Annotated in this window: 48 protein-coding genes, 2 tRNA genes and 1 other RNA gene; 12 read left to right on the top strand and 39 right to left on the bottom strand. The window is 45.2% G+C overall.

All coding sequences use genetic code 11. The annotated features are described in order from the left end of the window. Positions 1-70 precede the first annotated feature (70 nt). The 7 genes from AB4623_RS10355 to pncC form a co-directional block, all read right to left on the bottom strand. A tRNA-Arg gene (locus AB4623_RS10355) sits at positions 71-147 on the bottom strand. 89 nt (positions 148-236) lie between these two features. Then, positions 237-329 (bottom strand) — tRNA-Ser (locus AB4623_RS10360). 474 nt (positions 330-803) lie between these two features. Continuing rightward, the gene (csrA, locus tag AB4623_RS10365) at positions 804-1001 is read right to left on the bottom strand and encodes a carbon storage regulator CsrA (protein ID WP_102451467.1); all 198 of its coding nucleotides are present in this window, start codon (positions 999-1001) and stop codon (positions 804-806) included. A gap of 92 nt (positions 1002-1093) precedes the next feature. Continuing rightward, positions 1094-2275 (bottom strand): aspartate kinase, encoded by a 1182-nt coding sequence (locus AB4623_RS10370; RefSeq protein ID WP_017063224.1) that lies wholly within the window; start codon positions 2273-2275, stop codon positions 1094-1096. A gap of 220 nt (positions 2276-2495) precedes the next feature. Then, complete coding sequence (gene alaS / locus AB4623_RS10375; RefSeq protein WP_017063223.1) at positions 2496-5078, bottom strand: alanine--tRNA ligase; 2583 nt, start codon at positions 5076-5078, stop codon at positions 2496-2498. A gap of 332 nt (positions 5079-5410) precedes the next feature. Continuing rightward, complete coding sequence (gene recA, locus AB4623_RS10380; RefSeq protein ID WP_017056586.1) at positions 5411-6451, bottom strand: recombinase RecA; 1041 nt, start codon at positions 6449-6451, stop codon at positions 5411-5413. A 139-nt stretch (positions 6452-6590) separates the two neighbouring features. Then, positions 6591-7085: a nicotinamide-nucleotide amidase gene (gene pncC / locus AB4623_RS10385; protein WP_029235458.1), complete on the bottom strand. Its 495-nt coding sequence runs from the start codon at positions 7083-7085 to the stop codon at positions 6591-6593. A gap of 124 nt (positions 7086-7209) precedes the next feature. Here pncC and mutS point away from each other — a divergent pair, with 124 nt between their 5' ends. Continuing rightward, positions 7210-9771 carry a DNA mismatch repair protein MutS gene (gene mutS / locus AB4623_RS10390; protein WP_372146350.1) on the top strand — a complete coding sequence of 854 codons (2562 nt, stop codon included), beginning with the start codon at positions 7210-7212 and terminating at the stop codon, positions 9769-9771. Positions 9772-9911: 140 nt separating this feature from the next. On the opposite strand, the gene rpoS is transcribed toward mutS, so the two are convergent. The 13 genes from rpoS to rlmD form a co-directional block, all read right to left on the bottom strand. Continuing rightward, positions 9912-10892 carry an RNA polymerase sigma factor RpoS gene (rpoS, locus tag AB4623_RS10395; RefSeq protein WP_017059027.1) on the bottom strand — a complete coding sequence of 327 codons (981 nt, stop codon included), beginning with the start codon at positions 10890-10892 and terminating at the stop codon, positions 9912-9914. A 98-nt stretch (positions 10893-10990) separates the two neighbouring features. Continuing rightward, complete coding sequence (gene nlpD, locus AB4623_RS10400) at positions 10991-11905, bottom strand: murein hydrolase activator NlpD (protein ID WP_372146352.1); 915 nt, start codon at positions 11903-11905, stop codon at positions 10991-10993. A 35-nt stretch (positions 11906-11940) separates the two neighbouring features. Continuing rightward, a complete protein-coding gene (locus AB4623_RS10405; protein ID WP_065584104.1) occupies positions 11941-12567 on the bottom strand; it encodes a protein-L-isoaspartate(D-aspartate) O-methyltransferase in 627 nt (208 codons plus the stop codon). After that, positions 12568-13311 (bottom strand): 5'/3'-nucleotidase SurE, encoded by a 744-nt coding sequence (gene surE / locus AB4623_RS10410; protein ID WP_065584105.1) that lies wholly within the window; start codon positions 13309-13311, stop codon positions 12568-12570. Positions 13312-13392: 81 nt separating this feature from the next. After that, complete coding sequence (gene truD, locus AB4623_RS10415; RefSeq protein WP_372146354.1) at positions 13393-14439, bottom strand: tRNA pseudouridine(13) synthase TruD; 1047 nt, start codon at positions 14437-14439, stop codon at positions 13393-13395. Between the two features lie 22 nt (positions 14440-14461). Beyond that, positions 14462-14941, bottom strand: coding sequence for a 2-C-methyl-D-erythritol 2,4-cyclodiphosphate synthase (ispF, locus tag AB4623_RS10420; RefSeq protein WP_004739053.1), 480 nt, complete (start codon positions 14939-14941; stop codon positions 14462-14464). Positions 14942-14943: 2 nt separating this feature from the next. Next, complete coding sequence (ispD, locus tag AB4623_RS10425) at positions 14944-15645, bottom strand: 2-C-methyl-D-erythritol 4-phosphate cytidylyltransferase (RefSeq protein ID WP_017059032.1); 702 nt, start codon at positions 15643-15645, stop codon at positions 14944-14946. After that, entirely contained in the window at positions 15645-15926 is a 282-nt protein-coding gene (gene ftsB, locus AB4623_RS10430) for a cell division protein FtsB (RefSeq protein WP_010435786.1), read from the bottom strand. Before ftsB ends, ispD begins: the two co-directional genes overlap by 1 nt. Positions 15927-16327: 401 nt before the next feature. Further along, positions 16328-17626 carry a phosphopyruvate hydratase gene (eno, locus tag AB4623_RS10435; protein ID WP_017059033.1) on the bottom strand — a complete coding sequence of 433 codons (1299 nt, stop codon included), beginning with the start codon at positions 17624-17626 and terminating at the stop codon, positions 16328-16330. Positions 17627-17707: 81 nt separating this feature from the next. Next, complete coding sequence (locus tag AB4623_RS10440; protein WP_017063214.1) at positions 17708-19348, bottom strand: CTP synthase; 1641 nt, start codon at positions 19346-19348, stop codon at positions 17708-17710. Positions 19349-19498: 150 nt separating this feature from the next. Next, on the bottom strand, positions 19499-20296 hold the full coding sequence (gene mazG, locus AB4623_RS10445) for a nucleoside triphosphate pyrophosphohydrolase (protein WP_372146355.1): 798 nt from the start codon (positions 20294-20296) through the stop codon (positions 19499-19501). A 207-nt stretch (positions 20297-20503) separates the two neighbouring features. After that, on the bottom strand, positions 20504-22726 hold the full coding sequence (gene relA / locus AB4623_RS10450) for a GTP diphosphokinase (protein ID WP_372124993.1): 2223 nt from the start codon (positions 22724-22726) through the stop codon (positions 20504-20506). A gap of 134 nt (positions 22727-22860) precedes the next feature. Continuing rightward, positions 22861-24180, bottom strand: coding sequence for a 23S rRNA (uracil(1939)-C(5))-methyltransferase RlmD (rlmD, locus tag AB4623_RS10455; protein WP_372051306.1), 1320 nt, complete (start codon positions 24178-24180; stop codon positions 22861-22863). Between the two features lie 165 nt (positions 24181-24345). Between rlmD and barA the strand changes: the two genes are divergently transcribed. Then, the gene (gene barA, locus AB4623_RS10460; protein ID WP_372146358.1) at positions 24346-27159 is read left to right on the top strand and encodes a two-component sensor histidine kinase BarA; all 2814 of its coding nucleotides are present in this window, start codon (positions 24346-24348) and stop codon (positions 27157-27159) included. Positions 27160-27284: 125 nt separating this feature from the next. Here barA and acpS read toward each other — a convergent pair whose 3' ends face one another. From acpS to rpoE, 11 genes are all read right to left on the bottom strand, one after another. Then, a complete protein-coding gene (gene acpS / locus AB4623_RS10465; RefSeq protein ID WP_371725218.1) occupies positions 27285-27665 on the bottom strand; it encodes a holo-ACP synthase in 381 nt (126 codons plus the stop codon). Between the two features lie 78 nt (positions 27666-27743). Beyond that, complete coding sequence (gene pdxJ / locus AB4623_RS10470; protein ID WP_371725219.1) at positions 27744-28481, bottom strand: pyridoxine 5'-phosphate synthase; 738 nt, start codon at positions 28479-28481, stop codon at positions 27744-27746. Continuing rightward, positions 28478-29206, bottom strand: coding sequence for a DNA repair protein RecO (gene recO / locus AB4623_RS10475; RefSeq protein WP_019826299.1), 729 nt, complete (start codon positions 29204-29206; stop codon positions 28478-28480). The genes pdxJ and recO overlap by 4 nt, the downstream gene beginning before the upstream one ends. Positions 29207-29308: 102 nt before the next feature. Beyond that, positions 29309-30280 (bottom strand): GTPase Era, encoded by a 972-nt coding sequence (gene era / locus AB4623_RS10480; protein WP_017059042.1) that lies wholly within the window; start codon positions 30278-30280, stop codon positions 29309-29311. Beyond that, positions 30273-30950 (bottom strand): ribonuclease III, encoded by a 678-nt coding sequence (gene rnc / locus AB4623_RS10485; protein WP_017066012.1) that lies wholly within the window; start codon positions 30948-30950, stop codon positions 30273-30275. Before rnc ends, era begins: the two co-directional genes overlap by 8 nt. 26 nt (positions 30951-30976) lie before the next feature. Continuing rightward, positions 30977-31873 carry a signal peptidase I gene (lepB, locus tag AB4623_RS10490; protein ID WP_017066013.1) on the bottom strand — a complete coding sequence of 299 codons (897 nt, stop codon included), beginning with the start codon at positions 31871-31873 and terminating at the stop codon, positions 30977-30979. Between the two features lie 245 nt (positions 31874-32118). Then, positions 32119-33912, bottom strand: a complete 1794-nt coding sequence (gene lepA / locus AB4623_RS10495; RefSeq protein ID WP_017059045.1) for a translation elongation factor 4 — start codon at positions 33910-33912, stop codon at positions 32119-32121. A gap of 137 nt (positions 33913-34049) precedes the next feature. Further along, on the bottom strand, positions 34050-34520 hold the full coding sequence (locus AB4623_RS10500; RefSeq protein ID WP_017059046.1) for a SoxR reducing system RseC family protein: 471 nt from the start codon (positions 34518-34520) through the stop codon (positions 34050-34052). Continuing rightward, positions 34517-35479: a sigma-E factor regulatory protein RseB gene (gene rseB / locus AB4623_RS10505; RefSeq protein WP_065584110.1), complete on the bottom strand. Its 963-nt coding sequence runs from the start codon at positions 35477-35479 to the stop codon at positions 34517-34519. Before rseB ends, AB4623_RS10500 begins: the two co-directional genes overlap by 4 nt. Then, positions 35476-36099, bottom strand: coding sequence for a sigma-E factor negative regulatory protein (locus AB4623_RS10510; RefSeq protein ID WP_017063205.1), 624 nt, complete (start codon positions 36097-36099; stop codon positions 35476-35478). Before AB4623_RS10510 ends, rseB begins: the two co-directional genes overlap by 4 nt. Positions 36100-36125: 26 nt before the next feature. Beyond that, a complete protein-coding gene (rpoE, locus tag AB4623_RS10515; protein ID WP_008223963.1) occupies positions 36126-36704 on the bottom strand; it encodes an RNA polymerase sigma factor RpoE in 579 nt (192 codons plus the stop codon). 389 nt (positions 36705-37093) lie between these two features. Between rpoE and nadB the strand changes: the two genes are divergently transcribed. Then, positions 37094-38710, top strand: a complete 1617-nt coding sequence (nadB, locus tag AB4623_RS10520) for an L-aspartate oxidase (RefSeq protein WP_017059049.1) — start codon at positions 37094-37096, stop codon at positions 38708-38710. A gap of 135 nt (positions 38711-38845) precedes the next feature. On the opposite strand, the gene AB4623_RS10525 is transcribed toward nadB, so the two are convergent. Both AB4623_RS10525 and AB4623_RS10530 read right to left on the bottom strand, forming a co-directional pair. After that, positions 38846-39265: a protein YgfX gene (locus AB4623_RS10525; protein WP_324295273.1), complete on the bottom strand. Its 420-nt coding sequence runs from the start codon at positions 39263-39265 to the stop codon at positions 38846-38848. Further along, positions 39213-39473: a succinate dehydrogenase assembly factor 2 gene (locus AB4623_RS10530; protein ID WP_004735374.1), complete on the bottom strand. Its 261-nt coding sequence runs from the start codon at positions 39471-39473 to the stop codon at positions 39213-39215. Before AB4623_RS10530 ends, AB4623_RS10525 begins: the two co-directional genes overlap by 53 nt. Before the next feature lie 167 nt (positions 39474-39640). Here AB4623_RS10530 and ygfZ point away from each other — a divergent pair, with 167 nt between their 5' ends. From ygfZ to AB4623_RS10545, 3 genes are all read left to right on the top strand, one after another. After that, a complete protein-coding gene (ygfZ, locus tag AB4623_RS10535) occupies positions 39641-40612 on the top strand; it encodes a tRNA-modifying protein YgfZ (protein ID WP_102398276.1) in 972 nt (323 codons plus the stop codon). 4 nt (positions 40613-40616) lie between these two features. Further along, positions 40617-41078 carry an aminoacyl-tRNA deacylase gene (locus AB4623_RS10540; RefSeq protein ID WP_029235114.1) on the top strand — a complete coding sequence of 154 codons (462 nt, stop codon included), beginning with the start codon at positions 40617-40619 and terminating at the stop codon, positions 41076-41078. Between the two features lie 557 nt (positions 41079-41635). Further along, on the top strand, positions 41636-41842 hold the full coding sequence (locus AB4623_RS10545) for a DUF1107 domain-containing protein (protein WP_372146360.1): 207 nt from the start codon (positions 41636-41638) through the stop codon (positions 41840-41842). 111 nt (positions 41843-41953) lie between these two features. Here the strand turns inward: AB4623_RS10545 and AB4623_RS10550 are convergent, their stop codons facing one another. Genes AB4623_RS10550 through AB4623_RS10560 form a run of 3 tightly spaced genes read right to left on the bottom strand, consistent with a single transcriptional unit; the run spans position 41954 to position 44967 of the window. Further along, entirely contained in the window at positions 41954-43177 is a 1224-nt protein-coding gene (locus AB4623_RS10550) for an FAD-dependent 2-octaprenylphenol hydroxylase (RefSeq protein WP_372146362.1), read from the bottom strand. A gap of 11 nt (positions 43178-43188) precedes the next feature. After that, positions 43189-44367, bottom strand: a complete 1179-nt coding sequence (gene ubiH / locus AB4623_RS10555; protein ID WP_017059054.1) for a 2-octaprenyl-6-methoxyphenyl hydroxylase — start codon at positions 44365-44367, stop codon at positions 43189-43191. 24 nt (positions 44368-44391) lie between these two features. Beyond that, positions 44392-44967 carry a YecA family protein gene (locus AB4623_RS10560; protein ID WP_017059055.1) on the bottom strand — a complete coding sequence of 192 codons (576 nt, stop codon included), beginning with the start codon at positions 44965-44967 and terminating at the stop codon, positions 44392-44394. A gap of 308 nt (positions 44968-45275) precedes the next feature. Here AB4623_RS10560 and zapA point away from each other — a divergent pair, with 308 nt between their 5' ends. The 5 genes from zapA (at position 45276) to serA (ending at position 48657) form a co-directional block, all read left to right on the top strand. Next, positions 45276-45584, top strand: coding sequence for a cell division protein ZapA (zapA, locus tag AB4623_RS10565; protein ID WP_004735366.1), 309 nt, complete (start codon positions 45276-45278; stop codon positions 45582-45584). 11 nt (positions 45585-45595) lie between these two features. Next, a non-coding RNA gene (ssrS, locus tag AB4623_RS10570) (6S RNA) lies at positions 45596-45779 on the top strand. 6 nt (positions 45780-45785) lie between these two features. Next, a complete protein-coding gene (locus AB4623_RS10575; protein ID WP_017059056.1) occupies positions 45786-46385 on the top strand; it encodes a 5-formyltetrahydrofolate cyclo-ligase in 600 nt (199 codons plus the stop codon). Between the two features lie 124 nt (positions 46386-46509). Then, positions 46510-47166: a ribose-5-phosphate isomerase RpiA gene (gene rpiA / locus AB4623_RS10580; RefSeq protein WP_372146364.1), complete on the top strand. Its 657-nt coding sequence runs from the start codon at positions 46510-46512 to the stop codon at positions 47164-47166. A gap of 261 nt (positions 47167-47427) precedes the next feature. Next, positions 47428-48657, top strand: coding sequence for a phosphoglycerate dehydrogenase (serA, locus tag AB4623_RS10585; RefSeq protein ID WP_017059058.1), 1230 nt, complete (start codon positions 47428-47430; stop codon positions 48655-48657). Between the two features lie 112 nt (positions 48658-48769). Here the strand turns inward: serA and AB4623_RS10590 are convergent, their stop codons facing one another. Together AB4623_RS10590 and AB4623_RS10595 are read right to left on the bottom strand one after the other, a co-directional pair. Continuing rightward, on the bottom strand, positions 48770-49483 hold the full coding sequence (locus AB4623_RS10590) for an oxidative stress defense protein (RefSeq protein WP_017059059.1): 714 nt from the start codon (positions 49481-49483) through the stop codon (positions 48770-48772). Positions 49484-49594: 111 nt separating this feature from the next. Beyond that, positions 49595-50491, bottom strand: coding sequence for a LysR family transcriptional regulator ArgP (locus tag AB4623_RS10595; RefSeq protein WP_017068706.1), 897 nt, complete (start codon positions 50489-50491; stop codon positions 49595-49597). Positions 50492-50633: 142 nt separating this feature from the next. Here AB4623_RS10595 and AB4623_RS10600 point away from each other — a divergent pair, with 142 nt between their 5' ends. Beyond that, complete coding sequence (locus AB4623_RS10600; protein WP_017059061.1) at positions 50634-51263, top strand: LysE/ArgO family amino acid transporter; 630 nt, start codon at positions 50634-50636, stop codon at positions 51261-51263. Positions 51264-51359: 96 nt separating this feature from the next. Here the strand turns inward: AB4623_RS10600 and mscS are convergent, their stop codons facing one another. Beyond that, on the bottom strand, positions 51360-52226 hold the full coding sequence (mscS, locus tag AB4623_RS10605) for a small-conductance mechanosensitive channel MscS (protein ID WP_017063201.1): 867 nt from the start codon (positions 52224-52226) through the stop codon (positions 51360-51362). Positions 52227-52565 lie beyond the last annotated feature (339 nt).

The raw sequence follows: 52565 nt of genomic DNA on the forward strand, positions 1-52565 counted from the left end.
CGCACGGTTTTAGTATCAACTTAGTCAATACAAGGACTTTCATTCTTAAAAGAAATAAACCCTTAAATAGTGGCGCGTCCTGGAGGATTCGAACCTCCGACCGCCTGGTTCGTAGCCAGGTACTCTATCCAGCTGAGCTAAGGACGCACGGTGTTCATTCATTAAGAATGAAGTTGTGAAATATATCACATTCTTCTTGCTACAAAGAAAAAAAAAGGCCATCGGCCTGTAATGAATGGCGGTGAGGGAGGGATTCGAACCCTCGATGCAGCTACAAACCACATACTCCCTTAGCAGGGGAGCGCCTTCGGCCACTCGGCCACCTCACCGTCTTGCGGAGGCACATATTACGTTTTACCGAAAATATGTCAAACACTTTATTGAAAAAAATTGGACAAAAACACCCAACCGTTTGCTATTTAATCAAAGCGCTTGCAAATTGAACTTATAAGATTCAAATCGCGCTTTTTCCCTTAAAAATTAAGGTGAAAGATTGGCAATAATAAACAGCCGAAAACAATTATCTAATTTCTCCAGAAGCAAGTGCTACCGCTGATGGCACAATACTACGGGATGCGTATTTTCGCCATAGGGGAAGCGAATAAATCTTGAGTTTTGCCAAACAAAATACAGAGCAACAGTTCTGTTCAACCTTGTCTGTATCTCGCAGCATCACAAAGCATTCACTTCACCACTTTGAGACCGATCCGTTATCCAACCCATCTATGTCCCAATCAGTGTTTCGGTTCCCCAAGATCAAAAAAGGCTAGCAACAATGCTAGCCTCTTCTCTACGCAAAAGTATTAGTAGTTGCCAGCTGCAACGTTACCATTACCTTTTTCAGCTTGAATGCGCATGTAGATCTCTTCACGGTGAACAGATACTTCTTTAGGTGCGTTAACACCGATACGTACTTGGTTACCTTTAACGCCTAGTACAGTAACTGTTACTTCATCACCAATCATCAGTGTTTCGCCAACGCGGCGAGTCAAAATTAGCATTCTTTGCTCCTTGAGTAATCTCTAAATTTATCTAGCTACGAGAGCATTATCCAACAAAAGTTATATTTTCGTAAACTATCGATTGAGTTTATTTAACCAAAATGCACTTCTTTTTTAGGATAACCCTGTGTTTCACGCGCTACGATGTATGCATTGTGTAATATGTTAGCAGCCATATCGACTTGCGTTGGTGATATCACCAAAGTTAAAGACTGCTGCTGCAATAAGTGATGCTGTACATCAATTTCGCCTTCAGACAACAATCCATGTGAACTGACCACAATTTCTTGTGTTCGGCTTCCTACCACAGTTAACAAACTAACCTGTTCACTATTACGGATTTTCTCAGCAAAAACTAGTTTTAATTTGGCACTTATGTCTTGTTTAATAATGAGTGCTGCCCGTTCTGTTTCCTCGATCACACTACAGACTTCGATCCCCAACAGTTGGCAATGTGAAATGAAAGACGGTAAATCTTCATTCAAACACTCGATACGCACCATATCTCTTTGGATGGCGATGCCAGCAATATCATTCAAACACTGATTACCCGCGATCAATGTGCCCTCGCCTTGTTCAAAGCTTGAAAGCACTCGCAATGACACGTTGTGCTGCCATGCATACTGAACACAAGGAAGGTGCAATACCTTAGCGCCTCGGCGAGCCATCTCTTCCATAGAAGGAAAGTCTAAAGTATCTAATTTCTGAGATTGTTTTACGACTCTAGGGTCACAAGAGTAAACACCATCTACATCAGTATAGATCTGGCATTCTTTCGCCTGCAAGGCACCTGCAAGCGCGACCGCTGTAGTATCTGAACCACCGCGGCCTAATGTCGTGATATCACCTTTCGCATTGAATCCTTGAAAGCCTGCAACAATAACAATCTGGTTGTCATCTAGCAGAGCTTGAATCGGAGCAGTATCAATACGCTCAATCGCCGCATTATTATGATTAGAATCCGTGTGTATCTTGGCTTGATAGCCAGTCATCGATGTCGCTTCATAACCTAACTTGTGTAACGTCATTGCTAACAAGGCCATGGAAACTTGCTCGCCAGCCGTTAACAACACATCCAGTTCTCTAGCGTTTGGTACGCTATCAACTTGCGTGGCTAAATTAACTAACCGATTTGTTTCACCAGACATAGCAGAAACGACAACCACGATCTGGTTCCCTTCATTTTTCGCTTCAATGATTTTTTCTGCTACATGATGGATTCGTTCAATTGAACCCACCGACGTTCCACCAAATTTCTGCACGATAAGAGGCATTTTCACCCGTCCTCACCTTCCCAAGACCAATGTCTATATATGACAAAAAAACACATACTCCGCGTCAGGGCGAAGCAATAAAAAATTAACCAAGGAGTCTAACGCCACCATTAGACTTCTTGGTTAATCTCAATCAAACCTTGTTTAAACACACTTCCAATAGGCAAAATAAAAGATGCCCAATCAACTGATTGGGCATCTTTGTATCAATTACTTAAGCTTAAAGACGCTCTTCTAGCCAAGTACGCACAGATTTAAGCGCTTCTGGCAGTGCTGCAACGTCTGTACCGCCCGCTTGAGCCATATCTGGACGACCGCCGCCTTTACCGCCAACTTGCTCAGCAACCATCTTGACGAGATCACCCGCTTTTACTTTGCCGATTAGGTCTTTGGTTACACCAGCAATCAAGCCAACTTTACCGTCTGCTACGTTCGCGATCAGGATGATGCCGCTACCTACTTGGTTTTTAGCGTTATCAACCATAGTACGTAGGTTCTTGTTGTCTGCGCCTTCAATTGCAGCAACCAAAACTTTAGTACCAGAGATGTCTTCTACTTTGCCCATGATGTTTGCGCTTTCTGCAGCAGCCATCTTTTCTTTAAGCAGTTGGATTTCTTTCTCTAGCGATTTCGCTTTCTTAGCTGATTCAGCAAGTTTCTCTTCGTAAGCGTTAGCCTGAGCTTCTACAGCATCTAGAGCAGCTTCACCTGTTACCGCTTCAATACGACGAATACCCGCAGCAATACCACCTTCAGAAGTGATCTTGAATAGACCGATATCACCCGTGTTGCTTGCGTGGATACCACCACAAAGTTCAGTAGAGAAATCGCCCATAGATAGAACGCGAACTTCATCATCGTACTTCTCGCCAAACAGTGCCATTGCACCTTTTTCTTTCGCTGACTCGATGTCCATGATGTTCGTTTCAATCACATGGTTCTTACGAACTTGTGCGTTAACTAGACGCTCTACTTCTTTAATCTGTGCTGGTGTTACCGCTTCAAGGTTAGAGAAGTCAAAACGTAGGTTATCTGGCTTAACTAAAGAACCTTTCTGAGCAACGTGCTCACCTAGCACTTCGCGCAATGCAGAGTGAAGTAAGTGAGTGGCAGAGTGGTTTAGTGAGATAGCAGCTCGACGCTCAGCGTCAACCGTTGCTTCTACTTTATCGCCCTTAGCAAATACACCTTCAACTAGCTCACCGTGGTGCGCAAATGCGTTACCTAGCTTCTGAGTGTCTTGTACTTTGAAAAGACCCGACGCTGTTTTTAGTGTACCAGCATCACCACATTGACCGCCTGACTCAGCGTAGAATGGTGTCTCTTCAAGGATGATGATTGCTTTGTCGCCAGCCGATAGTGAAGCAACCTCTTCGCCGTCAACGAATAGCGCAGAGATTTCACCAGCACCTTCAGTTGCTGTGTAACCACAGAACTCAGTATTGGTGTCTACTTTGATTGTCGCGTTGTAATCCGTGCCGAATTGGCCAGCTTCACGTGCACGCTTACGCTGTGCTTCCATCGCCTTCTCAAAGCCTTCTTCATCGATAGTAAAATCGCGTTCGCGAGCTACATCGTTAGTAAGGTCAGCTGGGAAGCCGTATGTATCGTAAAGTTTGAAAACTGTTTCGCCGTCAAGCTCTTTGCCTTCAAGTGCATCTAGTGCGTCATTAAGAATAACCATGCCGCGCTCTAGCGTACGACCAAAGTTCTCTTCCTCAATGCGAAGTACTTTTTCAACCAGCTCTTGCTGTTTCTTAAGTTCATCTGCCGCAGAGCCCATCACTTCAGCCAGTACGCCCACAAGTTTGTGGAAGAACACGCCTTGTGCGCCAAGCTTGTTACCGTGACGAACTGCACGACGGATGATACGACGTAGAACGTAGCCACGACCTTCGTTTGAAGGCATAACACCGTCAGCAATTAGGAATGAACAAGAACGGATGTGGTCAGCAATAACGCGTAGCGATTGGTTAGATAGATCGTCATGACCAACAACTTCCGCAGTCGCTTTGATTAGCTTTTGGAATACATCAATTTCGTAGTTAGAGTGAACGCCCTGCATGATTGCAGAAATACGCTCAATACCCATACCTGTATCTACAGCAGGCTTAGGTAGCGGTTCCATTGTGCCGTCAGCGTGACGGTTGAACTGCATGAATACGTTGTTCCAGATCTCGATGAAACGGTCACCATCTTCTTCAGGTGTACCAGGACGGCCGCCCCAGATGTGCTCACCGTGATCGTAGAAGATTTCAGTACATGGACCACAAGGACCTGTGTCACCCATCGTCCAGAAGTTATCAGACTCGAACTGTTTACCGCCTTCTTTGTCGCCAATGCGAACGATACGGTCAGCAGGAACACCTACTTTCTTGTTCCAGATATCGAATGCTTCATCATCTGTCTCGTATACCGTTACCAGTAGACGATCTTTTGGCAGTTGAAGAGTTTCAGTCAGGAATTCCCAAGCAAATCCAATCGCTTCTTCTTTGAAGTAGTCGCCAAAGCTGAAGTTGCCTAGCATTTCGAAGAACGTGTGGTGACGAGCCGTGAAACCTACGTTTTCAAGGTCATTGTGTTTACCACCCGCACGTACACAACGCTGAGCCGTAGTTGCTCGAGTGTAGGCACGCTTTTCGGCGCCTAAGAAGCAATCTTTGAATTGGTTCATACCTGCGTTAGTGAATAGCAGGGTTGGATCGTTATGTGGAACTAACGATGAACTGTCTACGATTTGGTGTTCTTTGCTCTCAAAGAACTTAAGGAACGCGTTGCGAACCTCATCAGTGCTCATGTACATGCAGCTCTTCCTGAAAATAGTCGAGTTAGAATTTTGCCGTATTGTAGATCATGGTTAAGGCTTCGACTAGTTTTCTTGTAGAAAAGACACCCTTGGGCAGGATTTTAGTGGGAATTCGATAAAATGAAGAATATTCCACTATATCTTGCCGTGGAAAAGCAGAACTAAATTGACGACCTAGTACCGAAGAAACTCAGTCAACGAAAGAGATTTGACCAAAGACATGCTCGACGGAGCAGATCCAATAAAAAAGCCCCGCATAAAATATGCGAGGCTTTAAATTCTTTCAAAGCGGATGCTTCTTTCAAACATCCACTCTATAAAACGTGAGCTTATAGCTCTTCGTTTTCTTCTTCTTTCTCTACGTCTTTCTCTTCAAGAACAGCAGGAGTCAGTAGTAACTCACGAAGTTTAGTATCGATCTCTAGAGCAACTTCTGGGTTTTCACGTAGGTATTTACCAGCGTTAGCTTTACCTTGGCCGATCTTATCGCCTTTGTAGCTGTACCAAGCGCCTGCTTTTTCTACTAGCTTATTCTTAACACCTAAGTCGATAAGCTCACCTTCGCGGTTGAAGCCTTTACCGTAAAGGATTTGAGTCTCAGCTTGTTTGAATGGTGCAGCAATCTTGTTCTTAACGACCTTGATACGAGTTTCGTTACCAACAACTTCATCACCATCTTTAATCGCACCAGTACGGCGAATATCAAGACGAACAGATGCGTAGAACTTAAGTGCGTTACCACCTGTTGTTGTTTCTGGGTTACCGAACATCACACCAATTTTCATACGAATTTGGTTAATGAAGATAGCCATACAGTTAGACTGCTTAAGGTTACCCGTCAGCTTACGCATTGCTTGAGAAAGCATACGAGCCTGAAGACCCATGTGGCTGTCGCCCATTTCGCCTTCGATTTCTGCTTTTGGTGTTAGGGCTGCTACTGAGTCAATAACAAGAACGTCGATTGCACCTGAACGAGCCAGTGCATCACAGATTTCCAGCGCTTGCTCACCAGTATCTGGTTGAGAAACAAGAAGTGCATCGATATCAACACCAAGCTTTTGAGCGTAGATAGGGTCTAGTGCGTGCTCCGCATCAACGAATGCACACGTCTTTCCCACTTTCTGTGCTGCAGCAATAAGCTCAAGCGTTAGCGTTGTTTTACCTGATGATTCTGGACCGTAAACTTCTACGATACGTCCCATCGGTAGGCCACCAGCACCTAGTGCGATATCTAGAGATAGAGAACCTGTAGAAATAGTTTCTACGTCCATTGTGCGGTTATCACCAAGACGCATGATAGAACCTTTACCAAATTGCTTTTCAATCTGACCAAGGGCTGCGGCTAACGCTTTTTGTTTATTCTCGTCCATTTCTATCTCCACATAATCGGTTGTCTCAACAAGCGATCTAGAATCTATTTCTAACCCACATAGGGGTGACTAATTGGCTTTCATTATACTGTTGATTCATACAGTGTCTATACCTGTATGAAAATAATTTGTACAAATGTTACTTACCTTCCATTGATAGGTAATCATAAATAACTTGCAGGGCATGGTGCGTGGCTTGTTGGCGTACTTGTGATCTGTCGCCTGTAAATACATGCGTTTCTACTTTATCCCAGCCATTTAGCGCTTTCCACGCGAAGCATACTGTACCAACAGGCTTATCTTCGGTCGCGCCACCTGGGCCAGCGATGCCACTGATTGATACAGAGATCGTCCCGTTTGAATGTTGCAATGCCCCGCTCGCCATTTCTATTACGACAGGCTCACTCACGGCGCCGAACTCCATTAAGGTTTTAAGCTGTACACCGATCATCTCTTGTTTGGCTTCATTGCTGTACGTAACAAAAGCGCGATCAAACCATCCAGAGCTGCCCGCAATATCGGTGACTGCACTCGCGACACCTCCGCCAGTGCAAGATTCAGCCGTCACTAACACGTGTTTGTGTTTAGCGAGTAAATGTCCAAGCTGCTCACTAAGGTCTTGAGTCATCTGCATCATCTGCTTCCCTTTATTTACTGTCATATCATTTGGATTCGCATCTTTTCGCATCAGCCGCTTTTCGCACGAAACGCTTTCACGTATCCTAAGCCGCAATAGAAATAAACGAAAGAAGTTAACTGTGAAAGCCGATCAAAAACATACTCCCATGATGCAGCAGTATCTAAAACTGAAAGCAGAAAACCCAGAAATTCTGCTGTTCTACCGCATGGGCGATTTCTACGAGCTTTTCTACGATGACGCTAAAAAAGCCTCTCAACTCCTCGATATTTCACTGACTAAGCGTGGCTCATCAAATGGTGAACCGATTCCGATGGCAGGTGTTCCATACCATGCGGTTGAAGGATACCTTGCAAAGTTAGTGCAACTTGGTGAGTCCGTAGCAATTTGTGAACAGATTGGTAATCCAGCACTTTCAAAAGGCCCTGTTGAGCGCGCAGTAGTGCGTATCGTGACACCGGGTACCGTAACCGACGAAGCCTTGCTTTCTGAACGCGTTGATAACCTAATTGCAGCCATTTATCACCACAACGGTAAATTCGGTTATGCGACACTTGATATTACCTCTGGCCGATTCCAACTTTGCGAGCCAGAAACAGAAGAAGCGATGGCCGCTGAGCTACAAAGAACCTCTCCGCGTGAGCTGCTGTTCCCTGAAGATTTCGAACCCGTCGATTTAATGGCAAGCCGTAATGGCAACCGCCGCCGCCCTGTATGGGAATTTGAATTAGACACCGCTAAGCAGCAATTGAATAAGCAGTTTGGTACTCGCGATCTGGTTGGCTTTGGCGTAGAAAGCGCGAAACTGGGTCTATGTGCGGCTGGTTGTTTGATCCAATACGTGAAAGATACCCAACGTACTGCCCTCCCTCATATCCGTTCACTCACGATGGATAAACAAGATCACTCGGTGATCCTTGATGCTGCAACTCGTCGTAATTTGGAGATCACGCAAAATCTTGGGGGTGGTACTGATAACACCCTTGCCGAAGTACTTGATCATACTGCGACAGCAATGGGTAGCCGTATGCTTAAGCGTTGGTTACATCAACCAATGCGCAATATATCTGCACTCGATCAGCGCTTAGATGCAATTGGTGAAATGAAAGATTTGGCTCTATTCACAGAACTACAGCCAACCTTAAAACAGATTGGTGATATCGAACGTATTCTCGCTCGATTAGCACTTCGCTCTGCTCGCCCTCGCGATATGGCGCGTCTTCGCCAAGCAATGGAATATTTGCCAGAGCTTGCTGAAACACTGACGCAACTGAAGCACCCATACCTAACTCAACTTGCTCAATATGCTTCTCCTGTGGATGAGGTTTCTGAGCTGCTTGAACGTGCAATCAAAGAGAACCCACCGGTGGTTATCCGTGACGGTGGTGTGATTGCAGAAGGCTACAATGCCGAGTTAGACGAATGGCGCGACCTTGCAGCAGGCGCAACTGAATTTCTTGATAAGCTTGAGCAAGAAGAGCGTGAACGTCATGGCATCGACACGCTAAAAGTTGGCTACAACAACGTACATGGTTTCTTCATTCAAGTAAGCCGTGGGCAAAGCCATCTTGTGCCGCCACACTATGTTCGTCGTCAAACGCTGAAAAATGCTGAGCGTTACATCATTCCTGAGCTAAAAGAGCACGAAGACAAAGTACTTAACTCTAAGTCGAAAGCACTCGCTATCGAGAAACAGCTGTGGGAAGAGTTGTTTGACTTACTACTGCCGTATCTAGAGCGCCTACAAAATATCGCCTCTTCAGTATCTCAGCTTGATGTTCTACAGAACTTGGCTGAGCGTGCAGATACCCTTGATTACTGTCGTCCAACCATGACAGAGTCTGCTGGCGTACAAATTCAGGCCGGTCGTCACCCTGTTGTTGAACAAGTGATGGACGAACCTTTCATTGCTAACCCTATCGACCTGAATGATCAACGTAAGATGCTGATCATCACGGGTCCCAACATGGGTGGTAAATCGACCTACATGCGCCAAACGGCACTCATCGCATTGATGGCTCATATCGGTTGTTATGTTCCTGCAGAAAGCGCAACCATCGGCTCTATCGACCGTATCTTTACGCGTATTGGCGCATCCGATGATTTGGCTTCTGGCCGTTCAACCTTCATGGTTGAGATGACAGAAACCGCAAATATCCTGCACAATGCAACACCAAACAGCCTTGTGCTAATGGATGAAATCGGTCGTGGTACCAGTACTTACGATGGCCTGTCTCTGGCTTGGGCAAGTGCAGAGTGGCTAGCCAATCAAATCAATGCGATGACACTGTTTGCAACGCACTACTTTGAGCTAACTGAACTACCTAACCAACTTCCAACTTTAGCAAACGTACACTTAGATGCGGTTGAGCATGGTGATAGCATTGCCTTTATGCACGCAGTTCAAGAAGGTGCTGCAAGTAAATCTTATGGTCTAGCGGTTGCAGGTTTAGCTGGCGTACCGAAAGCAGTGATCAAGAATGCTCGTGCGAAGCTGACTCAGTTAGAAGCGTTAAGTATGGAGTCGCCAACATCGAAGCCAAGCGGTGTCGATATCGCAAACCAACTGAGCCTGATCCCAGAACCGAGTGAAGTAGAGCAAGCGCTAGCGAATATTGATCCTGATGATCTAACTCCTCGCCAAGCATTAGAAGAACTTTACCGCTTGAAGAAGCTGCTTTAGTTTCTTACCAAGTAGCTTGTTATGGCCGTACTGCTATTTTGATTAGACGGCATGAAATACCAAAGCCACAAACAAAAAAACGCTGACTTAAAGTCAGCGTTTTTATTTGTCTTCTATTTAGAGAAGCATCATCCGTTCAATTAGTCGTTTTCTACGTTGAACAGGTTTTCCATATTCAGACCTTGCTTGATAAGAATCTCACGTAGACGGCGAAGACCTTCAACTTGGATTTGACGAACACGTTCACGAGTCAGGCTGATTTCGCGGCCCACTTCTTCTAATGTTGACGGTTCATAACCCAGTAGTCCAAAGCGACGCGCAAGCACCTCTTTCTGCTTAGGATTCAGCTCATCAAGCCAGAAAATCAACGAGTTCTTGATATCGCTATCTTGAGTTGAAACCTCAGGATCTGAATTATTGATGTCTGGAATAATATCCAACAGCGCTTTCTCACCGTCACCACCAATTGGCGTATCAACAGAGCTCACTCTTTCGTTTAGACGAAGCATCTTGCTCACATCACCAACCGGCTTATCTAGCTTAGAAGCAATTTCTTCTGCCGTTGGTTCATGGTCAAGCTTTTGTGATAGCTCTCTTGCAGTACGTAGGTAGATGTTCAGCTCTTTCACAACATGGATTGGCAAACGGATAGTGCGAGTCTGATTCATTAACGCACGTTCAATGGTTTGACGAATCCACCATGTCGCGTAAGTTGAGAAGCGGAAGCCACGCTCTGGATCAAACTTCTCTACGGCGCGAATCAAACCTAGGTTGCCTTCTTCGATTAGATCGAGAAGTGCAAGGCCGCGGTTGCTATAACGACGTGAAATTTTGACCACTAAACGCAGGTTACTTTCGATCATGCGTTTACGTGCTGCTTCATCACCGCGTAGAGCTCGACGTGCATATAGCACTTCTTCTTCAGCGGTTAGTAGTGGTGAGAAACCAATTTCGCCTAAGTAGAGTTGAGTGGCATCTAAACTTTTAGACGTAACTTCAACTTCTTCTTTCGCTTCGGTTTTCTTAGTGACTGTTCGTTTTGCTTTTCCAAGAGCTTCCGGTTCCGTGGTTGCTTGGTCAAGATCGAACTCTTCTTTGGTTACTGCATTGCTTATACTCATAACGCCTCCCCCTGGCGAAATTAGCATGACATCACAACTTTATATGTCGCTAAATGACTATGTCACTCCATACAATATGTATTATTTGCATATTGTATTTAAGGCAAATATCGTTTTGGATTAACGGACTTACCTTGGTAACGAATCTCAAAGTGCAGCCTAACACTGCTGGCTCCAGAGCTTCCCATTGTTGCAATCTTCTGCCCTGGTTTCACACTTTGCCCTTCAGATACTAATAGTCGGTCGTTATGCGCGTATGCACTTAAGTAATTATCATTATGCTTCACAATCACTAGATTGCCGTAGCCTCGTAATGCATTACCCGAATAAACAACCGTTCCCCCTGCAGTAGATACTATTGGCTGACCTCGCTGTCCTGCTATGTCTATGCCTTTATTTCCTTGTTCGCCTACAGAGAAATTCTTGATTACTCTCCCTTTAGTTGGCCATAACCATTTGGATACTTTATCACTTGTTGGTTTGGTGGACGGTGTAACATTCTGTTTACCTTTAGAACCAACATACTCCTTTGATTTGGATTGTTCAACCTTCTTTGGTGGATCTTTTTTAACCACTTTAGTCGTAGTTTGAGTTGGCGCAGGTTTAGAGTTTTTACTCTTTTTAGGCGTAGTTTTAGGGGTACTTGCTGTCGATGACGTAGTGGATGCCGCGACAGGCGCAGCAACTGCTGCAACCGCCACTGTTGATTTACCATACACTGGTGCGCTGTAGCTCGGGCGCCACAACTTAAGCTTCTGCCCTGGGTGGATTGTATAAGGAGCAGAGAGCTTGTTATAACTAACTAAATCGTTAACGTCTTTGTTCGTCACATAAGCAATAAAATAAAGCGTATCGCCTTTTTTCACTTCGTAGTAACTACCGCGATAGCTGCCACGATCAATCGAAGAGTATTTTTTATTTAAGCTTGAAACTGGCGCAGGCGAATTCGCTGCACACCCAACAAGGGCACAGCTAAGTAGTAAAGCACTTACTTTTAACAACTTCGAACGCATCGACTCTCTACCCGCCTACACCATTAGTCTTGTTATTAAGCTAGTTCACCGGGAACAAGAGGTACAAATCTCACCATCTCGATCACGCTCGATAAAAACTCGTCACCATGGCGAACAATCTTCAACAATTGTTGTTCGTCATCACCAACAGGGATTAATAAACGGCCGCCATCTTTCAACTGCTGTAAAAGAGCCTGAGGAATCGACTCTGCAGCTGCGGTGACAATAATCGCATCAAAAGGCGCCTTGGAAGACCATCCTTGCCAGCCATCACCATGTTTGGTTGAAATATTGTAGAAATCGAGTTGCTTCAACCTGCGTTTAGCATCCCATTGTAGAGACTTTATTCGTTCAACCGAATACACATGGTCAACAAGTTGAGCTAGTACAGCGGTTTGATAACCAGAACCCGTGCCAATTTCCAAAACACGGCTATCTTGTTGTAGTTCAAGTAACTCTGTCATTTTAGCAACGATGTACGGCTGAGAGATCGTCTGCCCTTGTCCAATAGGCAGCGCATTATTATCATAAGCTTGATGATACATCGCCTGCGACAAAAAACTCTCTCTTGGTAATTGGTAAATCGCATCAAGCACTTTCTGATCTTGAATGCCATTTTCAATCAGAAAAGTAACTAAGCGCTCTGCTTGTGGATTACTCACTTACTTCTCTCCTAACCATGTCGCCATCGCACCCAACGACTCATGCGCCGTTAAATCAACCTGTAGCGGTGTTACCGATACAAAGCCATGCTCTATCGCATAAAAGTCCGTACCTTCACCAGCATCTTGTTCTTTTCCCGGAGGACCAAGCCAATAGATATCATGACCACGAGGGTCTTTTTGCTTAATCATATCTTCGGCATGGTGACGAGCACCGAGGCGCGTAACTTGAGTACCAGAGAGTTGTTCTAAAGCCAAATCAGGCACATTGACGTTTAACAGGCGATTAGTTGGGATTGGGTTGACTAAATGTTGTTCGACGATACGACGAGCAATCGCTGCCGCTGTCTTAAAATGTTTTTTACCCACCAATGAAAATGCCACCGATTGAACGCCTAAGAAATGCCCTTCCATTGCGGCTGCGACTGTTCCTGAATAAAGCACATCGTCACCAAGGTTAGCACCGTGATTAATACCCGTTAAAACCAGATCGGGCATATCGTTCTTGAGCAGTTCATTTAACGCAAAATGCACACAGTCGGTCGGCGTGCCTTGTACCGTGTAGGTATTTTCTGCAATTTCTTGAACGCGCAAAGGTTGTTCTAAAGTTAATGAATTTGAAGCACCTGAGCGATTTCGGTCAGGTGCCACAATGATAACTTCAGCAAGATCACGTAATTCATTTGCTAGCTCATGAATACCTTGAGCGTGCACACCATCATCATTGCTGAGTAAAATCTTCATCTTGTATCCTTTCTTTTGTTCCCATGCTAAGCCAAGTCACTTAAATTCCAATATCAAGTGACTCAGCTCCAAGCAGAATCGTTATTGCTCGTAGGTTCTCTCTACGTGTACTTCTTCAACCAACTCTCGAACGATAGCGGTTGCGAAACAACCTGCGTCTAGAGAGAACTTAAGAGTGACATTATCTTCGTTCACTTCCCAAGTTAAATCGGTTGGTTTTAACGATGCTTCACGACGGTCATGGCGCATGCGGTTACCGCGAATCAGCGCCATTAGGTCAGGTTCAGAATCAAGATGTTTTTGCTCTAACGCTTGAGACTCATCAATCGTTGGTAAGGCATTATCGCCAGCCAAAGCAACAGTTATCAAAGCAGAACCGTTCGCAATGTCTTGGTTTACAGCTTCAATGTTGTCTGCTGTTACTGCCAGTTGAGCACCGTCTTTCACCACGATATCGCCAACCAATGCTGATGCAAACGCATCTTGCTCAATACGGTCTGAAAGGATCAGGTTGTAAATCCACGAACGAGCAGCAGAAAGGTACAAGCTGCGCTTATTCTGGTTACGAGTACGAACGTTATCGCGGCCCCAACGACGAGCTTCAGATAGGTTGTTACCTTCATTGCCAAAACGCTGAGCACCAAAGTAGTTTGGCACGCCCACTTGAGCGACTTTTTCCAAACGCTTGACCACCTCATCGCAATCCGTTACTTCAGACAAGGTCAACTCAAATTGGTTGCCAACTAAATCGCCTGGACGTAACTTTTTGTTGTGTCGCGCTGTCGCTAAGATTTCAATGCTTGGGTATTGTGCTAAGAACCCTGAAAAGTCAGGCTCACCTTTCGGTAGGTGAACGCTCAACCACTGCTCTGTCACAGCGTGGCGGTCTTTCAAACCCGCCCAGCTCACGTCTTTCGACTTAACACCGCAAGCTTTAGCCAGCTCGTTTGCTACGAAGCTCGTGTTTTCACCAGTTTTACGAATACGAACCATTAGGTGCTCGCCTTCACCAGCAAACTCAAAACCCAAGTCTTCATTAACGACAAAGTGTTCGGCTTTTGCTTTTAGTTTTGCTTTCGCAGTTGGTTTACCGTTTAGATAAGCCAATGAAGATAAAATATCTGACATGCTGTTCTTTTCGTGTTGGTGCTTACGCACTTTTAGTAATTAGGACCACCGCTTCACATGCGATGCCCTCTTTGCGACCTGTAAAACCTAAACGCTCAGTGGTTGTCGCTTTTACATTCACATTGCTAATGCTGGTTTCTAGGTCTTGAGCAATAGCTTGGCACATAGAGTCTATATGAGGCGCCATCTTTGGAGCTTGCGCCATGATAGTAATATCGGCATTACCAATCACGTAACCTTGTTCTTTTACTCGACGGTAAACATCTTTCAGTAGCTCACGGCTATCCGCACCTTTCCATTCGTCATCGGTATCAGGGAAATGACGACCAATATCACCCGCAGCAATCGCACCCAATAGAGCGTCACACAACGCATGAAGGGCAACATCACCGTCTGAGTGTGCAATAAGACCTTGCTCGTAAGGGATGCTTACACCACCAATAATTACCGGGCCTTCACCACCAAACTTATGTACATCAAAGCCATGGCCAATACGAATCATCATTATTCCTTATTCTGACTTAAATAGAACTCAGCAAGCGCTAAATCTTCAGGCTGAGTAATCTTAAAATTATCTGAACGCCCTGCCACTAAAGCGGGCGATAAACCTTTCCATTCAAAGGCTGAGGCTTCATCAGTAATTGAAGCGCCTTGTTGCAACGCCTCACTTAATGCCTTCCACAGAGGCTTTGCTCTGAACATTTGCGGCGTAAGTGCATGCCATAAATCGGCACGCTCAACGGTATGCTCGATCTGCCCTTGGGCACCGCGCTTCATCGTGTCACGAACTGGAGCCGCTAAAATAGCGCCCACATCATGGCTCATCGCGCCGGAAATTAGCTTGTCGATATCACTTAGCTGAACACACGGCCTTGCCGCATCGTGAACCATTACCCAATCACTAAGCTGCTGCTCAGCGATATAGTTTAGCGCAGAGAGTACAGAGTCCGCTCGCTCGCTTCCGCCTGACACTCTGATCACTTGCGGGTTCAGGTTGAGTGCTAGATCAGGGTAGTATGGGTCATCATCGCTGATCGCAACGACAATTTGAGCGACTTGTGGGTGAGACAGTAATTTCTCAATGGTGTGCTCTAAAATTGTTTTGTCGTGAATCTTGAGATATTGCTTAGGGCGGTCTGCCTTCATTCGGCTACCGACGCCCGCCGCAGGTACAACGGCAATCACGCTTTGAAGTTGAGTCGACATTAATGGGATTCCTCACCAATGATGCGATAAAACGTTTCACCTTCTTTGACCATTCCAAGTTCATGACGTGCGCGTTCTTCTATCGCGTCTAAGCCTTGGCGTAGATCGTCAATTTCAGCAAACATTTCTGCATTTCGAATATGCAGCTTTTCATTTACTTGCTGTTGAACTTGGATTTCGTTGTTCACACCGTAGTAATCAGAGATACCATTTTTACCGAGCCACAGTGTGTGTTGTAGCCAGCCAAACACTATGAGCAGTACTAAAGCAAAAATTCGCATAACACCTTTCGCCGGTTGAAAAAGAAGGAACTAGAATAAGGCACATATATACCATAATGAGCTTATTGGTGCGAGATATGTGGTGTCAGGGAATCAATAAGTCGGGGAGTCATTGTCAGGAAAACAATGAGATTCCCTACTCCTTCCTTCGTCAGTCTAGGGAATGACGAACTTTATATGTGACAAGGAGGAGCTTTAGAGCCTAGAGCTTCTTTCATTCAGTTTTCTACAGACAAAAAAATGCCCCGCATAAGCGAGGCATTCAAAAGTATTAGTGCATAATTCTAACTAGTTGGTGCTGTAGCAAGGCAACAAAGAAGATTCAGCTATGGAGCATAGTTTCCTATGTGACTTAGTGAATCTTCTGCAGTTAACGCAGCTACAGTGCCAAATAGGACGAATTATTGACCTTTAACTTCTTTAAGACCGTTGTAAGGAGCTTTAGAACCTAGAGCTTCTTCGATACGGATAAGTTGGTTGTACTTAGCAACACGGTCAGAACGGCTCATAGAACCAGTTTTGATTTGACCTGCAGCTGTACCTACCGCTAGATCAGCGATAGTTGCATCTTCAGTTTCGCCAGAACGGTGAGAGATTACTGCAGTGTAGCCAGCGTCTTTAGCCATCTTGATAGCAGCTAGAGTCTCTGTTAGAGAACCGATTTGGTTGAACTTGATAAGGATAGAGTTAGCTACGCCTTTCTCGATACCTTCAGCAAGAATCTTAGTGTTTGTAACGAACAGATCGTCACCAACGATTTGAAGCTTGTCGCCTAGAAGTTCAGTTTGGTGCTTGAAGCCATCCCAATCTGACTCGTCAAGACCGTCTTCGATAGAAACGATTGGGAAGTTGTTCGCTAGCTCAGCTAGGTAGTGGTTGAACTCTTCAGAAGTGAAAGTTTTACCTTCGCCCTTCATGTTGTAGATGCCAGCTTCTTTGTCGAAGAACTCAGATGCTGCACAGTCCATAGCAAGAGTAACGTCTTTACCTAGTTCGTAACCAGCAGCTGCAACAGCTTCTGCGATAACTTCTAGAGCTTCAGCGTTAGACTTAAGGTTAGGAGCGAAACCACCTTCATCACCAACTGCAGTGCTGTAGCCTTTAGACTTAAGAACTTTAGCTAGGTTGTGGAATACTTCAGCGCCGATACGTAGACCTTCTTTAAGAGTTTTAGCGCCAACTGGTTGGATCATGAACTCTTGGATGTCAACGTTGTTATCTGCGTGCTCACCACCGTTGATGATGTTCATCATTGGTAGAGGCATAGAGAACTGACCAGCAGTACCGTTTAGCTCAGCGATGTGCTCGTATAGAGGCATGCCTTTCGCAGCAGCAGCAGCTTTTGCGTTAGCTAGAGATACAGCTAGGATAGCGTTCGCGCCGAACTTAGACTTGTTATCAGTACCGTCTAGGTCAAGCATGATTTGGTCAACGTCAGCTTGTGCTTTAGCGTCAGTACCAACTAGAGCTTCAGCGATTGGGCCGTTTACAGCTTCAATAGCTTTAAGAACACCTTTACCTAGGAAACGTGATTTGTCGCCGTCACGTAGCTCAAGAGCTTCGCGAGAACCAGTAGATGCGCCAGATGGAGCAGCAGCCATACCTACGAAACCGCCTTCTAGGTGTACTTCAGCTTCTACAGTTGGGTTACCACGTGAATCGATGATTTCACGACCTAGAACTTTAACGATCTTAGACATTGAATGTTTCCTTCTCGTTGAATATATAAATGTCAAATTTAAAGGTAGCAGCACAACTTACGCAGCTACCTGTATTCCTTTTTACTTCTCTAACTCGCCGCGCTGGAACTCACCAGCCGCTTTAACGAAACCTGCAAACAATGGGTGACCATCGCGAGGTGTTGAAGTGAACTCTGGGTGGAATTGAGCAGCAACGAACCATGGGTGGTTCGGGTTCTCAATAACTTCAACCAGTTTCTTGTCCGCAGATAGACCCGATACTTTTAGGCCCGCTTTTTCGATTTGTGGACGAAGATTGTTGTTCACTTCGTAACGGTGACGGTGACGTTCATGGATCGTCGCGCTACCGTATAATTCGTAAGCTTTCGTCCCTTTCGCTAGGTGACAAAGCTGTGAACCAAGACGCATTGTGCCGCCAAGGTCAGATGTTTCTGTACGCTCTTCAACTTTACCTTCGCCATCAGTCCACTCAGTGATAAGACCAACAACTGGGTACTTAGTTTCAGTACAGAATTCAGAAGAGTGTGCCCCTTCCATTTTCGCAACGTTACGAGCGTACTCGATAAGTGCTACTTGCATACCTAGACAGATACCTAAGTACGGTACTTTGTTTTCACGAGCGTATTGAGCAGCAAGAATCTTACCTTCAACACCACGGTCACCAAAGCCACCAGGAACTAGGATTGCATCTAGGCCTTCTAAAACTTCTACGCCACGAGACTCAACGTCTTGTGAATCTACGTATTTAATATTAACGCTTAGGCGATTTTTCAAGCCCGCGTGTTTTAGCGCTTCATTTACTGATTTGTATGCGTCTGGTAGTTCAATGTACTTACCAACCATACCAATCGTCACTTCACCCGTTGGGTTAGCTTCTTCGTAAATTACTTGTTCCCATTCAGACAGGTCTGCTTCTGGAGCTGTGATGCCGAAACGCTTACATACAAGTTCATCAGTACCTTGAGCTTTAATAAGCTGAGGGATCTTGTAGATAGAGTCAACATCGCGCATAGAAATAACTGCATTTTCTTGCACATTACAGAACAGAGCAATTTTCTTACGCTCGTTCGAAGGAATGTTGCGGTCTGAACGACAAACTAGGATGTCTGGCTGAATACCAATAGACAGTAGCTCTTTTACAGAGTGTTGCGTTGGCTTAGTTTTCACTTCGCCCGCAGCTGCTAGGTATGGCACTAGAGTAAGGTGCATGAACATTGCGCGTTCACGGCCTAGTTCTACTGCTAGCTGACGAATCGCTTCCATGAATGGTAGAGATTCGATATCACCAACCGTACCACCAACTTCAACGATCGCGATATCGTGGCCAGCTGCGCCAGAAATTACACGCTCTTTGATAGAGTTAGTGATGTGTGGGATAACCTGAATAGTTGCACCTAGGTAATCACCGCGACGCTCTTTTGCTAGTACGTCTGAGTAAACACGACCTGCAGTGAAGTTGTTACGCTTAGTCATCTTGGTGCGAATGAATCGCTCATAGTGACCAAGGTCAAGGTCTGTTTCAGCGCCATCTTCCGTAACGAACACTTCACCGTGCTGAGTCGGGCTCATAGTGCCTGGATCAACGTTGATGTAAGGGTCAAGCTTCATCATAGTCACTTTAAGACCACGAGCTTCTAAAATAGCCGCAAGAGATGCTGCAGCAATACCTTTACCTAGAGAGGATACAACCCCGCCAGTAACAAAAATGTAATTTGTCGTCATGTTTAACCTGAAATTGGTTGAATGAGGGAAATGGACTACTTCTGGACGGGATGAAAATATACCAGAAGCCCCTTATCGCCACAACGTGAAATCTATCACACTGCTATTTTTTATTTTTTGCTTCAAATCAATTCATGATAAAAGCTTTGGTTATCTTTTCTCCGCCACTTTGACTTCACCCCACATGGAATCAAGCTGTTGTAGTGAAAAATCGGTCAAATTTTTATCTTGCTGACGAACTTTTTGTTCCACCCCTTTAAAGCGACGCGAAAACTTGAGATTGGCTTTATTGAGTGCCGATTCTGGGTTTTTACCTAAATGTCGTACCAAATTGACCGTCGCAAACAGCAAGTCTCCCAACTCTTCTTCAACCAAATCTTCATTTGGCGTCACTTGAAGTGCCTCTTCCAGCACCTCATCGACTTCCTCTAAAACCTTATTAGCCACTGGGCCAATAGAGTCCCAATCAAAGCCATATTTCGCTACCTGTTTTTGAATCTTTGTAGCACGTGAAAGCGCAGGTAGAGAGTTTGGTATTGAGTCTAGAATACTTTCTTGAGTTTTGCCTGCCTGAGCTTTTTCTTTGGCTTTTTCAGCTTCCCAGTTGGCATTAATTTCTTCATCGCTCGCAAACTCGGTATCAGAAAACACATGCGGATGGCGGCGTGTTAGCTTTTCGTTAATGCCATCAACCACATCAGAGAACTCAAACAACCCCTGTTCTTTCGCTAACTGGCTATAGAAGATCACCTGAAACAACAAGTCACCCAACTCTTCTTGTAGGTTCGGCCAATCTTTGTTGTGAATCGCATCCACCACTTCGTACGTCTCTTCGATAGTATGCGGGACAATTGTTTCAAAATTTTGTTTTAAATCCCAAGGACAGCCACCTTCTGGATCGCGCAGCTTAGTCATAATTTGTTCTAGTTGTTCAATCGGGTGGCTCATGGTGCTTTCCTATTATTCTGTTTGATTGTTTTAATCTAATTCTTTTCTTAAAACTAAAAAAGGTGAGCAGCCAAAACCACTCACCTTTCTATTTTTCGTCATCTCCAAGAGTGAAGTATGAGCGAGTTGGGGATCTCAAACCGCTTGGCGAGATTCCCTATCACGTTCGTCCCTCACTGTAGGGAATGACGTGGATAGTATTTTGGCCTACCCCAACCTTTTGACTGACATAACATCTTTGATTTGTTCTACTCGGCTGGTAACGCGACTCAGAATTTCAATATTGGTCACTTCCAAATCGAAATCCATTACCGATAGCTGACGCTTGTAGTCGATGCGGCTCTTCATTGTCGTCACACTGATCTTCTCGTTCGAGAACAGTGAGGTGATGTCTTTCAACAAGCCATTACGTTCTAGCGCTTCAACACGCAGCGTTAGGATGTATGAGCCGACAAAGCCATTACCCCAAACGGTATCAATGATACGTTCTGGCGCATGCACGCTTAGCTCGCCTAGCTGTTCACAGTCAGCGCGGTGCACTGAGATACCACGACCTTGAGTGATGTAACCTTTAATCACATCACCTGGGATTGGCTGACAGCAACGCGCTAGGTGCGTCATTAGGTTATCAACGCCCTCAACCACTACCGCATCTTTCTTCGGACGACTCTGTTGTGCCGGCTTGTTTTCCGACTCAAGCAGTTTCTCTAGCGCTTTCTTGTCTTCTTCTTCCGCCGTTGGCTTATTCACTAGCGCATTGATGTGATTAACCACTTGGTTAATACGCAAGTCGCCACTACCAATACCTGCATAGAGTTCGTCTGGCGTATTCACGTTAAAGCGTTTTAGTGCGTATTGATCAGCATCTTTTAGGGTTGCGCCTACTTTCGCTAGCTCAACTTCCAGGATATCACGACCCGCTTCTAGGTTTTTCTCACGGCTTTGTGCGCGGAACCAAGCGTTGATTTTTGCTCGAGCTCGACCAGAATGAACAAAACCTGTGGTTGGATTTAACCAGTCACGAGATGGGTTCGGCTCTTTCTGCGTGATGATCTCAACTTGATCGCCCATCGATAGTTTATGAGTGAACGGTACGATACGCCCCGCTACTTTGGCACCGATACAGCGGTGTCCGACCATCGAGTGGATGTGGTAGGCGAAATCCAACGGGGTTGCGCCCATTGGTAAGTCGACCACGTCACCACGTGGAGTAAATGCGTATACACGGTCATCGAAGACTTGGCTACGTACCTCATCCAGCATCTCGCCAGAGTCCGACATCTCTTCTTGCCAGTCGATAAGTTTACGCAACCAAGTGATTTTCTCATCGTAGCCACTACGGCCGCTTGAAGCTCCTTCTTTGTACTTCCAGTGCGCCGCCACACCAAGCTCAGAGTCTTCGTGCATTTGCTTAGTACGGATCTGAATCTCAATGGTCTTGCCTTCAGGGCCAAGTACTACGGTATGAATCGACTGGTAACCATTTGGCTTAGGGTTCGCCACATAGTCATCAAATTCGCTCGGGAGGTGCTTGTATTTAGTGTGTACCACCCCAAGGCCGGCGTAACAGTCTTGCAGCTGGTCAGCGATAATACGTACTGCTCGTACGTCAAAAAGCTCATCGAAGTCCAAGCCTTTCTTCTGCATTTTACGCCAGATGCTGTAGATGTGTTTTGGTCGACCGCTGACTTCTGCATTGATGCTTGAACGGTTCATTTCCGCCGTTAAGTCATCAACGAAATCTTTAATGTATTGTTCACGTACGATGCGACGTTCAGACAGCTGTTTAGCAATCTGCTTGTAGGTGTCTGGCTGTTGGTAGCGGAACGCGTAATCTTCGATTTCCCACTTAAGCTGACCAATACCTAAACGGTTAGCGAGCGGAGCGTAGATGTTAGAACACTCTTTTGCTGCCGCGCGACGCACAGCATCAGGCGCTTTTTTCACCTCAATAAGGTTACAGATTCGTTCAGCGAGTTTGATGACTACGCAGCGGAAGTCGTCGACCATAGCCAGTAACATACGGCGAACGTTATCAACTTGACCCGAGGCAGCACTGCCTTCAAGAGTCACGTTTAACTGGCCTAAGGCCGCCATTTCTTCAACGCCATCGATCAACTTTACGGTTTCTTTACCGTAGCTTTCTTCAAATGCTTCGCGCTCAAAAACGCCGCTAGAGACGACGGGGAAAAGTTGCGCTGCAATTAAAGTGGCACGGTCCATGGACAAGGTGACCAAGATTTCGATCATCTCACGGCCACGCCAAAGCAAGAGCGATGCTTGCTCGTGATCTTTTAAAAGTTCTTCACAGTGACGATAAACTTTAATCAGTTTATTCGAGGTTTTTGCGTCTTGATTCAATGACGCAATCCAACTTTCTAGCTCAAACTGTTCGCTTGGGTTTAAATGTGCGCTTCGTACCGCAACCATCATGCCTTCCTAGTTATTATGTTTTATACCCAATTCAATATGACTAACTGGTTCCAAGTTAGTTCGACCATATTGATATCAGCGCAGGCTTCCCTGCGCCTTTGTGATTCATTTGAAGCCTTGTTTAAGGGCCTCTAAGCCTTGATAAAGAGAGCCATCGATTCTAGATGACTGGTGTGTGGGAACATGTCCAACATACCCAGTTTGGCTAATTGATAACCTTGTTTTTCTAAGCTCTCAGAATCTCTAGCTAGAGTAGCAGGATTACACGAAACATAAACCACACGCTTCGCTCCTAACGCTGAAATTTGATCAACGATCCCACTAGCTCCCGCACGTGCCGGGTCAAGCAATACTTTATCGAACTTCTCTTTTGCCCAAGGCTGTGAAGATAAGTCTTCTTCAAGGTTAGCTTGGTAAAATTCCGTATTGCTTAACTGGTTTAACGCTGCATTAGATGTGGCTTGCTGAACCATTTCATCAACGCCTTCTACACCAACCACAAACGCCGATTGTTGAGCGATAGGTAAACTGAAGTTACCTAAACCACAAAACAGGTCTAGTACTCGCTCATCCGCTTGAGGCTCTAGCCACTCAATCGCTTGAGCCACCATCTGCTGATTCACTTTCTGGTTTACTTGGATAAAGTGGTTTGGCTCAAACGGTAACGTCACGCCAGTTTCGCTGTAAGAAGGTGTATCGCCGACTAAGCGAACCAACTTATCGGTTTCAGGCATCGAATACAGCGTAGCGCCTTCTTCTTTTGCTAACGCAATCAGCGCTTGCTCATCTTTTTCAACCAAAGGCTTAAGGTGACGTAGCACCATAACAGGGCCAGTATCGCCCAACACCAATTCAACGTGTCCTAAAGACGTAAGGCTGTTGAAAGTGTTCAGTAAATTTTTCAGTTTTGGCAGCAATACATTGAGGCGAGGATCAAGCACGGCACAGTCGGTAATGTTTTCAATCTGCTTACTCTGCTTCTTACGGAAACCAAACTGAAGCTGCTGTGTCTTCTTATCAACAAATAGGCTGATACGTGCACGACGTCGATAACCGGTTTCATCACCGACAATAGGTTGTGCAACTTCAGTGTTAGCTGTTTGGTATTGGCTCATAAGGTGCGTCAGAGATTGCGATTTATGCTCAACCTGAGAAGAGTAACCGAGGTGTTGAAGGTGACAACCACCACACTGATTAAAGTGCTTACAAAACGGCTTTAAACGCTGCTCGCTCGGCTTCAATAACTTGATGAGCTTAGCTCGCGAAAACTTACTTTTGCTCTCAGTAAGTTGAATAACCACCTGCTCACCGGGCAATGCGCCATCAATGAAAACCGGTTTATTCTTTTGATAAGCGATGCCAGCGCCATTGTGATCCATTCGTTCAACCAAAACCGATTGATGCTTGGTCTCGAGTTGAGTTTTCTTTTTTGGTTGGAAAAAACGTGCCATTGCTTGTGCCTAATGTATCTTTTAATAAGTAATTGGTATCCAGGACTCACTATTATGTCTTGGAATCATTGTCGAACGTCACGGCTTTGATTAAGCTTACCGTTCACTTAACCGCCATTGTGTGCGTTATTTTCCCATATCCAGACCTCGATGTAATTAAAGAACATGACCAGATATGGCTTAAGAGCCCGTGTAATTACCTTAACTCTAGCTCCAACCCTGATTATTGGGTTGCTATTGAGTGCATTTTTCTCATTTAACCGCTATCAAGACCTTGAAGGTCAAGTGGTTAACACTGGTACTAGCATCATTGAGCCACTTGCGATTGCGAGTGAATCAGGCATGAAGCTCGAAAGTCGAGAGTCTGTTCGTCAGCTTATTAGCTATGCGCATCGAAAGAATTCTAAGCTAGTGCGCAGTATCGCGGTGTTTGATGAGCGTCATGAGTTGTTTGTAACCTCAAACTTCCACCCCGATTTTGAAAGCCTGACCTACCCCAAAGATAAACCGATCCCGCATTTAAGCTCATCGAACCTTCTCGATAATACGCTGATCCTGCGGACACCTATCATCGCCGAAGGCCAGTACATCAATTCAGCCAACGGTCAGTCTCAAGCTAATCAAGCGATCGGCTACATTGCGATTGAATTAGATCTTTCATCACTTCGATTGCAGCAATATCAAGAAGTGTTCTCTGCATTCTTAGTGTTGATTCTCGGGCTTGGTTTATCGGGTGTGTTTGCGTTCCGCTTAATGCACGATGTCACTCAACCGATCACACACATGAAAAACATGGTCGACCGAATTCGTCGAGGTCACCTAGATGTGCGTATCGAAGGTAAGATGCATGGTGAGCTAGACTCGCTGAAAAACGGTATCAATGCGATGGCGGTATCGCTATCAGAGTATCACGTCGAGATGCAGCACAGTATCGACCAGGCCACATCAGATTTGCGTGAAACTCTTGAACAGCTTGAGATTCAAAACGTTGAGTTAGACATCGCGAAGAAACGCGCTCAAGAAGCGGCTCGTGTTAAGTCTGAGTTCTTAGCGAATATGTCTCACGAATTGAGAACGCCGCTGAACGGTGTGATTGGCTTTACTCGTCAAATGCTCAAGACTCACCTATCGAACAGTCAAACCGATTACCTGCAAACCATTGAACGCTCGGCAAACAACCTGCTTAGCATCATCAACGATATCTTGGACTTCTCGAAACTTGAAGCCGGTAAATTAGCCCTAGAGAACATCCCATTTGAATTCCAAGCTAGCCTTGAAGAGGTAGTAAACCTTCAAGCAACCAACGCTCATGAGAAAGGCCTAGAACTGACACTGAAGATCGACCCTAAAGTACCGCCAGGTGTGGTGGGCGATCCACTGCGTATTCAGCAGATCCTAACCAACCTTGTTGGTAACTCAATCAAGTTTACCGAACGCGGCAACATTGATATCAGCGTTGAGCTTCGCTCACAAAGTGAAGACAACATCGAGCTACAATTCATGGTTCGCGATACGGGTATTGGTATTTCTGAGCGTCAACAAGCTCAGCTTTTCCAAGCTTTCAGCCAAGCCGATGCAAGTATCTCTCGTCGTTACGGCGGTACAGGCTTAGGTCTGGTTATCACCCAAAAACTGGTCAGCCAAATGGGCGGAGAGATCAGCCTAACCAGTCGTCTTCACCAAGGCTCTACCTTCTGGTTCACCTTGAGACTATCAACGACTGATATGCCGATGACAGAGCTGATTGAGACGCAGTGTCTGCAAGACAAACAACTGCTGCTTATCGAGCCAAACATGCAAGCGGCATCGATTACTCAGCAAATCCTAACCCAAGAAGGCTTAGTGGTAACGTATCGTTCGGTGATGCCAGATGAGACGACCTCGTATGACTACGTTCTGCTTAACCTAGCCGCCAACCAAGAGTATCAATTTGATACTGTGAGTGGTTGGGCGATCGGTGCGAAGAAGATTGCTCAAAACGTGATTATTGGTACACCAAGTACCGAGCTAGCGTTGGGTGAGCAACTAATGAAAGAGGTCGATGTTCAGTGCATCACCAAGCCTCTTTCTCGTAAGAAGTTGCTGCAAACTCTGGTATCGAATCAGGCACCTACCTTGATTGCACCAGCGATTGAAACGCATTCTGAAGAGAAGTTACCGCTTACTGTGATGGCAGTAGACGACAACCCAGCCAACCTTAAGTTGATTACCGCGCTGCTTAAAGAGCGTGTAGAAACCGTCATCAGTTGTACCAGTGGTCAGCAGGCGATAGACAAAGCGACAGAGACGCCATTTGATATCATCTTCATGGATATTCAAATGCCACAGATGGACGGTGTAACCGCTTGTCAGAACATCAAAAAACTGGCGAACAATGCGAATACACCTGTAATTGCCGTGACCGCACATGCAATGATTGGCGAACGAGATCGACTGCTTGAAGCGGGCATGGATGACTACCTAACCAAACCTATTGAAGAGCATGTTTTACAGCAGGTTCTGATTCATTGGAGCTCGACCTCTGAGGTTGAGCTCATCGAAAAAATAGATCCAGACCACCCAGCGGTCTCTGCTGAAGTCGACAACGCTCCAGTGTCAGAAAATGAAGCCAGCGTGCACACAAACATCATCATTGATTGGCAAGCTGCGATGAAACAAGCCGCTAATAAAGAAGACCTCGCACGCGATATGCTGCAAATGCTCGTAGACTTTATTCCAGAGGTTTATGAGGCAGCAGACAAAGCGATAGAAGACAGTGACTACCCAGTTGAAGAGCTGATACACATCATCCACAAGATGCATGGCAGCAGCTCGTACAGCGGTGTACCAAGGCTAAAATCGGTCTGTGCGACGATAGAGAAAGAGCTGCGTTCTGGTACTTCTGTTGAAGACATTGAACCTGAGCTTTTCGAGCTTCAGGATGAGTTAGATAAGGTTCAAGCAACCGCGATTCATTACTTGAAACCGGCGAAGACCTAGCGGGCACTTGTTACTCACCAGTATTCGTTAGAGGATTTACCCGCTAATAAAAAAGCAGAGCTCATGAGCTCTGCTTTTTTCTGTCTAGAGCCAAGAGCACTAGATATAAAGTCGCGATAATCTGTTTACGATTCGAGTAACACCGTTGCCACTGCGTAGTGACGCTCATCCGAGATAGTCAGATGAATCGATGTTGTGCCGTTCGCCTCTGCGATTTCACGCGCTTTTTTATGCAGGATCAGAACTGGCTTGCCATGCTCATCGTTTGAAATCTCAAAGTCGTGGAAGGTCACACCCAGCGCGATACCCGTGCCTAACGCCTTAGATGCTGCTTCTTTGGCAGCAAAACGTTTTGCAAGGTAACGCCCTTTTTGCTTCAGTTGCTGGAATACTTCAAATTCAGAATCGGTCAAAATACGCTGAGCAAAAGCGTCACCACTTCGTGACAATGCCTTTTCAACACGTTCAATTTCTGCGATATCTGTACCTAATCCAACAACAGCCATGCTTACCCTACTACTAAACTTCTATCTATTAATTCTACTAATTCGTAGCTTACGACTTAACGCTTACGGTTTAGAAAACTAAGCGTTGTTGCGTGCTGTTTCCATCACAGTTTTCATGTCTGCAACGGCTTTGTTCAAACCATCAAACACTGCACGTCCCATGATCGAGTGACCGATGTTCAGCTCGTAGATCTCAGGAAGAGCCGCAATTGGGGCGACGTTGTGGTAAGTCAGACCATGACCCGCATTAACTGTGATACCAAGATCGTCCGCGTAGCTTGCGCCTGCAGCAATCTTTTTCAGCTCGTCTTGTTGGTCTTCTTCTGTTTTAGCATCCGCATAATGGCCAGTGTGCAGTTCAATGAACGGTGCGCCACACGCTTTTGCTGCGTCGATTTGCTCACGGTCAGCATCGATAAACAGAGACACCTTAATGCCAGCAGCAGACAGTTTTTCCGTCGCAGCTTTGATCTTTTCAAGTTGACCAACCACGTCCAAGCCACCTTCAGTAGTTAGCTCTTCACGCTTCTCTGGAACCAGACAAACAAACTCAGGATTAGTATCGAGTGCAATTTGAACCATCTCGTCCGTTACGGCCATCTCCAAGTTCATGCGAGTTTGAAGTGTTTCAGCCAGAATACGCACATCGCGATCAACGATGTGACGACGGTCTTCACGCAGGTGAATAGTAATGCCATCTGCACCAGCACGTTCAGCGATTTCAGCTGCGTGTACTGGATCTGGGTATTTAGTACCACGTGCATTACGTAGTGTTGCAATATGGTCGATATTAACGCCTAAAAGGATTGAGCTCATTTTCCAATACTCCGTGCTCTGGAGAGGGCTATTGTTGGCATAAATAGCTCTCTACTTTTTAATGGTTTGCCGCCAAGATACGGCTTTAAGGCTATGCGTGTAAAGCGTTTTGCCGCTTTTAACTGCTCTTTAGTGATAAACCTACGTTCGCTGATTGCAATAAGTTCATCGCCCATAAAAGTCAGGTTATCTCGACGTACTGAAGCGATGAAACCTTTCTGCTCTCGATAGCGATAAGTCATGCTCGGATCAATCGCTTCGCCAGTGCCCGCGCAGTGTAAAAAGTCGACGCCGTAACCCATAGCAGATAATAGAGCCAGCTCAAAGCGACGCAGTGCTGGCTCAGGATTATCATTATGCGCCAGCTCTGTTAAAGCATGAAGATAGTCGTGAAAAAGTGCAGGCATCGGTACTTCCGCCATCAATACCCGACCGATAAGCTCGTTCACGTACATGCCTGAATACAGATTAATACCGGCGAGAGGGAGCCCCAAGCTGATGGGTTCAGCTTGGCGTAAGGTTTTCATCGAACCATTACCAGACCACTTAAGCAATAGCGGCGTAAAAGGTTGTAATGCACCTTTCAAATTGGAACGCTTGCTGCGAGCGCCTTTAGACATCAACGTCACCCGACCGAACTCTTCGCTGAAGACGTCCAAGATCAGGCTCGACTCACTGTATGGTCGACGGTGCAACACAAAGCATCGCTGTAACCCTTCGCTCAATCACTTACCCTTATTACAGATACAAAAAGAGAGAGTTCGCACTCTCTCTTGGATTTATCTTCAGTTCAACTTTCTTAATCTCAGAAAGTGACGTTCAATATATTATAGATCGTCGATGTAGCCTAACGAGCGAAGTGCACGCTCATCATCAGCCCAGCCAGATTTAACCTTGACCCAAGTCTCTAGGTAAACCTTACGGCCGAATAGCTCTTCCATATCGATACGCGCTTCACGACCAATCGTTTTGATCTTCTCGCCCGCTTTACCAATCACCATTTTCTTCTGGCCTGTACGCTCAACAAGAATCAGTGCATTGATGTGGAAGCCATCGTTATCTGGGTTGTAATCGAAACGTTCGATTTCAACCGTTACCGAGTAAGGTAGCTCGTCACCCGTAAAGCGCATTAGCTTTTCACGGATAATTTCAGAGGCCATAAAACGTTGCGAGCGATCAGTCACGTATTCTTCAGGGAAGTGGTGTGTCGCTTTAGGTAAATGTTCACGTACGTGCTTACGCAGTACATCAATATTTTTACCTTGCTTCGCTGAGATTGGCACTACATCAATGAAGTCCATCTTCTTAGAGACTTCCATCATGTGCTGCATCACGTTAGTACGGTCTTGAACGTTATCTACTTTGTTGATGCAAAGTACAACTGGGAAGTCAGTCTTCTTCAGTTTGTTCAGAACCATCTCATCGTCGTCAGTCCAGTGAGTACCATCGACAAGGAAGAATACTAGGTTTACATCACTCAATGAGCTGTTCGCCGCACGGTTCATCAAGCGGTTGATGGCACGCTTTTCTTCAATATGAAGTCCAGGAGTATCAACAAAGATCGCTTGGTAATCACCCTCAGTTTCAACGCCCATAATACGGTGACGTGTCGTCTGTGGTTTACGTGATGTAATAGAAATCTTCTGACCCAGAATATGGTTCAGAAGCGTCGACTTACCTACATTTGGGCGACCGACAATAGCGATGAAGCCACAGTGTTGGTTTTCCGGTAGGCCTGTTTTTTTGCTATCAGATGAAAAGAATGCATCGATATCGAAATCTTGGTTGTTATCAGACATTGCTTAGTTGCTCTAATGCTGTTTCAGCAGCCGCTTGTTCTGCCTTGCGGCGGCTAGTGCCTTTACCGATAACAGGTTTATCCACACCTGCCACTTCACACTCAACCGTAAACTCTTGGTTGTGTGCTTCACCTTTAATATTAGTCACTGTGTAGACAGGTAGAGGATTTCTTCGACCTTGCAAAAACTCTTGTAGGCGAGTTTTCGGATCTTTTTGAGATACTCCAGGCTGAATAGCATCTAGGCGAGATTGGTACCAGCTTAAAATAATGCCGCGAACCGTCTCGGTATCACTATCTAAATAGACAGCGCCGATGACCGCTTCAACCGCATCCGCTAGAATAGAATCACGACGGAAACCGCCACTCTTCAACTCACCTGGACCTAATTTTAAGTAATCTCCTAGTTCGAATTCACGACCTAGTTCTGCCAATGTATGACCACGTACTAATGTTGCGCGCATGCGGCTCATATCACCTTCGTTTACCTTAGGAAAACGGTGGTAAAGATCATCAGCGATAACAAAACTTAAAATTGAATCGCCCAGAAACTCAAGACGTTCGTTATGTTTACCTGCGGCGCTGCGGTGAGTCAGCGCCAAGTGGATAAGATCGGCATCATTAAACTGATAGCCAATCTTTCTCTCTAGTTTATCAATTGGAGAATTCATGCTCTCTCGATGTGTTATGTGATCGATTAATGAATCCCACCGATGCGATTAAAACGCACACCAGTAGGAATCCATGTTGGAAGTACACTGTCTGAACCGCGTTCGAATTCGAAGCTGATCCAAATAGCAACGGCCTTACCAACAAGGTTTGCTTCAGGGACAAAGCCCCAGTAACGGCTATCGGCACTGTTGTCACGGTTATCACCCATCACAAAGTACTGGCCTTCTGGAACGACCCATTCGTTAACACCATTGCGAGGCTGATATGCTTGCACACGATCGCGGCGCAATGGGTTAACTAAAATCTGGTGTTCTACGTCTCCAAGCTGTTCGTTCAGCTGAATCAGAGGCACACCATCTTGAATAAATTGGCTCTCTTCAACATTACTTAGTTTCACTGGTTCACAGCTACTTGTACCCTTCGCCTGAATGCAGATCTCTTTACGACTGCTGTAGCGAATCGTGTCACCTGGCATACCAACAACACGCTTAATGTAGTCGATGTTTGGCTGAGGTGGGTACTTAAATACGATTGAGTCACCGCGTTCTGGCTTGCCTGTTTCTACCAATTGAGTGCGCCATACTGGGTCTTTTAGACCGTACGCGTACTTCTCTACCAAGATGAAATCACCAACCAAAAGGGTTGGCATCATCGAGCCAGAAGGGATTTGAAACGGTTCATAGATGAATGAACGCAAGATCAAAACAAATGCAATTACCGGGAAAATGGACACACTGTTCTCAACCCACCAAGGTTGAGCCGTAACTTTTGCGCTAGTTTCAGCGTCTAGGCCATTCGATTGTGCTTCAACGTCAGCAAGCTTTTGCTGGCGCTTCTTCGCCCACACAAACTTTTCCAACGCCCATACAATGCCGGTCACTAGAGTTACGATCACTAAGATAAGCGAAAATGTATTAGCCATTGATATCCCTTAAATTTCATTTCTTTAAAAATAACGAAAGTGAAAGAGCATAACTCTTTCACTCTGCTTAATATTTCTAATTTGTATCAATCATGCTGACTAAATGCTGGGAAGATTACGCAGGAAAAATCGTTTAGTTCGAGGCGCAAAGTGCAGTGACTAGTGGGCCTAATTGCAATCTTTGCAACAAAGAAATAAACGATTTTAACCAGTAATATTCAGCAGATAGTTAGTGCGATTGATACCTAGTCTTTTCCAACGTGAAGGATTGCAAGGAAAGCTTCTTGAGGCAGTTCAACGTTACCGATCTGCTTCATACGCTTCTTACCTTCTTTTTGTTTCTTAAGAAGTTTCTTCTTACGACTGATATCACCACCGTAACATTTTGCGATTACGTTCTTACGCAGTTGTTTCACTGTAGAACGAGCAATGATGTGGTTACCAATCGCTGCTTGAATCGCGATATCGAACATCTGACGAGGGATGAATTCTTTCATCTTCTCTACCAGTAGACGACCACGAGACTGAGCAATATCTTTGTGCGTAATGATAGCTAGTGCATCAACTGTTTCGCCATTCAGCAGTACGTCTACACGTACCATGTTTGATGGCTCGTAACGTTGGAAGTTGTAATCCAATGATGCATAGCCGCGAGACGTTGACTTCAGACGGTCGAAGAAGTCTAGAACTACTTCTGCCATAGGAAGATCGTACGTCACAGCAACTTGGTTACCGTGGTAGACCATGTCTACTTGTACGCCACGCTTCTCAACACACAGTGTGATTACGTTACCTAGGTAATCCGAAGGTACCAGAATATTACAGCGTGCAATTGGCTCACGAATTTCTTCTAGGTCATTAACCGCTGGCAGTTTAGCCGGGCTATCAACGTAAAGAACCGTTTTATCTGTTTTTACAACTTCATACACTACTGTTGGAGCAGTTGTGATTAGGTCTAGGTCGTATTCACGCTCTAGACGCTCTTGGATGATCTCCATGTGAAGCATTCCTAAGAAGCCACAACGGAAACCAAAACCAAGTGCTGCTGAACTTTCTGGTTCAAAGAACAGTGATGCATCGTTCAGGCTTAATTTGCCTAACGCGTCACGGAAGTTTTCGTAGTCATCAGATGATACAGGGAATAGACCAGCGTATACCTGAGGCTTCACTTTTTGGAAACCAGGTAGACGTTCAGTGCTGCCGCCTTTTGCAAGCGTCAACGTATCACCAACTGGTGCACCTAGGATGTCTTTAATACCACAAACAACCCAACCTACTTCGCCAGTATTTAGCTCTGTAGTATCGATTTGCTTAGGCGTGAAGATACCTAGACGGTCAACACCCCATACTTGGTCTGTCGACATTACTTTGATCTTATCGTTCTTCTTCAGCTTACCGTTTTTGATACGAACCAAAGAAACTACGCCAAGGTAGTTATCGAACCAAGAGTCAATGATCAACGCTTGTAGAGGCGCTTCAGGATCACCTTCCGGTGGCGGGATTGCCGTCACGATGTTTTCTAGAACATCATCAACACCCAAACCTGTTTTCGCAGAACAGCGAGTCGCTTCCATCGCATCGATGCCAACGATCTCTTCGATTTCTTCAGCAACACGTTCTGGTTCAGCAGCTGGTAGGTCAATCTTGTTCAAGATTGGCACTACTTCCAGTTCCATTTCGATTGCTGTGTAACAGTTTGCTAGAGTTTGTGCTTCAACACCTTGGCCAGCATCCACTACAAGTAGTGCGCCTTCACAAGCCGCTAGAGAACGAGATACTTCGTAAGAGAAGTCTACGTGTCCAGGAGTGTCGATAAAGTTAAGTTGGTAAGTTTCACCATCTTTAGCTTTGTAATCTAAAGTCACACTCTGCGCTTTAATTGTAATACCACGCTCGCGTTCTATATCCATAGAATCGAGGACTTGAGCTGCCATCTCACGTTCACTTAATCCTCCACAAACTTGGATTAAGCGGTCAGAAAGGGTCGACTTACCGTGGTCGATGTGGGCGATAATCGAAAAATTACGAATGTGCTTCATAGGCTTGGTGTGACTAAACTCTTTGAATAGGGATAATAAGAAAGCCGCGACGCGTCCAATCTACAGTCAGCATTGGTGGCGGCATTTCAATCAAGTTGGCAGATTCTACCCAATTTAAGGGCAAGAAGCATCATAAATTAGACGAGAGACTCACCTAGGATTCGAATCAAGACGACTTCTTGCTTGGATTTGTCTTCCATGGGTTTGGCTAACCGCTTCGCTAAGGCAATCCCACCAGCAGTAAACAGTGCTGCACTTAAGATAACAATGCCCTCGCCGCCCTGGAGTAAGGGTTGTAACAAGAGTTGCCCAAAACCAGCACCAATCATCAACATAAAAAGTGGGATGAGATAAACAATCGCCGCCGACTGAAGTAGGCTTTTTTCTGGAAAGCCAATTTCTACGATTTGTCCAGCTTTGACTAAGCTTTTGGTTTTAAGCTGCCAAAACAAAGATTTATTGCCAACAGCCTTGGTCACAATACCCGTACCGCAGTTTTTTTGAGAAGAACAGCTGCTACAACTGGTTTGTTGTTCGCAGCTCAATTGAACAAAGTATTGCTTACCTTTTTGTTCAACCGAGCTAACGGTCGCCAGCGCGGTCATCATTGCGCTTGTACCGATTTATTAAATGTAACTGACTGAGCAATACGTTTTGCAGTTGCCGGCGGAATGTCACCAACCACAGAGATCTCTTTATCGCCAATCACTAAGCTGTGCAAGGTTCTACGCCCTTGACGCACCAGCTGCCCTTTCAATGAATGCTCATCTTTTTCCGCGATATAAACCGAAAAGTTAAACAGTCCATCACTGAAAAGCTGACTTTCAACCATTTTATCGGTCGCAGCCATTTGATAGCGGCTAAGCTCTTTTGATTTAAACCCTTCAGGAATCCACGACGCTTGCCAGTTAGTTTCACTCACTAAGCCTTCCGGTAATGATAAAACTTTCGGCAATTGAGCTTGGCTCAAGCCACCCATAGCCTCAGCAATCTTATCGTTCACCACGTAAGAGATAGTGCGGTACTGTTCAAGCACTTCGCCATCACGATCCAAAAGGTCGGCACGCAAAGGAAGATTCGTTTTTTCGTCTACCCAAACCACGTAAGAGTAGCGAAGGCCATCTTTCGGCACGACACGCAGCACTTGAGTGGTGCTACCTGCTTCACGAGAGCGACCAACTTTCACAAAGTCGTAGTACTGATTCAGAGATTCGATATCTCGATTAATCATCGGAATAACAGGCGCAACCATGCTGCCTGACTGAATCGTAAATGGCTCTGTACCCGGCTCGATGTAGCTAACTTCGTTGCCACGTCGAATGACTTCACGAACAGGGCCGCTTAGATAAACAAGGTGTGCAAGTTGTTGGTCGTCGTTAACCGCATGGCGATAAACAAGAGGCTCAATACTGCTCTTCTTTATCAAAATGTAGGAGAGTTCGTAATTTAGATGCTGACTGGCCTCGTTCATTTGATGCAACAAGTCCTTTGCAGTGGTTTCCTCTGCAAAGGCTGTTGGAGACATCAAGCTGAACAGTGTCAGTGCACTGACCAGGATTTTCTTCATTCAATGTCCGATTCTAGATGTGCATCTTGCATTGGCGATGCATCACTGTTTAATCTTAGCTGCAGCTCATAATCTTCTAACAATGCATGAACGCGTTTGCGCTGCTCTTGCAAGTTAGCTTCAGATGCTGGTTTCTCAACAGAGTCACGCGTTAAACTTACTGGTTCCGCAGAACCGGCAAATGGAATCGTCTGGAGTACAGGCAACTGCTCTGGTGCTGCAGGGTCGCTACCACCATATTGTTGAACACCTAATACAACGGCTAATGAAACACACGCTGCCACGGCAACTTGTCCAAACTGTTGTAACCACGCCGGAAGCTGACGCTTCGCTTGCTGAGGTTTAGGTTGCTCTTCAATTGGAGCAACAGTAGGTTCAACATTCACTTGGTGCAGGTTCGACATTGAACCATGTGCAGGCTCGTTCTCAAGCGCTGCCGCTACACTATTAGCAATGTTCCACTCTGGAGTTTCTGGCGAATCCCCACGCATAACATCACCAATTAAATGGTAACTCTGCCAAGTATCCATGCTTTCTTGATCAGATTCTAGATCTACAATGAGAGCTTTATCGATCGTTTCACCATCCATGAGTGCCGAAAGCTTTTCTTTATCAGCCATTATTTTCACCATAATTATTACAAGTTCTAGCGTTGCAAAAGAGGTTTGATTTTCTTTTCCACCGCTTCACGAGCTCGGAAAATACGCGAACGTACGGTTCCTACAGGGCAATCCATTACTTCTGCAATCTCTTCGTAGCTCAAACCTTCGAGCTCTCGCAACGTCATTGCAGTTTTTAAGTCTTCTGGTAGCGCTTCAATCGCTCCAAAAACAACTTGTTTCAATTCTTTAGACAGCGTTAAGTTCTCAGGGTTCGATATTTCTTTTAACGCGCTGCCTGTTTCGTAATATTCTGCATCTTCTGCATCTACATCGGTTGCTGGCGGCCTACGGCTTTGGGCAACGATATGATTTTTAGCGGTGTTCACGGCAATTCGGTATAACCATGTATAGAAGGCACTCTCGCCACGAAAGTTAGGTATCGCGCGGTAAGCTTTAATAAAAGCTTCTTGTGCTACATCAGGTACATCACCGGAATTATTCACGTATCGAGAGATAAGATTACAAACTTTGTTTTGATACTTAACCACTAGTAAGTTAAATGCCTGCTTATCTCCACTCTGAACTCGCTCAATCAACACTTGATCGGTTAGCTGCTCGTTCATTCGAGCGGGTACTCCTATTGTTATAACCCTCACCTTCACAGATATGGGTACTAATTATGCGAAATGTAGTATTGACACCACCGTCTACAAGAGCACTATTGTGACTAAGCCAAATACCGAAAGTTCCAACTTTCTTAAAATTATTTGCCATTATTGTTTCACAATGTGATGTAATAAAAATAGCTATCCCTATCAATTTGGGGAAACTTGAGCAAAAGCAATGGTATTGAGCAATTAAATATTTCTAGATAGCTGTCTATATATTGATTTTGCATAGCGTTTAAGGATGACTCTGGAGAGATTATAACAGTCTTAGCCAAACTCCTAAAACAAGACAAAGTCAATTGAGAGTGGACAACTCGACTATAGCCCGGGATTTAATAAGTTTTATGAACGCAAACCGTGAACATCAGTGTGATGTATTAGTGGTAGGAAGTGGTGCGGCAGGCTTGTCATTAGCCTTACGCGTAGCAGAACATGCAAAAGTAATTGTATTAAGCAAAGGACCACGCAGCGAAGGATCGACGTATTACGCACAAGGTGGTATCGCCGCGGTGTTCGATGAGTCGGACAGTATTGAGTCTCATGTAGAGGATACTCAAATCGCTGGGGCTGGGTTATGCGAAGAAGATACAGTTCAATTCATTGCTGAAAATGCGAAAGAGTGTGTGCAATGGCTGATTGATGGTGGTGTTCCATTTGATAAAGATGAGAACAGCACAGAAGGCCAACCAAAATATCACCTCACTCGTGAGGGTGGCCACAGTCACCGCAGAATTCTGCACGCTGCCGATGCAACTGGCATGGCGATGCAAACCTCACTACAAGATAACGTCAACAACCACCCAAATATCGAGATCTTCGAGCGCCACAATGCGCTGGATTTGATCACGGAAGATAAGATTGGTGGTTCAAAAGACAAGGTGATCGGTGCCTACATTTGGAACCGTAACCAAGAACATGTTGAAACCGTGCGCGCTAAGTTTGTTGTATTAGCAACAGGCGGCGCTTCAAAGGTTTACCAATACACCTCTAACCCAGATGTTTCTTCAGGTGATGGTATTGCTATCGCTTGGCGTGCGGGTTGTCGTGTGGCAAACCTTGAGTTCAACCAGTTCCACCCAACTTGTTTATTCCACCCAGAAGCGCGTAACTTCCTACTAACGGAAGCACTGCGTGGTGAAGGTGCTTACTTGCGTCGTCCAGATGGTTCTCGCTTTATGAAGGACTTCGATGAGCGCGGTGAACTGGCGCCACGTGATGTGGTTGCTCGTGCAATTGACTTCGAAATGAAGCGCTTGGGTGCCGACTGTATGTATGTTGATATCAGCCACAAGCCTGAAGAATTCATCACAGCGCACTTCCCGATGATCCATACTCGCTTGATGGACTTGGGCATCGACATGACCAAAGAGCCGATCCCTATCGTACCAGCCGCTCACTACACGTGTGGTGGTGTCATGGTGAATAAGCAGGGTCAAACCGACCTAACGAACTTGTATGCGATTGGCGAAGTGAGCTACACCGGCTTACACGGTGCAAACCGAATGGCTTCTAACTCACTGCTTGAGTGTGTGGTTTACGCATGGGCAGCAGCAAAAGATATCGTTGAGAACATCGACCAATCTCAACTGTGCGCTGAACTGCCAGCATGGGATGAAAGCCAGGTCACCAACAGTGATGAAGAAGTTATCATTCAACACAACTGGCACGAACTGCGCCTATTCATGTGGGATTACATGGGCATTGTTCGAACGGATAAACGACTAGAGCGAGCATTGCGTCGCATTCAGATGCTGCAACAAGAAACTCATGAGTACTACAGCTACTTCAAGGTTTCGAATAACCTATTAGAACTGCGTAACTTGCTACAAGTGGCAGAACTAATGGTTCGTTGTGCAATGCAACGTAAAGAGAGCCGCGGCCTCCACTACACGTTGGATTACCCTGAACTTGCAGAAGACAGTGGCCCAACGATTCTGACGCCAGAGAAACGCCAATCATAATAATTGGTTAAACGTGCTTAGCGAATTAGCCGTCAGCGGAAAATGATTAAACGAAAGGGAGCCGAGTGCTCCCTTTTCTTTTGTCTAACGCTTTCTTTTATCTAATACTTTCTTTCATCGAATAGTTTGGCTTCTCTAGCGCGCTCGTTGTAAGTTCGCCAGAAAATGGCGATATTCTCGCTCGCAACAGCTGTCCCGCCAAAGCAGTACCGAGTGCCCACATTCAAACTGCAATTTAACGAAGAACTGCGCCCAGATCTTATCAACGGACTTGAGTCGGTAAGTTCGGTCATTGAGTCGAATATCACCATCCTCTCTGTAATCAAAACGCCCATAGACACTATTTAGAATCACATGATTGTTTCTGAACAAGCGGATCATTAAAGCTAAGCAATAAAGGCTGGCGGCAAGTGGAATAGAAGACAGGACGATGAAAAACAAAAGGCACCCAAAAATAGTGCCTTTTGCAAATAATGCGGAATACGAAGGGTTAAGCTGAAGCTTAACGAACCTTGCTGAGGTTGTGTGCGACAATTTTATCAACCATTGATGCATGGCCTAGGTTTTCACTGCGTCCGTGGCCCATTACCCAAGTAAACAAATCTGGATCATCACACTCTAATAGAGAAACAAACTCGCGCTGTTCCTGCTCTTGCAATGAATCAAAACACTCTTCGAAAAATGGCATGATGACTACATCAAGTTCTAACATGCCGCGACGGCAACCCCATTTAATTCGTGCTTTCTGCTCTGCAGTGTACATTGGCTATCCTCACCTATAATTTTTCTTTCTCGGAGTGTAACAAGTCATACGCCCTGCAACTACTATGTGAGTCACAGTCCCTATCTAAGCTCACAAAAAAACCTAGGCTGACAAAGAAACAGAACCGGATTAACATAGAGCCAAATAAAATTCTTAGGAAAGATAAAATGGATTGGAAAAACATATTTCAGCCACTCGCTCATACGCAAAATGAATCGCTTCCAGAACTGATGATGACACACGTATCAGACTGGAGTGCAATTACCATGATAGGCGATGACAAAAAGTCGTACCTACAGGGTCAAGTAACGTGCGATGTCGTCACTCTTCCTAATGATGAATCCACATTAGGCGCGCACTGTGATGCAAAAGGAAAGGTATGGAGTATCTTTCGTTTGTTCCACCACAACGGTGGCTACGCACTCATGCAACCTAAATCAGCGATTGAAGTCGAGCTCGTTGAAATCAAGAAGTACGCGGTGTTCTCTAAGGTCGATATCGAGCAAACGTCTGACGTTGTTATCGGTGTGATGGGTTCGTCAGCTAATCAATACATTGATTCTATTTCAGAAAGCCAAGGTAATGTGCGTGCTATCTCTGGTGGTACAGCGGTTCAAGTTGCAGATAACCGCTGGGCTCTACTTGTGACAGAAGAAGCCGCTGAAGCCTTGGTATCAAACAGCGCTGCGGAGAAAGTATCAGAAACACTTTGGCAATATCATGAAATTCTTGATGCTCAGCCTAACCTATCGAAAGCAGAGCAAAACGAGCACATCCCTCAAGCGCTTAACCTGCAAGCGATTGGCGGTATCAGCTTTTCAAAAGGCTGTTACACAGGTCAAGAAACGGTTGCTCGTGCTAAGTACCGTGGCATGAACAAGCGTGAGATGCGCATTGTGTCGGGCACAACTGCGGACGTGCTGTCGTTAGAAAACCCTATTGAACTGGAACGTAGTGTGGGTGAGAACTGGCGTGGCGCAGGCCGACTATTAAACGTCTATCAATTTGCTGATAACCGAGCGATTGGTTTGATGGTACTGCCAAACAACCTTGATGACGATGTTCAGCTGCGACTGACCGCGCAGCCTGATCAAACATGGAATATCCTGCCACTGCCGTACAGCCTTGACGACGAGTAACCACGTGGAAACGCAGATTACACAATGGCTGGATCAACAGCAGGTGAATTATCGCCTGCTGATGCAAAGCAAGCCAACCACCAGCATTGAAGAAACTGCACAAGAGCGAGGCATCGACGCCTCTCAAATGGTGAAGTGCATCCTGCTCAAGGATATGGGCAACCAGTATGCGTTAGCCTGTACTGCTGGCGATCGCTCTGTCGACCCCAAGAAAGTACGCTCGGTACTGAATTGCCGTCGAATGACCTGCGTGTCGCTCGCTGATGTTGAAGCGATCACCGGTTTTAAAGTGGGTTGTGTTGGTCCGCTCGCTCTCAAGAGACACATGCCGATCATTTTTGATCCTTCCATTCAAAACAACTCGACCGTAACCATTAGCTCCGGCGACCGAATGGCTGGCGTTGCGCTGGATCTCAATGATCTTATGGCGCTATGTGCACCGACCGTCGCGGACATCAGTCGATGATCGTTTAGATCATGCTTCGCAAACTTCATTTTAATATTTCATTGAGTACATTTTTAGTGTGAACCTCGTCATAAGAAGAACACACCATTAATAAATAGTTACTCAAAATAAAAGCATAAGTAGTCACAAAGTTAAATTTGCGTTATTGTAAATTTACTGACTAGCTATTAAGCAAATCAGTGCAAGTGAATCCACTGAGTAACATCAGTATCCACTTTTGTGTAATGCATCTGTGACTATTCGCCCGTTTTAGACGGGCTTTTTTTTGTCCGAAATTTACAATTTGATTACACAAACAAAAAAATCCCGCCTATTCTTATACTTGTAACATTATCACTGCTTAATACTGAACAGAAAAGTTCACGGCAGTTCACTACTCAGTATTATTTTGGGGAGGAGCTCACGTAAAAATAGATATTTACTGAAGAAAGTGCTTAGAACAGCACAAATATCTAATTAACGTCAACGCTACTGCATATAACTCCATGCTTATCACAATTATTATCTCGGAGTTTTTCTATAATATGCAGGCTAGGTAAATATAAGGATAATTAAGAATGAGACTGTTTAAGCGCTATACACCGAGTATGATTGCTAAACATGTAAGTCGACTTTTCAAAGGACGAATCTACATTTACGGCGTAGGAAAATTTGAGTTTAATAACGGTAAGCTAGTGCTACCAGACCGAGCAGAAAAACGTCACTTTCAAACAGTGAAAGAAATAAATAGTGAAATCATGAAACTGCGCTGCGCGTACGCATGACCTGATTATCTACAGAATTAAAAACAAAAAGGGTTGGCATTATGCCAACCCTTTTTTCGTACCAATTTTCGTATCAATGATGATTCGATATACCACCAGAACACTATGTCATTATCGATGAGTCACTGGACGCTTAGCTAAGTCAGGAAGATTGCCAGACAAACCCAGTGCGCGCTTCATGATCTCATCTTTCGCACCCGGTAATTGGCCCGCAAGCTTCATACCAATGCCACGAATCAGCTTCTTAGCTGGGTTATCGCCTTCAAACAGATCTTTAAAGCCCTGCATTGAAGCAATCATTTTCGCCGCCTCTGCTTTTCTCCAGCGCTCGTAGCCGCGAAGATTACGCTTGGTGCCAATGTCTTCACCCGCAGACCATAGCTTTAACAGCTCTTGCGCTAGGCTTGCTGCGTCTAATAGGCCAAGGTTCACGCCCTGCCCTGCTAATGGGTGAATGGTATGAGCAGCATCACCAACCAAAGCCACACGCTCTACCGCAAAGTCACGCGCATAACGCATGCGCAGTGGGAAGGCAAAACGGTCACCAACCACTTCACATAAGCCCAGCTTTGCATCGAACTCAGCTGTTAACTGCTTGTTGAATTCAGCATCCGACATTGATACGAGGTTCTCGGCACGATTTGGTTCCGTAGACCAAACAATCGAGCTCATGTTGCTTGGTTGCATTGGTAGGAATGCCAATGGGCCTTGAGGCGTGAAGATTTGACGAGCAACGCTGTGGTGCGGCTCTGTGGTTTTGATGTTCGCGACAATCGCACTGTGTCCGTAATCCCAATGTGTTAATGGGATATCTTGCTGCTTACGAACCCAAGAGTTTGCGCCGTCTGCTCCAACAACTAACTTAGCTGTCAGTGCTTGACCATTGCCCAATGTTAACCAAGCTTCACTTTCACCAATCGCCATCGTTTTACACGTTGCGGGCATATACAGGCTGACGTTGTCTTGTTTCTTAACCTGATCAAGCAGCGCTAATTGAATCACACGGTTTTCAACTATATGACCAAGATTAGGCTGAGCCAAGCGTGTCGAGTCAAACTCAATACGAGCGAAACTGTCTTGTTCCCACACTTCCATCGCTTGATACGGTGCAGCGCGTCTTTGTTCGATACCTTGCCATGCACCTAGATTACGAAGAATCACTTCACTAGAACGACTCAACGCGGATACACGCACATCAGGCAGCTCACTCAGCCCTTCACTAGGCGCTCTGCCTTCAATGACAGCGATTCTTAGGTCACTGTCTTTTAGGGCAGCAGCAAGCGCTAGGCCAACCATGCCACCACCAACAATCGCGATATCAACACTTTGCATCATTATTTATTACCTTATCTTTCTACTAGGCCAAGCGTATGACGCAAAAGTGGACCTTTAAGTGGTGGAAGGTTATCTATTACGGCTAACCCAAGATTACGCCCAATGCGAGCGGTCATATAATCGTTTGAGAACAGGTGAACTAGGCTTGAAGTCAACGTGATCGTTGCGTCTCGGTCTTGTTCTCTACGCTTTCTAAAGTTAACAAGACCACGGTAACGACCTACATCATCTAACTGGGTACACAACTCTTCTGCCAAGGAAGCCACATCTCGGATGCCTAGGTTAAAGCCTTGCCCCGCAATTGGGTGAAGCGTTTGAGCAGCATTACCAACAATGGCAAATCGATGAGAGATATTTTGCTGTCGGTGACGAAGAATCAGAGGGTAACTCGCGCGCTTGCCGACCTTCTCTAATCGGCCAAGTCGCCAGCCAAAGTCATTCTGCAATTGCTCAAGAAATTCATTGTCGTTTAGCGTCATCACTTTTTGTGCTTGCTCTGGTGTTAAACACCAAACCAGCGATAAACGGTTGTCACTCATCGGTAATAGAGCAACTGGCCCATGATGGGTAAAACGCTCAAATGCGCGACCTTGGTGAGGTTCACTCGCCACAATATTGGCAATCACAGCGACTTGCTCAAAGTCATGCTCACTCAATGAGATATTGAGCTGTTGGCAACAGGTTGAGATTGCACCGTCAGCAGCAACCAGTAACTTAGTGGTTACTGTTTGCCCACTTGTCAGTTCAATCGTCGTCAACGCTTCTTCACGTTCAACTTTACTAACAGACTCAGGACAAAGCATGGTAATTGCCGCTTCTGATTCAAGTTTCTGCTGATAGATTCGACCCACATCTGCTAACTCGACCACGTAGCCAAGCGCATCTACAGCAAGCTCTTCACTGTAGATGTCTGTCATTCCGGCATGCCCGCGATCCGAAACATGGATATCTTTAATCGGGGTCGCGACCGGAGCGATAGATTGCCATAAGCGCAAAGAATCCAGGATCTGCACCGTGCCATAGGACAAAGCAATCGAACGAGAATCAAACCCAGGGTGAGCTTGATGATCAACCTGATAAGGCTCCACTACCGCAATCGACAGTGAACCTTGGCTTAGGTGATTCAAAGCAAGGGCTAAGGTTGCCCCTGCCATTGCGCCACCAGCAATTACAACATCATACTGAGCCATCATAACCTCAAACCGGCCAACGAATTAATGAATGGTAGGCGCCGCATCTTCAGATGGGCGAGCACCAAATTCAGCATGAATCGTTAGTGCACACGCTTTTACGTGCTCAATAACGTGCTCTAGAAGCTGCGCTTGCTCTTCCAGATCATCTTCTTCGTCAATGCCTAGCTTAGCCATCTCTTCTAGATCAGCTAATGCTTCTTTTGTACTGTCAGACGCTTTGTTCAATTGAGCGCCAACCAAGCCTAGACCAGTAATGAAATGGTTAATCCAATCAGACACACCATCAGCCAAGTCAAATAGGCTTGCGCTTGCGTCTTCGTCAGGCAGCAACATAGACAATTCCATACCCGAACCTGTGATTTCACTGGTCGTTACTTTCAGTGTCGCTTCCGCTAGCGTTAATGCGCGATCTGGCCAACCCATGCCTTCATTGGTGTAATCGAAGATCAGTGGTTGCCAGCTTTTATCTGCAAGGCTTAAGCCTCCGCTTAACATACCCGTTAATAAACCGTGCATCTCAGCAGGGGTTACGGCTAGACTTGCCGATTGAAGTTCAGTCGCAACCGTTAGGTAGTCAGGTAAAGTAGTTTCGCTCATCAGATAGCTCGCTCAGTTATTCTTTATATCGATAGCATAATCGTACCACTTCACCCCAATTCTGGTAAGCATCGATCCCCAGCAATTGAAGGATGACTGACTACCAATTGTTCAATTTGCTGAATTACTGTGTGCTCAAGCTCTCATTTACAAACAGTCACTCTGAAAAGCTTGAATCTTAATAGCGGTTTACCTATAGTTTCTCCCTCAGAGGAGATTGCTTCCTCATCGGTACTTGCACTTTTTCTTTCTCAAAAAATGGCGAAGGGCAACAGCCTTAAAATAGCGCGTTAAAGAGTTCATCCATCATGAGTAATCAAGCGGTAGACGTTGAAATATTAGGAAAACTGACTCGAGTGAATTGTCCACCAGGGCAAGAAGAGTCATTGATTGCAGCGGCGGCCGATCTTGATAATCGATTGAAAGAGATGGCTGAACGTACTAAGGTAACCAATGAAGTGAAGCTGCTGACTATCGCAGCTCTGAATATTTGCTACGAATTACAAACCAAGAAGTTTGAAGCAAATGATGAACAAAACGCACTGACCGAGCGAATGGAACAGCTCACGACATCACTTTCAGATGTCCTCAGTAAAGTTAAGCACGGACAGCAATAGCGTACACAAAATTTACCCTGGAGTGTTTGTCAGAGGATTCACGTCCCCGAGCCGATAAGCAATCCCTAAGGGTTAGTACTTGAGTGCTATTGAGCATGCTCGGCCCGACCGAGAAGCCTACGGTAATCATTGCTGATCCGCCTTGAACTCGCTGGTTCAAGGGCCATCTATTCTCAACGGCACTTTGGGGTATCCCTTCTTATGAAGACGCTCACACGCAGCGAATTTCGCAAACAGATCCGTATCAAACGCAATGCCTTATCTGGCGACCAACAAACTCAATCCGGTATCGACTTAGTTAAGCAGTGCATGCAGCTTGATGAAATTCAGTCTGCTCAGCATATTGCCCTCTATATCTCTATCGATGGCGAACTCGATACTCAGCCTTTAATCGAATGGTTATGGGCGCAAGGTAAGCAAACTTATTTACCAGTATTGCACCCCTTCTCTGCCGGGCACCTGCTGTTTTTACACTACTCGCCAACCACACCGACGGTCTTGAATAAGTACGGTATTGTCGAACCTCAGCTCAATCAAATGCTGGTTAAACCTTGTCAGCAACTCGACCTTATTCTTACGCCCCTTGTCGGCTTTGACTCCCATGGCCATCGTTTAGGTATGGGCGGCGGATATTACGATCGCACCTTGGCAAAGTGGTTCGAGACGGGCGAAGGTGCAGCTCCTATTGGTTTGGCTCATGATTGCCAACATGTTGATACGCTACCGATTGAAGAATGGGACATTCCGTTACCTAAAATCGTGACTCCGAGTAAAACTTGGCAATGGGAAAACAACCATTAAAGCGCTATAATCGCGCCGCAAACGTTAACCTCGATATAGAAACGTTAACTCAATATCTAAACGTTAACTTCATCATTACGCAAACGATCAATTCAAAGCGCAAGACCTTATTCAGGAGAATGGCATGACTCAAGATGAAATGAAAAAAGCAGCTGGCTGGGCAGCACTTCAATATGTTGAAGAAGGCAGCATTGTAGGTGTAGGTACTGGCTCTACAGTAAATCACTTCATCGACGCACTAGGCACAATGAAAGACAAAATCAAAGGTGCGGTTTCAAGCTCTGTTGCTTCAACGCAGCGACTAGAAGAGCTAGAGATCAAAGTGTATGAGTGTAACGATGTCGCTAAGCTAGACATCTATGTTGATGGCGCAGATGAAATCAACCCAACTCGCGATATGATCAAAGGCGGCGGCGCTGCTTTGACTCGTGAAAAAATCGTAGCGGCTATCTCTGATAAGTTTGTGTGTATTGTTGACGGCACTAAAGCAGTTGATGTGTTGGGTAAATTCCCACTGCCTGTTGAAGTAATCCCAATGGCACGTTCATACGTGGCACGTGAGTTGGTTAAGCTTGGTGGTGACCCAGTTTACCGCGAAGGCTGCACAACCGATAACGGCAACGTGATCCTAGATGTGTACGGCATGGCGATCGAAAACCCGAAACAACTAGAAGATATCATCAATGGTATAGCTGGTGTGGTGACGGTTGGTCTGTTCGCTCACCGTGGTGCTGATGTGGTTATCACCGGCACGCCTGAAGGTGCAAAAATCGAAAAATAAATAATAGAAGATTGAGTTTTTCTGTTACTTCATTACATACGGTGCCCTAGGGCGCCGTTTTTTTTGCTTTATTGCTGTAAAATTATGTCTTATTCCGTAATTTTCTTACCCAAAACATTTTTTTTTTGTTACTTTATTGTTCAGAAGACGCACAGGGAAAACGTTTGTCTCCTAACAAAGTGGTGAATTTGTTCCCCTTTCAGCCATTTTGTAGCACGTGCGCCGCATTTGCCCAACCTTTCCATTTTAAGGACGAGAACAATGGCCAAAGTTTCACTGGAAAAAGAAAAAATTAAAATTCTACTTCTAGAAGGTCTTCACCCTTCTTCTGTAGAAGTACTGCAAGCCGCTGGTTACACAAACATTGAGTACCACAAAGGCTCGCTACCGGAAGATGAACTTCTTGAAGCAGTAAAAGATGCTCATTTCATTGGTATTCGTTCTCGCACTAATATCTCCCAAGAAGTTATTGATGCAGCTGAAAAGCTGGTTGCCGTCGGTTGTTTCTGTATTGGTACTAACCAAGTCAACCTTCAAGCAGCAGCAAAACGCGGTATCCCTGTGTTCAACGCACCGTTCTCAAACACTCGAAGCGTTGCTGAGCTCGTTCTTGGTCAGGTTCTATTGCTACTACGTGGCATTCCAGAAAAGAACGCGCTTGCACACCGTGGCATCTGGAAAAAGAGTGCCGACAACTCTTACGAAGCCCGTGGTAAGCGTTTAGGTATTATTGGCTACGGTCACATCGGTACTCAACTGGGTATTATTGCTGAAAACCTTGGCATGCGTGTTTACTTCTACGACATTGAAAACAAACTGTCTCTGGGTAACGCAACGCAAGTTCATACCATGACGGAATTACTGAACAAGTGTGACGTAATCTCTTTGCATGTACCTGAAACCAACGAAACAAAAGACATGATGGGTAAAGAAGAGTTCGAGCGCATGAAGCCTGGTTCTATCTTTATCAACGCAGCTCGTGGCACGGTAGTCGATATTCCTGCTCTGTGTGGCGCTCTGGAGTCTGGACACCTTGCAGGTGCGGCTATTGATGTTTTCCCAACAGAACCAAAAACCAATGCAGACCCGTTTGAGTCTCCATTAATGCAGTTCGATAACGTGATCCTAACGCCTCACGTGGGTGGTTCAACTCAAGAAGCACAAGAGAACATTGGTGTTGAAGTTGCTGGTAAGCTAGCGAAATACTCTGATAACGGCTCTACGCTATCAAGTGTTAACTTCCCTGAGGTATCACTACCACTGCATACTGGAACGTCTCGTTTATTACACATTCACGAAAACCGCCCAGGCATCCTAACTCAGATCAACACCATCTTCGCTGAGGAAGGGATCAACATCGCGGGTCAATACCTACAGACTGCGGCTGATATGGGTTATGTCGTTATCGATGTAGAAGCCGATCGCTCTGAAGAAGCACTGCTTAAACTGAAAGAGATCGAAGGCACAATCCGTGCTCGTCTTCTTCACTAATCATCGCACTCAAAATGCATAAAAAAGGCTCTCATCATGAGAGCCTTTTTAGCATTTGGCCTATCGTAGGTAATTAGGTCGTCATGATCCAAAACCTTCTATAGCACTGTCATTACTCTTCGATCTGGTAGATCACATTCACGCGATCACGAATGGTGATCGTTGAGTCTTCATAAGAGTTCGATTCTGTTCTTGCATCCATCGCCATTGAACGCATGAGTACTGGCTGAGAAGATTGGGCGTTGTAATCCACGCGCCATACATCACCTAACTCGCGCTCAAAACCACTCGCCAATGATTTAGCTTTTGATGTCGCATCTTTAATGGCTTCTAAGCGCGCTTGCTCTTGATACTTAGCTTGGTCGCGAACTTGCAGTTGGATGTTGTCGATCTGATTAATGCCTTCTCCAATCGCAATATCCATGTACTCATTAAGATTAGCTAGCTCAGTCACTTGAACGGTCACATTACGTGAGGCGCGGTAGCCAACCAGTTCCGGTTTGCCATCTTTCGGGTAATGATATTGAGGAGATAAATACAGGTTAGAGCTGTGTACACTCGCCTCATCAACACCAGCTTGATGCAGCTTGTTTAGAAAGCCTGTCACGACTTTATCAACGGTATTTTTAGCCTGTTCAGCAGTCATCGTCGATTCCACGACTCTCACAGAGAATGTCGCCATATCAGGTGTAGCGATCACTTCACCATAGCCTGTCGTTGAAATATGAGGAAAGGATGGAGAGTCAGCCAATGATGGAAAACTCACAGCACTCAACGCCGCAGTAAGAGTAAGAGACGTTGCTAACATCTTTGGTACAAGCTTCATTAGGTATGACCTATGCTAAACAAATGTCCTTTCATCATAGAGCAATTTATCGTTTAGCCAATCCAGAGCACACACTTCTAACAGAACTTTGACGCTGAAAAAACCAACAGTTTACTGAGGTAAGTGATTGTGAGCAAAACTCAATATTGCTTGGGATACTTCTTTTAATACTCCGCTCTCAAGCTGCCAATGGTGCCAATAGATGCGATAAGAGAGCAGAAAGCCAGGGGTAATATCAATCAGAGCACCAGACTCGAGCTCATCGATAATCTGTAATCGGGGGATCAAGCAATAGGCTACACCCGATAATGCCAAGCGCACAAATGCTTCTGAACTGCCGACTGTATGATTGATCACACTGTCTCTCGGGACGTTAAAATGATCATGCAGAAACTTCTTATGCAGATCATCGTATTGATCATAGGAAACCGCAGGTGCTTTGCTTAAGGTGGCGTAGTTTACGCCCTCTGCAAAGTAACGCTGATGAAAGTCAGGGCTAGCCACGCACACATAATCCATCCTACCGAGATAGTCAGCACTGCAGCCAGGAATCGCTTGAGACTCCAAACTGATTGCACCGGCCACCTCGCCACTTTTAATCTTTTCAATGGTTCTCGACTCACCATGAATCGCGAGGTTCAACTCGACTTGGCGAGACTTAATCACATCCGACAAAGCTGGTAGCAACCATGTCGCCAAACTATCAGCGTTGGTGGCTATGGATATCGATAGTGGTTGATTACCCTCTTCATTCATCAACTCAGGCACAAGCTCGTGCTCTAACAAACGAACACGGCGATATAAGCCCAGTAGTTTTTTACCCGCAGGCGTTGGCCTAGGCGGGCTTTCTCTCACCAAGGCTGGCTGAGCCAACCACTTTTCCAGCTGTTTGATGCGTTGAGATACCGCCGACTGGGAGATATATAACTGCTCAGCAGCCCTTTCGAAGCTACGTTGTTTTACTACAGCATCCAGTGCTTCAATCCATTTATAATCCAATCCGCGCATCAATTTGCTTCCTTTTTAAGCTAACTCACCACCACATTAGCAACTCTAATAATGGATTAAAATCATTAATTATACTTATTTAAAGGGTCAGAGTATCTTCGCCATATAGCACGTAAATATCGTTAAATAAGTGGAGGTTAAAATGAGTTTTTGGGTTTTATTACAAGGTTTTGGTCTAGGGGCAAGTATGATTATCCCTATTGGCGCTCAGAATGCGTACGTCCTAAATCAAGGGATAAAACGCAATCATCATTTAACGACAGCAACGATTTGTAGCCTGCTCGATACTCTGTTTATCTCATTAGGCATTTTTGGCGGCGGAGCGATCTTGTCGCAAAATGAATTACTGCTTACCTCAGTGACACTAGGTGGCATCGCTTTTCTGACTGTGTATGGTTTGCTCTCACTACGCAGTGCATTCAAAGTGCGCACCAGTGATGAGTCGAAAGGTGAGATATTAGCGCGTGGCAAGCGCACCGTTATTTTAGGGGCATTGGCAGTAACAGTATTAAACCCACATCTCTATTTGGATACCGTGGTAATTCTTGGATCCATTGGTGGGCAATTTGAAGGCAACGACAGAATTGCATTTGCTATGGGGACTATATTGGCTTCGTTCGTCTGGTTCTATTCTTTGTCATTAGGCGCTGCAAAACTAGGCCCGACGCTATCTAAACCTAAGGTTAAGAAAGGCATTGATATCGCAGTCGCAACCATGATGTTCGCCATAGCAACGGTGCTTACCGATGGACTTATTGAGCAATACTGGTAAATCTATTTAGCTTCATGAAACCAACAAAAAAGGCGGATAATCTAAGTTATCCGCCTTTCCTTATAAAAGCTTATAGTTATAAAAACTAACTAGGAATTAAGCTTCTACTTTATTCATGTGTACATCCATTTGCGGGAATGGAATTTCGATACCCTCGTTATCCAAGCCTTCTTTGATTGCTTGCATCAGGTCGAAATAAACATTCCAGTAGTCAGCAGTGCTAACCCATGGACGAACAACGAAGTTAACTGAAGAATCAGCAAGCGTATGAACACCAACTTGAACGCCAGGTTCTTTCAGTACACGCTCATCAGATTCACAGATCTTAGTCAGTAGCGCTTTTGTCTTCTGAAGATCAGCGTTGTAAGAAACACCAATCATTAGATCAATACGGCGCGTCGCATGACGAGAATAGTTTGTGATTGGGCTGCCGATAACGCTACCGTTAGGTACTACAACCATTTTGTTGTCTGGCGTTGTTAGAACCGTTTGGAAGATTTGAATAGAATCAACTGAACCTGCCACACCACCAATTTCCACATAGTCACCAGACTTAAATGGACGGAATGCAACGATAAGTACACCAGCAGCAAAGTTAGATAGTGAGCCTTGTAGTGCAAGACCAACGGCTAAACCAGCCGCACCAATAACAGCAACTACAGATGCCGTTTGAACACCTAAACGACCAAGTGCAGCAATTAAAACAATCACAAACAACAAGTAACGAACTAAACCATGGACGAACTCCACAACTGCTCGGTCCATTTTCTTCTTCTGAAGAACCTTAGACACGCTATTCGCTACTGCTTTAACAATAAGGTTACCAATAAATAGAATTATCAGTGCTGAAATGATATTTACGCCATATTGGATAAATAAATCTGAATTATTTGTTAACCACTGCTCTGCTTGAGACAAACCATCCACAAGTGGAGTCTCAATCGCTGTCGAACTATCAGCCATAATGTGCATCCTCTATATAATATGCTATGGGCTAAACTGCCTTAAGCCTCATTTACTCTGCAATATAATAAACAGTGTAATTACCGTTAAGTCATTGTGTTAAAAGTAAATTAAAGCCAAGTCCTTTTTATAAACTGAACCAAGTTCAGTTTTTCGGCACGATATCCTATCTTTGACAGATTGCAAAGTCATATTTATGTAAGCTTTTGAATTATTAAAACTTACCGATAAACACAAATACCGATAACTAAAAGACTACGAAATTTATTCACCGCACGCTAGGTTTTTCACATATTTAGTACAAGTTTTTATCAGATATAAAAAAACCCGCTCAATGAG

Origin of the sequence: Vibrio sp. 10N.222.52.C12 (assembly GCF_041474215.1) — a bacterium.
Taxonomy (GTDB): Bacteria; Pseudomonadota; Gammaproteobacteria; order Enterobacterales; family Vibrionaceae; genus Vibrio; species Vibrio crassostreae_C.

Bases quoted from the DNA above. Each gene is read 5' to 3' on its own strand.
- csrA (WP_102451467.1), bottom strand. From the start codon at position 1,001: ATGCTAATTTTGACTCGCCGCGTTGGCGAAACACTGATGATTGGTGAT.
- lepB (WP_017066013.1), bottom strand. From the start codon at position 31,873: ATGGCTAATACATTTTCGCTTATCTTAGTGATCGTAACTCTAGTGACC.
- rpiA (WP_372146364.1), top strand. From the start codon at position 46,510: ATGACTCAAGATGAAATGAAAAAAGCAGCTGGCTGGGCAGCACTTCAA.
- rpoE (WP_008223963.1), bottom strand. From the start codon at position 36,704: ATGAACGAGCAGCTAACCGATCAAGTGTTGATTGAGCGAGTTCAGAGT.
- serA (WP_017059058.1), top strand. From the start codon at position 47,428: ATGGCCAAAGTTTCACTGGAAAAAGAAAAAATTAAAATTCTACTTCTA.
- surE (WP_065584105.1), bottom strand. From the start codon at position 13,311: ATGAAGATTTTACTCAGCAATGATGATGGTGTGCACGCTCAAGGTATT.
- ispD (WP_017059032.1), bottom strand. From the start codon at position 15,645: ATGTCGACTCAACTTCAAAGCGTGATTGCCGTTGTACCTGCGGCGGGC.
- rpoS (WP_017059027.1), bottom strand. From the start codon at position 10,892: ATGAGTATAAGCAATGCAGTAACCAAAGAAGAGTTCGATCTTGACCAA.
- mazG (WP_372146355.1), bottom strand. From the start codon at position 20,296: ATGAGCCACCCGATTGAACAACTAGAACAAATTATGACTAAGCTGCGC.
- alaS (WP_017063223.1), bottom strand. From the start codon at position 5,078: ATGTACATGAGCACTGATGAGGTTCGCAACGCGTTCCTTAAGTTCTTT.
- mscS (WP_017063201.1), bottom strand. From the start codon at position 52,226: ATGGCTGATAGTTCGACAGCGATTGAGACTCCACTTGTGGATGGTTTG.
- pdxJ (WP_371725219.1), bottom strand. From the start codon at position 28,481: ATGAGCTCAATCCTTTTAGGCGTTAATATCGACCATATTGCAACACTA.
- AB4623_RS10590 (WP_017059059.1), bottom strand. From the start codon at position 49,483: ATGAAGCTTGTACCAAAGATGTTAGCAACGTCTCTTACTCTTACTGCG.
- AB4623_RS10440 (WP_017063214.1), bottom strand. From the start codon at position 19,348: ATGACGACAAATTACATTTTTGTTACTGGCGGGGTTGTATCCTCTCTA.
- rnc (WP_017066012.1), bottom strand. From the start codon at position 30,950: ATGAATTCTCCAATTGATAAACTAGAGAGAAAGATTGGCTATCAGTTT.
- rseB (WP_065584110.1), bottom strand. From the start codon at position 35,479: ATGAAGAAAATCCTGGTCAGTGCACTGACACTGTTCAGCTTGATGTCT.
- AB4623_RS10545 (WP_372146360.1), top strand. From the start codon at position 41,636: ATGAGACTGTTTAAGCGCTATACACCGAGTATGATTGCTAAACATGTA.
- era (WP_017059042.1), bottom strand. From the start codon at position 30,280: ATGTCTGATAACAACCAAGATTTCGATATCGATGCATTCTTTTCATCT.
- nlpD (WP_372146352.1), bottom strand. From the start codon at position 11,905: ATGCGTTCGAAGTTGTTAAAAGTAAGTGCTTTACTACTTAGCTGTGCC.
- truD (WP_372146354.1), bottom strand. From the start codon at position 14,439: ATGTCAGATATTTTATCTTCATTGGCTTATCTAAACGGTAAACCAACT.
- AB4623_RS10550 (WP_372146362.1), bottom strand. From the start codon at position 43,177: ATGATGCAAAGTGTTGATATCGCGATTGTTGGTGGTGGCATGGTTGGC.
- AB4623_RS10525 (WP_324295273.1), bottom strand. From the start codon at position 39,265: ATGCATCAATGGTTGATAAAATTGTCGCACACAACCTCAGCAAGGTTC.
- AB4623_RS10600 (WP_017059061.1), top strand. From the start codon at position 50,634: ATGAGTTTTTGGGTTTTATTACAAGGTTTTGGTCTAGGGGCAAGTATG.
- pncC (WP_029235458.1), bottom strand. From the start codon at position 7,085: ATGCAGATGACTCAAGACCTTAGTGAGCAGCTTGGACATTTACTCGCT.
- rlmD (WP_372051306.1), bottom strand. From the start codon at position 24,180: ATGGCACGTTTTTTCCAACCAAAAAAGAAAACTCAACTCGAGACCAAG.
- AB4623_RS10500 (WP_017059046.1), bottom strand. From the start codon at position 34,520: ATGATGACCGCGCTGGCGACCGTTAGCTCGGTTGAACAAAAAGGTAAG.
- zapA (WP_004735366.1), top strand. From the start codon at position 45,276: ATGAGTAATCAAGCGGTAGACGTTGAAATATTAGGAAAACTGACTCGA.
- AB4623_RS10575 (WP_017059056.1), top strand. From the start codon at position 45,786: ATGAAGACGCTCACACGCAGCGAATTTCGCAAACAGATCCGTATCAAA.
- relA (WP_372124993.1), bottom strand. From the start codon at position 22,726: ATGGTTGCGGTACGAAGCGCACATTTAAACCCAAGCGAACAGTTTGAG.
- acpS (WP_371725218.1), bottom strand. From the start codon at position 27,665: ATGGCTGTTGTTGGATTAGGTACAGATATCGCAGAAATTGAACGTGTT.
- nadB (WP_017059049.1), top strand. From the start codon at position 37,094: ATGAACGCAAACCGTGAACATCAGTGTGATGTATTAGTGGTAGGAAGT.
- AB4623_RS10595 (WP_017068706.1), bottom strand. From the start codon at position 50,491: ATGCGCGGATTGGATTATAAATGGATTGAAGCACTGGATGCTGTAGTA.
- eno (WP_017059033.1), bottom strand. From the start codon at position 17,626: ATGTCTAAGATCGTTAAAGTTCTAGGTCGTGAAATCATCGATTCACGT.
- AB4623_RS10370 (WP_017063224.1), bottom strand. From the start codon at position 2,275: ATGCCTCTTATCGTGCAGAAATTTGGTGGAACGTCGGTGGGTTCAATT.
- recA (WP_017056586.1), bottom strand. From the start codon at position 6,451: ATGGACGAGAATAAACAAAAAGCGTTAGCCGCAGCCCTTGGTCAGATT.
- ftsB (WP_010435786.1), bottom strand. From the start codon at position 15,926: ATGCGAATTTTTGCTTTAGTACTGCTCATAGTGTTTGGCTGGCTACAA.
- ispF (WP_004739053.1), bottom strand. From the start codon at position 14,941: ATGATTCGTATTGGCCATGGCTTTGATGTACATAAGTTTGGTGGTGAA.
- barA (WP_372146358.1), top strand. From the start codon at position 24,346: ATGACCAGATATGGCTTAAGAGCCCGTGTAATTACCTTAACTCTAGCT.
- lepA (WP_017059045.1), bottom strand. From the start codon at position 33,912: ATGAAGCACATTCGTAATTTTTCGATTATCGCCCACATCGACCACGGT.
- ubiH (WP_017059054.1), bottom strand. From the start codon at position 44,367: ATGGCTCAGTATGATGTTGTAATTGCTGGTGGCGCAATGGCAGGGGCA.
- AB4623_RS10560 (WP_017059055.1), bottom strand. From the start codon at position 44,967: ATGAGCGAAACTACTTTACCTGACTACCTAACGGTTGCGACTGAACTT.
- ygfZ (WP_102398276.1), top strand. From the start codon at position 39,641: ATGGATTGGAAAAACATATTTCAGCCACTCGCTCATACGCAAAATGAA.
- AB4623_RS10530 (WP_004735374.1), bottom strand. From the start codon at position 39,473: ATGTACACTGCAGAGCAGAAAGCACGAATTAAATGGGGTTGCCGTCGC.
- AB4623_RS10510 (WP_017063205.1), bottom strand. From the start codon at position 36,099: ATGGCTGATAAAGAAAAGCTTTCGGCACTCATGGATGGTGAAACGATC.